This is a genomic window from Bacteroides sp. B1-V-101 (assembly GCF_023656585.1).
Classification (GTDB): domain Bacteria; phylum Bacteroidota; class Bacteroidia; order Bacteroidales; family Bacteroidaceae; genus Bacteroides; species Bacteroides thetaiotaomicron.
The window spans coordinates 1-57,671 of sequence record NZ_JAMOKH010000020.1 but is presented as its reverse complement, the minus strand read 5'-3'; the positions used below and the strand labels follow the sequence as shown (position 1 = coordinate 57,671).

General features: G+C 41.9%; 47 protein-coding genes (1 of these 47 running past the window's edge). 13 read left to right on the top strand and 34 right to left on the bottom strand.

The window, feature by feature from the left end; all coding sequences use genetic code 11:
• Together NBH01_RS15620 and NBH01_RS15615 are read right to left on the bottom strand one after the other, a co-directional pair.
• Positions 1–675, bottom strand: the 5' portion of a protein-coding gene (locus NBH01_RS15620) for a glycoside hydrolase family 2 protein (RefSeq protein WP_118307292.1). 2,295 nt of this gene lie to the left of the window's left edge; only the first 675 of its 2,970 coding nucleotides appear in the window; the start codon lies at positions 673–675; its stop codon lies beyond the left edge, outside the window.
• Positions 676–762: 87 nt separating this feature from the next.
• Positions 763–5,058: a hybrid sensor histidine kinase/response regulator transcription factor gene (locus tag NBH01_RS15615; RefSeq protein WP_250700185.1), complete on the bottom strand. Its 4,296-nt coding sequence runs from the start codon at positions 5,056–5,058 to the stop codon at positions 763–765.
• A gap of 344 nt (positions 5,059–5,402) precedes the next feature.
• Between NBH01_RS15615 and NBH01_RS15610 the strand changes: the two genes are divergently transcribed.
• Positions 5,403–6,716, top strand: coding sequence for a right-handed parallel beta-helix repeat-containing protein (locus NBH01_RS15610; RefSeq protein WP_113748754.1), 1,314 nt, complete (start codon positions 5,403–5,405; stop codon positions 6,714–6,716).
• Between the two features lie 112 nt (positions 6,717–6,828).
• On the opposite strand, the gene NBH01_RS15605 is transcribed toward NBH01_RS15610, so the two are convergent.
• The 4 genes from NBH01_RS15605 to NBH01_RS15590 form a co-directional block, all read right to left on the bottom strand.
• The gene (locus NBH01_RS15605) at positions 6,829–7,479 is read right to left on the bottom strand and encodes an HAD family hydrolase (protein ID WP_250700184.1); all 651 of its coding nucleotides are present in this window, start codon (positions 7,477–7,479) and stop codon (positions 6,829–6,831) included.
• 73 nt (positions 7,480–7,552) lie between these two features.
• Complete coding sequence (locus tag NBH01_RS15600) at positions 7,553–9,229, bottom strand: glycoside hydrolase family 43 protein (protein ID WP_048693238.1); 1,677 nt, start codon at positions 9,227–9,229, stop codon at positions 7,553–7,555.
• A 164-nt stretch (positions 9,230–9,393) separates the two neighbouring features.
• Positions 9,394–10,626 (bottom strand): DUF4861 domain-containing protein, encoded by a 1,233-nt coding sequence (locus NBH01_RS15595; protein ID WP_117977694.1) that lies wholly within the window; start codon positions 10,624–10,626, stop codon positions 9,394–9,396.
• Positions 10,627–10,777: 151 nt separating this feature from the next.
• Positions 10,778–12,394, bottom strand: a complete 1,617-nt coding sequence (locus tag NBH01_RS15590) for a glycoside hydrolase family 28 protein (protein WP_250700183.1) — start codon at positions 12,392–12,394, stop codon at positions 10,778–10,780.
• A gap of 350 nt (positions 12,395–12,744) precedes the next feature.
• On the opposite strand from NBH01_RS15590, the gene NBH01_RS15585 reads away from it, so the two are divergent.
• From NBH01_RS15585 to NBH01_RS15575, 3 genes are read left to right on the top strand one after another with little or no spacing between them, the layout of a single operon-like run.
• Complete coding sequence (locus NBH01_RS15585) at positions 12,745–13,602, top strand: enoyl-ACP reductase FabI (protein WP_008759864.1); 858 nt, start codon at positions 12,745–12,747, stop codon at positions 13,600–13,602.
• Between the two features lie 6 nt (positions 13,603–13,608).
• Positions 13,609–14,616, top strand: coding sequence for a gliding motility protein GldB-related protein (locus NBH01_RS15580; RefSeq protein ID WP_008759865.1), 1,008 nt, complete (start codon positions 13,609–13,611; stop codon positions 14,614–14,616).
• A 40-nt stretch (positions 14,617–14,656) separates the two neighbouring features.
• On the top strand, positions 14,657–15,361 hold the full coding sequence (locus NBH01_RS15575; protein WP_250700182.1) for an SAM-dependent methyltransferase: 705 nt from the start codon (positions 14,657–14,659) through the stop codon (positions 15,359–15,361).
• On the opposite strand, the gene NBH01_RS15570 is transcribed toward NBH01_RS15575, so the two are convergent.
• Genes NBH01_RS15570 through NBH01_RS15560 form a run of 3 tightly spaced genes read right to left on the bottom strand, consistent with a single transcriptional unit; the run spans position 15,327 to position 19,564 of the window.
• On the bottom strand, positions 15,327–16,448 hold the full coding sequence (locus NBH01_RS15570; protein WP_008764404.1) for a hypothetical protein: 1,122 nt from the start codon (positions 16,446–16,448) through the stop codon (positions 15,327–15,329). The genes NBH01_RS15575 and NBH01_RS15570 overlap by 35 nt on opposite strands.
• A 57-nt stretch (positions 16,449–16,505) precedes the next feature.
• Positions 16,506–17,354 carry a lipoyl synthase gene (lipA, locus tag NBH01_RS15565; RefSeq protein ID WP_008759868.1) on the bottom strand — a complete coding sequence of 283 codons (849 nt, stop codon included), beginning with the start codon at positions 17,352–17,354 and terminating at the stop codon, positions 16,506–16,508.
• On the bottom strand, positions 17,354–19,564 hold the full coding sequence (locus NBH01_RS15560) for a S9 family peptidase (protein ID WP_008759869.1): 2,211 nt from the start codon (positions 19,562–19,564) through the stop codon (positions 17,354–17,356). The genes lipA and NBH01_RS15560 overlap by 1 nt, the downstream gene beginning before the upstream one ends.
• Before the next feature lie 269 nt (positions 19,565–19,833).
• On the opposite strand from NBH01_RS15560, the gene NBH01_RS15555 reads away from it, so the two are divergent.
• The 8 genes from NBH01_RS15555 to NBH01_RS15520 all read left to right on the top strand — a co-directional run bounded on the left by NBH01_RS15555 (position 19,834) and on the right by NBH01_RS15520 (position 29,146).
• On the top strand, positions 19,834–20,781 hold the full coding sequence (locus tag NBH01_RS15555; protein ID WP_008759870.1) for an SPFH domain-containing protein: 948 nt from the start codon (positions 19,834–19,836) through the stop codon (positions 20,779–20,781).
• A gap of 27 nt (positions 20,782–20,808) precedes the next feature.
• Positions 20,809–21,021 (top strand): type II toxin-antitoxin system antitoxin, encoded by a 213-nt coding sequence (locus tag NBH01_RS15550; protein ID WP_008764408.1) that lies wholly within the window; start codon positions 20,809–20,811, stop codon positions 21,019–21,021.
• Positions 21,022–21,099: 78 nt separating this feature from the next.
• Complete coding sequence (locus NBH01_RS15545; protein ID WP_008764409.1) at positions 21,100–21,402, top strand: hypothetical protein; 303 nt, start codon at positions 21,100–21,102, stop codon at positions 21,400–21,402.
• A gap of 473 nt (positions 21,403–21,875) precedes the next feature.
• The gene (locus tag NBH01_RS15540; protein WP_008759873.1) at positions 21,876–22,241 is read left to right on the top strand and encodes a BlaI/MecI/CopY family transcriptional regulator; all 366 of its coding nucleotides are present in this window, start codon (positions 21,876–21,878) and stop codon (positions 22,239–22,241) included.
• 34 nt (positions 22,242–22,275) lie between these two features.
• The gene (locus NBH01_RS15535) at positions 22,276–23,895 is read left to right on the top strand and encodes a M56 family metallopeptidase (protein WP_074856357.1); all 1,620 of its coding nucleotides are present in this window, start codon (positions 22,276–22,278) and stop codon (positions 23,893–23,895) included.
• A gap of 17 nt (positions 23,896–23,912) precedes the next feature.
• A complete protein-coding gene (locus NBH01_RS15530; RefSeq protein ID WP_195382121.1) occupies positions 23,913–26,045 on the top strand; it encodes a M56 family metallopeptidase in 2,133 nt (710 codons plus the stop codon).
• Between the two features lie 101 nt (positions 26,046–26,146).
• Entirely contained in the window at positions 26,147–28,588 is a 2,442-nt protein-coding gene (locus NBH01_RS15525; RefSeq protein WP_250700181.1) for a M56 family metallopeptidase, read from the top strand.
• A gap of 180 nt (positions 28,589–28,768) precedes the next feature.
• Positions 28,769–29,146 carry a hypothetical protein gene (locus NBH01_RS15520; RefSeq protein WP_225629635.1) on the top strand — a complete coding sequence of 126 codons (378 nt, stop codon included), beginning with the start codon at positions 28,769–28,771 and terminating at the stop codon, positions 29,144–29,146.
• On the opposite strand, the gene miaA is transcribed toward NBH01_RS15520, so the two are convergent.
• From miaA to NBH01_RS15475, 9 genes are all read right to left on the bottom strand, one after another.
• Complete coding sequence (gene miaA / locus NBH01_RS15515; protein WP_250700180.1) at positions 29,119–30,045, bottom strand: tRNA (adenosine(37)-N6)-dimethylallyltransferase MiaA; 927 nt, start codon at positions 30,043–30,045, stop codon at positions 29,119–29,121. The two genes, NBH01_RS15520 and miaA, sit on opposite strands and share 28 nt — an antisense overlap.
• A gap of 117 nt (positions 30,046–30,162) precedes the next feature.
• A complete protein-coding gene (locus NBH01_RS15510; protein ID WP_008759878.1) occupies positions 30,163–30,717 on the bottom strand; it encodes an IS1096 element passenger TnpR family protein in 555 nt (184 codons plus the stop codon).
• A gap of 21 nt (positions 30,718–30,738) precedes the next feature.
• On the bottom strand, positions 30,739–31,506 hold the full coding sequence (lpxA, locus tag NBH01_RS15505; protein ID WP_008764415.1) for an acyl-ACP--UDP-N-acetylglucosamine O-acyltransferase: 768 nt from the start codon (positions 31,504–31,506) through the stop codon (positions 30,739–30,741).
• A 10-nt stretch (positions 31,507–31,516) separates the two neighbouring features.
• Positions 31,517–32,902, bottom strand: coding sequence for a bifunctional UDP-3-O-[3-hydroxymyristoyl] N-acetylglucosamine deacetylase/3-hydroxyacyl-ACP dehydratase (locus NBH01_RS15500; protein WP_008759880.1), 1,386 nt, complete (start codon positions 32,900–32,902; stop codon positions 31,517–31,519).
• Between the two features lie 11 nt (positions 32,903–32,913).
• Positions 32,914–33,954, bottom strand: coding sequence for a UDP-3-O-(3-hydroxymyristoyl)glucosamine N-acyltransferase (gene lpxD / locus NBH01_RS15495; protein ID WP_055216796.1), 1,041 nt, complete (start codon positions 33,952–33,954; stop codon positions 32,914–32,916).
• Positions 33,955–34,035: 81 nt separating this feature from the next.
• On the bottom strand, positions 34,036–35,265 hold the full coding sequence (locus NBH01_RS15490) for an HD domain-containing protein (protein ID WP_055216798.1): 1,230 nt from the start codon (positions 35,263–35,265) through the stop codon (positions 34,036–34,038).
• A 9-nt stretch (positions 35,266–35,274) separates the two neighbouring features.
• Positions 35,275–36,099 carry an orotidine-5'-phosphate decarboxylase gene (gene pyrF / locus NBH01_RS15485; RefSeq protein WP_195382124.1) on the bottom strand — a complete coding sequence of 275 codons (825 nt, stop codon included), beginning with the start codon at positions 36,097–36,099 and terminating at the stop codon, positions 35,275–35,277.
• A 16-nt stretch (positions 36,100–36,115) separates the two neighbouring features.
• Complete coding sequence (prfA, locus tag NBH01_RS15480) at positions 36,116–37,228, bottom strand: peptide chain release factor 1 (protein WP_008759884.1); 1,113 nt, start codon at positions 37,226–37,228, stop codon at positions 36,116–36,118.
• 3 nt (positions 37,229–37,231) lie between these two features.
• Positions 37,232–38,398, bottom strand: coding sequence for an AIR synthase related protein (locus tag NBH01_RS15475; protein WP_225693645.1), 1,167 nt, complete (start codon positions 38,396–38,398; stop codon positions 37,232–37,234).
• A gap of 118 nt (positions 38,399–38,516) precedes the next feature.
• On the opposite strand from NBH01_RS15475, the gene NBH01_RS15470 reads away from it, so the two are divergent.
• Complete coding sequence (locus tag NBH01_RS15470) at positions 38,517–38,669, top strand: hypothetical protein (RefSeq protein WP_250700179.1); 153 nt, start codon at positions 38,517–38,519, stop codon at positions 38,667–38,669.
• 54 nt (positions 38,670–38,723) lie between these two features.
• Here the strand turns inward: NBH01_RS15470 and NBH01_RS15465 are convergent, their stop codons facing one another.
• The 16 genes from NBH01_RS15465 to NBH01_RS15390 all read right to left on the bottom strand — a co-directional run bounded on the left by NBH01_RS15465 (position 38,724) and on the right by NBH01_RS15390 (position 57,280).
• Entirely contained in the window at positions 38,724–39,305 is a 582-nt protein-coding gene (locus NBH01_RS15465; protein ID WP_151209254.1) for a LemA family protein, read from the bottom strand.
• Between the two features lie 50 nt (positions 39,306–39,355).
• Positions 39,356–40,288, bottom strand: coding sequence for a TPM domain-containing protein (locus NBH01_RS15460; protein ID WP_250700178.1), 933 nt, complete (start codon positions 40,286–40,288; stop codon positions 39,356–39,358).
• 72 nt (positions 40,289–40,360) lie between these two features.
• Complete coding sequence (locus NBH01_RS15455) at positions 40,361–41,311, bottom strand: alpha/beta hydrolase (protein WP_250700177.1); 951 nt, start codon at positions 41,309–41,311, stop codon at positions 40,361–40,363.
• 74 nt (positions 41,312–41,385) lie between these two features.
• The gene (locus tag NBH01_RS15450; RefSeq protein ID WP_055229309.1) at positions 41,386–42,132 is read right to left on the bottom strand and encodes a shikimate dehydrogenase family protein; all 747 of its coding nucleotides are present in this window, start codon (positions 42,130–42,132) and stop codon (positions 41,386–41,388) included.
• A 38-nt stretch (positions 42,133–42,170) separates the two neighbouring features.
• Positions 42,171–42,908 carry a bifunctional demethylmenaquinone methyltransferase/2-methoxy-6-polyprenyl-1,4-benzoquinol methylase UbiE gene (gene ubiE, locus NBH01_RS15445; RefSeq protein WP_055216813.1) on the bottom strand — a complete coding sequence of 246 codons (738 nt, stop codon included), beginning with the start codon at positions 42,906–42,908 and terminating at the stop codon, positions 42,171–42,173.
• A gap of 2 nt (positions 42,909–42,910) precedes the next feature.
• Entirely contained in the window at positions 42,911–43,855 is a 945-nt protein-coding gene (locus NBH01_RS15440) for a phosphoribosylaminoimidazolesuccinocarboxamide synthase (RefSeq protein ID WP_048696888.1), read from the bottom strand.
• A gap of 63 nt (positions 43,856–43,918) precedes the next feature.
• Entirely contained in the window at positions 43,919–44,911 is a 993-nt protein-coding gene (locus NBH01_RS15435) for a PhoH family protein (protein ID WP_250700176.1), read from the bottom strand.
• A gap of 90 nt (positions 44,912–45,001) precedes the next feature.
• A complete protein-coding gene (locus tag NBH01_RS15430; protein ID WP_055216817.1) occupies positions 45,002–45,679 on the bottom strand; it encodes a DUF5715 family protein in 678 nt (225 codons plus the stop codon).
• A gap of 83 nt (positions 45,680–45,762) precedes the next feature.
• On the bottom strand, positions 45,763–47,421 hold the full coding sequence (locus NBH01_RS15425) for a flotillin family protein (protein ID WP_008764424.1): 1,659 nt from the start codon (positions 47,419–47,421) through the stop codon (positions 45,763–45,765).
• A 20-nt stretch (positions 47,422–47,441) separates the two neighbouring features.
• Positions 47,442–47,939: a hypothetical protein gene (locus NBH01_RS15420; RefSeq protein WP_008764425.1), complete on the bottom strand. Its 498-nt coding sequence runs from the start codon at positions 47,937–47,939 to the stop codon at positions 47,442–47,444.
• A gap of 389 nt (positions 47,940–48,328) precedes the next feature.
• A complete protein-coding gene (locus NBH01_RS15415; RefSeq protein WP_008764427.1) occupies positions 48,329–48,589 on the bottom strand; it encodes a hypothetical protein in 261 nt (86 codons plus the stop codon).
• A 26-nt stretch (positions 48,590–48,615) separates the two neighbouring features.
• Complete coding sequence (locus tag NBH01_RS15410; protein WP_117980238.1) at positions 48,616–51,615, bottom strand: fimbrial protein; 3,000 nt, start codon at positions 51,613–51,615, stop codon at positions 48,616–48,618.
• 18 nt (positions 51,616–51,633) lie between these two features.
• A complete protein-coding gene (locus tag NBH01_RS15405; protein ID WP_048694223.1) occupies positions 51,634–52,695 on the bottom strand; it encodes a FimB/Mfa2 family fimbrial subunit in 1,062 nt (353 codons plus the stop codon).
• A gap of 12 nt (positions 52,696–52,707) precedes the next feature.
• Positions 52,708–53,796, bottom strand: coding sequence for a FimB/Mfa2 family fimbrial subunit (locus tag NBH01_RS15400; RefSeq protein WP_117980244.1), 1,089 nt, complete (start codon positions 53,794–53,796; stop codon positions 52,708–52,710).
• A 121-nt stretch (positions 53,797–53,917) separates the two neighbouring features.
• Complete coding sequence (locus NBH01_RS15395) at positions 53,918–55,261, bottom strand: Mfa1 family fimbria major subunit (protein WP_195364955.1); 1,344 nt, start codon at positions 55,259–55,261, stop codon at positions 53,918–53,920.
• 759 nt (positions 55,262–56,020) lie between these two features.
• On the bottom strand, positions 56,021–57,280 hold the full coding sequence (locus NBH01_RS15390) for a DUF3874 domain-containing protein (protein WP_250700175.1): 1,260 nt from the start codon (positions 57,278–57,280) through the stop codon (positions 56,021–56,023).
• Positions 57,281–57,671: the final 391 nt, after the last annotated feature.

Here is a 57,671-nt window from a genome sequence, read left to right as displayed (position 1 = left end):
TACTTCCGATTCTGCATGGATGGTGGCAGTGCGTCCTTTTACGTCGATGTCTTTAGCATAAATATAAACTCCGGTAGTTTTCAGATTACTGTATAAAGGAAGAGTCTGATACACTTCATCTGTAACGTACAAGAATACATTCTTGGGCAGACCACCGTAGTTTGCGTTGAAGTTACGGTCGTTCCACTGGAACTTGGAGTTAGTACTTTTTTCGCGATACATCCAGTCATTGTCCGTACGTACTGCCAGTACATTGTCACCTTCTTTAATATAAGGTGTCAGGTCGAAGCCTGCCGCCATTACTCCGTTTTCGTGTTTTCCCAGATATTGTCCGTTCAAATAGAAGTCACCGGCTTGGCGCACTCCTTCAAATTCGATGAATACTTTTTGTTTTTTACCGGAAGCCGGAATCCGAAAGTGTTTCCGATACCATACCACTGTGTCCGTCAGCTGTTCGATGGACACTTTGAAGGCTTCATCTTCATTAAAGGCATGCGGTAAAGTGACCGCTTTCCACCGGCTATCGTCGAATTGAGATTGTTTAGCTTCGGGAAAGTCTCCGATTTGCAGACGCCATTCACTGTTGAAATTGTATTTTTTGCGTTCGAAAGCGTGACTATCAACAATAGCCAGCACTGCAAACAGAAATACAAATAGAAAGAGTTTGTTTCTCATGATTTCTTAATGATTAATTTTTCATTGGCAAAGAAAGTACATCAATGAAAGAAACACCCCTTAAATTAGTACGGAAAACCTGTAAGATCATACGTCGGCATCATTTATGGGTTCATTTTCATCTTCAGACAGCTTTTTCCGATAGGCAGATGGAGATACCCCGAATTGGTTCTTGAAACATTTACTGAAGTAGAACGGATCGTTGATACCTACGCTATAGGCGACTTCGGCTATGGTGAGATCTTCTGTCAATAACATTTCAGCAGCCTTTTTCATCCGCATGACACGTAAATATTCGTAAGGAGAATAACCGGTCACTCCCCGTACTTTTTTATAGAATACAGTACGTCCTAGTCCCATTATTCCGGCAAAGTCATTGACCGAAAAATCGGTATCGGTCATGTGCTCATTCAATACTTCATTCAGCTTTACCGAGAACTTCTGATCCTTGTCATTGGTACAGATAATGGAATGAGCCAATCCCGGTTCGTTAGAATATTTTTGGCGCAGTTTATCCCGTAGCTCGATTAACTTGAAGATTCTTGCCAGTAGTAAAGAGACATTGAATGGCTTCGTGATATACGCATCAGCTCCGGATTCAATTCCTTCCTGATATTTCTCTTCTATATTGAGGGCAGTCAGTAATATGATGGGGATATGGCTGGTGGTAAATTCATTTTTAAGTTTGCGTGTCACTTCAAATCCATTCATTCCCGGCATCAGAACGTCACAAACAATTAAATCAGCATCATACGTACTTGCTTTTTCAAAACCGGATGTTCCGTCAGCAGCTACTTCAACTTCAAAGTAAACTCCTATTTCTTCTCTTAGGAATTCACGGATATCAGTATCATCTTCTATAATCAAAACTTTGCGTTTGTTCAAAGGATCGACAGGAGGCTGGAAAATATCCTCTGACGTTTCATTTCTGAGAAAATCTTTGGAGTGCTGTTCCTCTTCTTCGGTTAATAACTGATTGGGAATCAGGAAATCTTTCTCCTGATAGATATCAGAATTAGTCGGCAATAGGACGGTAAAGACAGAACCGCCTCCCTCATTTTCATCATAACTGATATTACCTTTATGTACCTGTACCAGTTCGTGTGTCAAGTGGAGACCTACTCCGACACTGCTATGAGAGAAGCTGCTTTGCATGAAACGCTTGAACAGTTCAGAACGTTTTTCTTTGGGTATGCCGATCCCGTTATCTATGACTTGTATACGAAGCTGTTGCTTGTCTTCCTGAATATCTATTTTGAATATAATCTTTCCGTTAGAAGGAGTATACTTGAAAGCATTGGATAGGAGGTTGTAGGTAACCTTGTCTAAATTGCCTTTATCAATAAACATTTTATAAGCAGGTTGTGACGGCTCAAAACTGAAATCGATGTTTTTGGACTCGCTTGTATCCTTGAAACTCAGGAAGATTTCATAAAGGAAAGCAATGACGTCCGTCTCTTCCAAAGATAAGGCCAGTTTGTTTTTCTGCATCTTTCTGAATTCAAGTAGCTGATTGATGAGGCGTAACATTCTCTGAGTACTTTTATCCATGGTTTTTAAAGGACGTTGCATCTCTTTGGGAGGATTCTCTATATTGATTAGCTTGTTGAGAGCACCTTGAATCAGAGTAAGCGGTGTACGGAATTCGTGGGATATATTGGTGAAGAATTCCAGCTTATATTCGGTCAATTGCTTCTCAACAGCGATGCGATTGCGTAATCTGTTGAAATTTCGTATGATATGGAAACTGAAATAACAGACGATTCCAATGAATACCAGATAAATCAGATAGGCCCAGGTCGTCTGCCAGAAAGGAGGAGCTATGACAATCTCCATAGTGCTTTCTTCCCCCCATACGCCGGCTACATTGCAGGCTTTCACTTGCAACTGGTATTTACCGGGAGGAAGATTACGGTACGTTGCCAAATTTTGTGCTGAAGGGATGCTCCATTCCGAATCATATGGAGGCATCCGATAAGAATATTTGGATGCTCCGCTTAAAAAGTTGAATGTTGAAAAGGCAATGACAAATAAATTTTGATAATGTTTCAAGTTTAACTGCCCTGTATAGGACATGGTTTCGTTGAGAGGGGAAGCATCCATACCGGGCAGCATATGCGCTCCATTGATGTGAAGCCCTGTGAATACGGTCGATGCAAGTTTTTCCATGTTTTCCACTTTATTGGCATCGAGAACTACCAGGCCGTAGTTCGTACCGAAAAGTAATCTTCCGTCAGCATTTATGCAAGCCGTATTTTCAGAGTATACATTCCCCAGTGTATGTGAAGAAAAATAATAATTCTCTATTTGCTTGGTGGCGAGGGTGAAGCGGGAAATGCCATATTCGGTCGCAATCCACATTTTATTGTCCTGATCTTCAACAATCGACTGTATGACTCCGTTGGGCAATCCGTCTTTAATACTATAACAATCGAAAGTCAGATGTTGGTAGTCATTTCCCGGATAGCAGATGGCAAAGCCTGCTCCCGTTGTTCCAATCCACATATTTCCTTCATGATCATTCACCAGACAGCGGATTTCATTGCTGGGGAATGTTTCATTGACATGATTGTAAAGTACGTAATTCTTGGGGGAGTTGATCAGTGAGTCCGGATGGAAGATATAAATACCGTTGTTGGTACCCACCCACATCATACCGTTGCGGTCTTCCTGTATGACGCGTACCCGTTTTTCTCCATAACTGTCTTGAAAGAAATGTTTGAATTGATAACCGTTGTCTGTTTTGACAGCCAGATTCAATCCTCCGCCAAATGTTCCTATCCACATCCGCCCTTTGCGGTCACGGTAGATTAAGTAGACATTGTCGTTTGATAAGGAGTTTTTATCCTTGCTGTTATATCGGTACCATTGGTCAGCTCCGATACGTAATCCTATACCACGCATACCCAACCATAACTGTCCTTCATTATCTTCGCACATACTGTATACGTTATGCGTAAACTTCTCTTTGCGAAGCATGTTTTTCAGGTCGGCATCATATTCATATAGGGTACCCATACGGTTTGCCATATATACATTACCGTTTTTGCCACGTAAAAGCATACGTATCGTGTTGGAGCGGTCGGAAGCATCTTCGCCATTCGGATAGATACGTAACGTTCCTTTATTCAGAATCTCCAGATGAGATAATCCGGAGAATTCGGAACTCACCCAAATACCCCCGGAACGGTCTTCAATGATATATTGCAGATAATTGGAATTGATATGGCTGGAGTGACTGACTTCAAAAGTGAAGTGCTGCAGATCGCCGGTATTCAGATCGTAGGCAAAGAGTCCGTTTCCGTAAGTCGTAATCCAGATGATATCCCGTGAATCATGAATGATAGAGTAACGTTCTACATCAATATATCCCAAATGCTCGGATGAAAGAAACTGAAAATGTTTGATGTCGCCAGTGCTGGTATTGACATACCATACGTTGCCGGTATAGTTGTGTACCCATGCATTCCCTTTATTGTCTCTGGTGACGTTACCGTTTTTAATATTCAGGCGGGAGAACCGGCGCAGCTTTCCCGTAACGGGATCTAGGATGTAACTGCCAGTGGCGGTAAACATCACCCATTGATGTTGCAGGCGGAGGCTTCCGGTGATTACACCTGTATCTCCGAGTTCGGTTAATGAAGCGATTTTCTCCAGTCGGTTATTGGAAAGAGAGTGGCGGTAGATTTCTTTTTTTCCGGTAATGATGCAGGTATATTGGTCATAAGAAAAAATATGTTCCCAGCTTTCTCCCTGTGTATCCATTGCTTCCAGTTTGCCGTCATGGTATTTCCATAATCCTTGCTTGGTTCCTATCCATACATGTCCGGGGCTGTCATTGCTTTCGTAGACAAACAGTACCTTGTCAGAAGATAGGTTGCCTAATTCTTTTTTGTATGCCTGCGACGAGAACTGGCCATCCTGATAGACGACACGACGGCATCCGTTATTGTTATCCCACAACCAGATAGACTGGTCGGATGCAATGATTTTTTTCGAATAGCTCTGTTTGTATTCTCCGCAACCAGTGAAATCGACGAAGCGCCCATGTTTTAAATCGTAACAGCTATATAAAGAAGAGAGGGTGGCGATCCATAAAAAACCGTTAGAATCTTCTTCCATATTCCGGATGCGTGGGTCGGCCAATGAAATCGGCAGATTAGGGTCCGGGTAGATACTGACAAAAGAGTTGCCGTCATAATAGCTTAATCCGTTGACGGTTCCCATCCACATAAATCCCTTGCTGTCCTGAAACATATATCGGATGGAATTATTCGCCAGTCCGTCACCGGTGGTCAGTTTGTTCGAACGTATCTCGACAGATGCATGTACTGAACTGAGATAGAAAGATAAGAATGCGAATATCAGCAGTGCATTTTTCATATTTGATTTCTACGATTCTACATTATTATTAATGGTTACAAAGTTAATTTTCTTTTTAGAATAGAGGATGTAATAGCGTACGGAAAAACAAAGAAACGATGTATTATCGTTCATTCTTGATGTAAATCTCAGGTGAAATACGATTTTCTAGGCTTTGTGTACGCATGTACATTCTAAACTATAAAGAAAGCTGTAATTTAGCGGCATGAAAACGGTAACTGGAAAAAACTTCCGGTTACAGAATATTTGTTTAGAGGTAGAAGATAAGAGTCAGGTAATAAAGAAGCACATTAACAACAGTAAAATGGAAATCAGTTTTCAATAGGTTTTAAAATATAAGCATAATGAAAAAGCATATAGGTATTAGTCTTTTTTTTATGGGGTGTTTCCTGTCTCTTTCGGCTACGAATTATTTTGTAGCTACCAATGGTGATGATTCAAATGCGGGCACGCTTGACAAACCTTTCGCTACTTTACAAAAAGCGCAGTCAAAAGTCGTTCCCGGAGATACGGTATATATTCGCGGAGGCGAGTATCGGATACGGGAAGAGCAGATGATGGGAGGAGATCATTTGCGCGCTTATGTTTTTGAAATGAATAAAAGTGGCACTCAGGCCAAGAGAATCTGCTATACAGGTTATCAGGATGAACGTCCGATATTCAATCTGGCTGAAGTAAAGCCGGAGGGTAAACGGGTATCTGTCTTTTATGTATCAGGCTCTTACCTCCATTTCCGCAATTTTGAGATTATCAAAACACAGGTTACTATCCGGGAGCATACTCAGTCGGAGTGTATATACAATCAAGGTGGAAATCATAATATTTACGAGAATCTGGCGATGCACGATGGCATGGCTATTGGTTTTTATTTGGTGCGGGGAAGTAATAATCTCGTACTGAACTGTGATGCTTATAATAATTTTGACCCTGTATCTGAGAATGGTACCGGTGGAAATGTGGATGGCTTCGGTGGGCATCCGGCTTCTGCCTCCTATACGGGAAATGTGTTTAAAGGATGTCGGGCCTGGTACAATAGTGATGACGGTTTTGATTTGATAAAGGCACAAGCAGCTTATACGATTGAAGATTGCTGGGCGTTTTATAATGGATATAAGCCCGGAGGATTTGTGGGTGCGGGAGATGGTACAGGGTTTAAAGCGGGTGGCTATGGTATGCGCTCAAAAGTGAAGATGCCGAATGAGATTCCACACCATGTAGTGAAGAATTGTCTGGCATATAAAAACAAGAACAAAGGATTTTATGCCAATCACCATTTGGGAGGAATTTCCTGGTTCAATAATACCGGTTATCAGAATCCGTCTAATTTCTGTATGCTGAATCGTAAGTCTGCCGGAGAAATAGTGGACGTGGACGGATATGATCATATTATTCGGAATAATTTGTCATATAAGCCGAGGGCTGCAGGAAAACATATTGTCGATGTGAATCGGGAGGAATGTACGATTATCAATAATTCTTTTCTTCCTGTAGATATGACCGTAGGTGAGGATGATTTTGTGAGTTTGGATCCTGCTCAGTTAACATTGCCTCGCAAAGCGGATGGAAGTCTGCCGGATATTGATTTTCTGAAGTTAAAAAGAAATAGTAAATTATATGATGCGGGAATCGGTTTTCAATTCTCTGCGCAGAATCTTTAAAATATTGTTCTGTTATTGAAGAAAAATAGCTGCATGATAGATCTATGTTGATATAATCCGCATAGATCTATCGTACAGCTTGAAGAATGAGATCTTTCTGTAGATTCAGATATTAGAGAATAAGACGTTTGATCTCCTCAGCGGTATCTACAATATATTGAGGACTGAATTCTTCCAGTTCGGCACGTGGGCGGAATCCCCATGTTACTCCACAAACTGTCACTCTTGCATTGGCAGCCGTTTGCATATCCACGCCGGAATCACCCACGTACAGCACTTCTTCTTTGGTTACTTTGGCAACTTCCAGAATATCGAATACAACGGTTGGATCGGGTTTAACCTTTATCCCTTCACGTTGCCCGAACACAGCGGTAAAATGGATTTCCGGAAAATAATGGTCAATCAACTTTTGGGTGGCTGCCTGATATTTGTTGGAAGCCACAGCAATTTGAATACCTGCATCCTGTAAGTATGAGAGCAATTTCGGAATACCGGGATAAGGGCGGCTGTCATCGGCATTATGAATGTCATAGTAAGGGACGAATTCCTTGCGTACGCGCAGTACATTCTCTTTGGACTTTTCTCCTTCCGGCAAGGCACGCTCAAAAAGTTTGTCGATGCCGTTTCCTACCATGAAGTTATATTTCTCGATCTCATGTGTGGGATATCCTAACTTATTCAAGGCATAATTTGTACTGTGTGCAAGGTCGGCAATGGTATTCAGTAATGTACCATCCAAATCGAAAATGACTAGTTTCTTCATTGAACTTCTTGTTTTTTTATGTTAATCCTGTTTTCCTTTCTTTCTGCTTACAAAGATAGGAATAAAAAACGAATCATTTCCTTGTAATTCGGAACCAGTCTACATCTGTCCATCCTCCATCATTGGTGACAATAGCCGGACGGGTACAGAACATGCCGACTTTGGCGCCAATCCATTGTCCCTCCCTTGCCTGAAAAGGGTTGCCTAATGGCAAGAACTTCTTTCCGTCAAGGCTATAACTGAAGTTGCATATCACAATGAGGTCGTTACCTCCTTCACTGGCTTTAATTTTCTTGCCGTCGCAACTGAAACGTACCTTTAGGTATACCGTGTTTTGGGTAAGACCGACAGAAGAGTTTACCTGTTCCGCTTCTCCTTTATCTGCTTTTTTACATTCAATTTGAGACAGCACAAGACCTTTGTCCGTATTTTCCAGAATCAATCCTGCATAATCCCTGCCCATTACTACCAAACCTGTACGTTCACCTTTCAGTTTGGGATTAGGCATGAAGGTCAGTTTCATTGTGGTGGTGAAATTGTCCGAAGGAGTTTTTTGCAACAACAGATTAGCTACATCCCACAAATTCTTATAATCCGCTACTACCGGATAAGAGTATAGTCTGACATAACTTTTGTCTCCGGCATAATATGCCCATTTCTCATTGATATTAGCGTGCCACTGCCATTGCGGAGAGAGTATATATCCGTCGAATTCGTCGCTTTCTTGCGGTGTACAGATGGGATATATCTTTCCTACATTCGGCTTTTTGTAGGTCATTACCGGTTCGCCGCAACCGTCACCATCTTTGTCGATACCGATTACAGGCCAGTCATTCACCCACTTCATCGGTTGCAAGTGAACAAGGCGACCATAAGCGCCTACATCCTGAAAGTGGAAGAACCAGTCTTCTCCGGAAGGAGTGTCTACCCAAGCTCCCTGGTGAGGTCCATTGACGGGAGAATCACCCTGCGCCAGTACAGTTCTCCATTCATAAGGACCATACACATTTTTAGAACGGAGTACTACCTGCCAACCGGTTGGCACACCGCCTGCCGGATGGAAGATATAATAATAGCCGTTCCTTTTATAAAACTTCGGGCCTTCACACGTCTGGTGTGCTTCGTGACCGTCGAAGATAATGCGTGAGGGGGTGATGGCTTTGGTCGCTTCCTTATTCAATTCACAGATGGTGATTACACTTTTCAGTCCGGCACGGCTTCCTGCATAGGCGTGTACCAGATATACTTTTCCGTCTTCATCCCAAAGCGGGCAGGTATCGATGATTCCTTTTCCCGGTTTAACCAGAACAGGTTCCGTCCACGGACCTTGCGGGTCTTTGGCTTTTACCATGAAAGCGCCTTGATCCGGGTCTCCCCAGAAGATATAAAACTCTCCGTTATGGTGGCGGATACTGGGTGCCCAGACACGGTTGCCGTGTTCCGGACGTTCCGGTGTTTCAATAGGGGTGAGGGCATAGGGAACAGCAGCTCCGATAATCGTCCAGTTCACTAAATCCTTGGAATGTAGAATCTGCAATCCCGGCAGACAGTTGAAGCTGGAAGAAGTCATATAGAAATCATCTCCTACGCGGCAAGCGTCCGGATCGGAATAATCGGCATAGAGCACCGGATTTTTGTATTTACCATTTCCGAGATCGGAAACCCATACTTCGGATACATAGTTTTTCTGTGCTACCGCAGTGAAAACAGTTAGCAGGCAAAAAGCTAAAGTCTGTGTCAATCGTTTCATGATATAGGTATAATAGTTTGATATTAAAGATTCAGTTGAAGTCTCTCAATGGGGCAAAGGTAAAAAAAAGACTCCGCACAAAGGAGTAATAATTGTGCAGAGTCGGTATAAAAACTGGTAAATACTCCAGTATTTGATTGTTTAACTGTATTTGTATGCTTTGTTTAATGAATATCTTTTATTTTGACCGTTACCGGATGTGCCAGTTCTTCTTTCCATTCACGGAGGTAAGCAAACCATGCTTCCGGTGTCTTATAGCCGAAAGTTTCTTTCATGGAAGTGAAAGTGGTGTGATACTGTAAGTATTTGCTTCCCGGAGATGTGATGGTGTAGAGGTAGTTGTCTTTGTCTTTCTCTTCCGATTTCACATATCGTTGGGGAATGCAGGTCCCAAGACCTACTGTTTCTTTGGCATATTTCACGGTATCGTTTACCGGCCAGTCTGTTCCCCAACTGCCGACAAGCCCTTTGTGATCCGAGTAAGATTCTGCGGTACCGACAATATCCTGAACGCCTGTACAGAACACTTCGTTCTTAATCGGCTCGTCGAAGAATGCCTCGATACGAAGATCACGGTGTCCGGCATAGAGTGTGTAACGGGTCATCATGTCCAATTCCGCATTTTGATATTTCCAGCCTGTCACTTCGATTTCTGCGATGACACGCACCGGACCGTAAGAGATGATACGTTCCGTACGGGTAGCCACCGGAGTGATATGAGTCGCTTTCTTTCCGTCCCATCCTTTGAAAGCACCCGGACCGCAACTGTCGAATACCCGGAGGACATCGTCACCGAATCCTCTTGCTAACTGTTCGTCAGTAGGGTAGAACTGAGATTCTTTGATTTCCAGTCCTTTATTGAACTTACCGTAGATATCCGGTGTCTGTTTTTCGTTAAAGTAAAGACGATAGCCTACCAGTTCCGATTCCAGTACAGGACCATGAGGACGGACCATACTATATATATTACTTGTACCAGGGACAGTGATTGCCTGTACTGACTGATGCTTTCCTTTTCTCGGGTCAGCAATGAACATTTCCGCATAAACCCGTGCCGGATAGGTTTTCGTACTCTTTTCAGAAGACAGGGTTACCTGGAATGTTTTTCTTCCGTGAGCAGGGAGGCTGGTAACGAATGCCAGTTCATCCATCTTACGGTCTCTGTTCAGGTCGTCCAGCTGAGAAGGGATTTCAGTGCTTCCTTCCATTACTGCGGCAGACTTTACTTTAAATCCGGTATGCAAGTCACGCAAGTTGATTACTACCGGTTCATCCGTCTTGGCACGGTTCCAGTTATTGTTTACTTCTACAGTAATGGTTTTCTCCTGTTTTTGAGCCCAGGCGGACAGAGAGCAGCACCCGACAAGGAGTGTGATGATAAAAATATTCTTCTTCATGATTTTAAGGCATGATATTATACGTCGTATTTCTTTCTGCAAAAGTAATTGAAAAAATAGCAGACCGGCTTATCTTTGGAAGATAAATTAGTCTGCTATTTGAGCTTTTTACTCTATATAATGATTTTGTGGTTTTCTGTGGTGGAATCTCTTATTTGAAATTCAATATCTGTCCTTTGGCGTCAATCTCTTCATAAGTCTCTCCATCGACTTTCAGATTCTTGGCGCTTTTGACATTCAGTATATTCTTTCCTTTGGTTGATTCTACATAAATATTTTCGAGTGAGACACCGTCTACCTGACTGATAACGACTCCGTCAGTAGCTTCCGTCATCACCACATTCTTCACGGTTACGTTACGGATAGGCATTTCCGGAAGTCCGTTGAAGAACATTGCACGTCCCGAACCTCTGCAAATGACATTTGATATATGAATATCACGGAACGCAGGAGTCTCTTCGGTAACAGGAGGAATCGCCGTCTTCATACGGCTCAGCAGATCTTCTTCCGATTCTTCTCCGGCTCCTTTGCCACCATAGAACAGGTCGAAAAGTAATGGTTCGTTCGGTATATTGATCATGTTGATGTTATTGATATAGATGTTTTCTACAACACCGCCACGTCCGCGGGTACTTTTGAAGCGCAGACCTACATCTGTTCCCAGGAATGTACAATCTTCTACATAGATATTCTTCACACCACCGGACATTTCACTGCCTACTACAAATCCGCCATGCCCATGTAGTACCGTATTATTCTTTACGATTACATTCTGGCAAGGTTCTCCGCGACAGCGGCCGTTTTCATCTTTACCCGATTTGATACAGATGGCATCGTCACCCGCATCGAATACACTATTCAGGATCAGTGCATTCTTGCAAGATTCCAGGTCGAGTGCATCTCCGTTCTGAGAATACCAGGGATTGATTACCTGAATATTATTCACTGTAAAGTCTTCGCATGACAACGGATGCAGACACCAGCTCGGTGAGTTCTTGAAAGTGACTCCTTCCAGCAAAATCTTCTTGCTTTTCACGAAACTCAGTAATACGGGGCGCAACCATGCACGGATTTCATTCCATTCTTCGTCCGTGTTGATGCCTTCGGGCACATTGAAGTCTTTGCAGGCCATTGCACCTTTCAGTGAACCGGCGGTAGGATACCATATTCTTTCCTGTTCATCAAGTACACCACCCGATTTTACCAGTTTATTCCATTGCGAAGCTGTTAGTTTTTCTTTCTTCACCGGACGCCAGCAGTCTCCGTTACCGTCAAATATTCCATATCCTGTGATAGCGATATTCTCGGCATTACGAGCAGAAATCGGTGATTGACAGCGGCGTGTTTCCAATCCTTCGAAAGAAGTGGGAATGATAGGATATGCTTCAAAGTCACCGGTGAAGAGTACCAGTGCATTGCGTTCTGTATAAAGATTCACGTTGCTGAGCAGTTCGATAGGTCCGGTCAGCCAGGTGCCTTCCGGGATGATCACTTTACCTCCGCCACGTTGGTTCACCTCTTTTATAGCATCGTTGATTGCTTTCGTATTCAGGGTCATTCCATCCCCCTTGGCTCCGAATTTAGAGATATTTACCTCATAAGCGGGAAAAACCGGTTGCTGTACTTTTGGCATTTCGAAAGGTAAATTCTGGTAAATGGTGTCGTCTATTGCGGTTTCGCTTATTGCACACTCACTTTGTTTGCATCCAGAGACAAACGGCAAACAACATACGACCATCCAGAGGAGTCTTCTTGTCATTGTGTTCATTTAGTAACTTTTCTATAGGGTTATACATTTATTGTTTTTCTGGTATTCTCTTTCGATTGTTAAGATGGCTTTTTCATAACTCTTATCTCCCTCCGCAGGCGACCTCTCGCAGGCAGCCTGCCGGAAAGGAATAAGACAAATTCATGTTAACCTAATTCTAACCTTAAAATAAATATTATGAAAAAACCTCTTAATTATCATTGGCAAAGATAGGGGGGAAACTTCAGGCGGATGTGGAGTTATTGATAGAATACGTGTATTTTTTGTCATTTATGTCTAATATTTGCACACTTCTCGTGTTTTTATGCAGAAAGATACTATCTTTGCACAAAATTTAACTATTAAAAGATATGAGTAACAACTTGTTGAAAGGAAAAAGAGGAATAATCTTCGGTGCCTTGAACGACCAGTCTATCGCCTGGAAAGTAGCAGAGCGTGCCGTAGAAGAAGGTGCAACTATTACATTATCAAATACTCCGATGGCTATCCGTATGGGTGAAGTCAATGCATTAGCTGAAAAACTAAACTGTCAGGTAGTGCCGGCAGATGCCACTAGTGTGGAAGATCTGACGAATGTATTCAAGACATCTATGGATATACTGGGCGGACAAATTGACTTTGTATTGCACTCTATCGGTATGTCTCCTAACGTGCGCAAGAAACGTACTTATGATGACCTTGACTATGGAATGTTGGACAAGACATTGGATATTTCGGCTGTATCGTTCCATAAAATGATCCAGTCTGCCAAGAAACTGAACGCTATTGCAGAATATGGTTCTATCGTAGCTTTGAGTTATGTCGCTGCTCAGCGTACTTTCTACGGCTACAATGATATGGCGGATGCTAAAGCCCTGCTGGAATCTATCGCACGCAGTTTCGGGTACATCTACGGTCGTGAGCATAGCGTACGTGTGAATACGATTTCACAGTCGCCTACCTTTACTACTGCCGGTTCGGGAGTGAAAGGTATGGATAAGCTGTATGATTTCGCTAACCGTATGTCTCCGCTTGGAAATGCAACAGCTGACGAATGTGCGGATTATTGTATCGTGATGTTCTCCGACCTTACCCGTAAAGTGACTATGCAGAACTTATTCCATGACGGTGGTTTCTCCAGCGTAGGTATGAGTCTTCGTGCAATGGCTACTTACGAAAAAGGACTGGATGAGTACATGGACGAAAATGGTAATATCATTTACGGATAAAAGGTTATGAAACTACGGATCTCTCTTCTTACTATATTAATAGGTATGCTTTTCGCCTCCTGCGGCTTAAGCACAGGAAAGGTTGCGGAGCAGAAGGAAGAAGGGATTTCTGTTCTGAGATACGATAAGCTGTTGAGCGAATATGTTCGCTCCAACAGCTTTTCCGCTATGCAGAAACTGACAATGGACTATCGCCAGCCGACAAAGATTCTGATAGAAGATGTACTGTCTATCGGTACGGTGAAGGACGACACCATTTCTCAGCGTTTGCAAAAATTCTACTCGGATAGCACCTTGCTTCGTTTGCTGAGCGATGTAGAAGCTAAATATCCCAATCTTGACGAAGTAGAAAAAGGACTCACCAAAGGATTCCGGAAGCTGAAGAAGGAAGTCCCCGATACGAAAATACCATTTATTTATTCGCAGATATCCGCATTCAATGAATCGATCATTCTGGTAGATACATTGCTGGGAATCAGCCTCGATAAGTATATGGGAGAAGACTATCCTCTCTACAAACGTTTCTACTATGACTATCAATGTACCTCGATGCGTCCGGAACGGATTGTGCCGGATTGTTTCGCATTCTATCTCCTTAGCCGTTACGAAATGAACTATCATGAAGGTACTTGTCTGGTCGATCTGATGATGCATTCCGGCAAAATCAATTATGTGGTGCAGCATCTGCTTGGTTATGACGATATTGGCCAGGCAATGGGATACTCGGATCAGGAGAACGAATGGTGCAGGAAAAACGAAAAGGATATCTGGGAGTATATCTGTGCAAACGATCATCTGCACGCACGTGACCCAATGGTGATCCGCTACTATATGAAACCGGCGCCGACTGTTGATATGTTGGGAGGACAAGCCCCTGCATTGATCGGTTCGTGGGTGGGAGCACGGATTATAGCATCCTACATGAAAAAGCATAAAGATCTTAAAATAAAGGATCTGCTGGAACTTACCGATTATCAGAGTATGTTCGAAGAGTCCGGTTACCTGAAACTCTAGCCCATACCTATTACTTATTACTTATCACCTATTACCTAAAGTGGAAACTGCTCTTTACCTGTTGCCCGTTACATTGGGCGATACACCTCTTGAACAGGTGTTACCTTCTTATAATACGGAGATTATTCGTGGTATCCGGCATTTTATTGTCGAAGATGTTCGTTCTGCCCGTCGCTTTCTGAAGAAGGTTGACCGGGAAATTGATATTGATTCGCTGACTTTTTATCCTTTGAATAAGCATACTTCTCCCGAAGATATATCCGGTTATCTGAAACCTTTGGCGAGTGGAGCCTCAATGGGGGTGATTTCGGAGGCGGGCTGTCCTGCCGTTGCCGATCCGGGAGCAGATGTGGTTGCCATTGCTCAGCGCCAGAAACTGAAAGTGATTCCTCTGGTAGGTCCTTCCTCTATTATTCTTTCAGTGATGGCTTCGGGATTCAACGGACAGAGCTTTGCCTTTCATGGTTACCTGCCGATAGAACCGGGAGAACGGGCTAAGAAACTGAAAACACTGGAGCAGCGTGTCTATGCTGAAAGTCAGACACAGCTATTCATCGAAACTCCTTACCGGAATCATAAGATGATAGAAGATATCTTGCAGAATTGCCGTCCGCAGACAAAACTATGTATTGCTGCCAATATAACTTGCGAAGGCGAGTTTATACAAACCCGCACGGTGAAAGACTGGAAAGGGCATATTCCCGAATTGTCTAAGATTCCCTGTATTTTTCTCTTATACAAATAACATCTTTCAGGTGTTCGTATTCATCTTCGAAGCAACTGCTGAAAAAGCCTTTGCCCATATTTTCTTCTATCTGCTTGAAACTCCATAGCTTACTGTTCTTGAAGCGGGGAGTGCAAAGGATAGAATCATCTTTGATATCGACGATGAAAAGATAGATGAGCCGGTTGGTTGCTTCATTCTCGAAGTGATAGACAATGTTAAACTCTGGCTTGAAGTCTTCCGTTGCGTGTGGAAGCGCATTGTGCACCAAGCGGTTTACTCCTTCGGTGAGGGACTCACCATAACGGAGATAGCATTCCATCGGTATGTCAGTTTTCCCTTTATCAAGGATGGCATTCATCGGTCTGTCACAAAGAAACAGCATCCCGTGAGTAGATACGGCTATTCTTATGACCGGATTGATATAGGCATTCTTATAGTTGAGTGCTTCTATGGCAAGACTTCTTCCGATGACATCTCCTTTCGTATTGACTATGGGCACGTATTCCGTGTGCGACATCAGATGGTTGAAATACCGGATAGCAATCTGATTGAACAGGATACTCATCACAAATACGACAGGGGGAAATACCTTATAAAGTATCACCATACTTGTCTGGCTTAAAGGGTCCTGACTGGCAACGACAATACTGATAATAATAAAATGCAGGATACCGAAGATCAATGCAAAACGGGCCGAAACAACTGCCGCCTCTGCTCCTTGCGCATACAAGCGCTTATTGCAGGAGCCTATCTGTCTCAGAAAGTGGTTGATAAATCTCTTTTTATGCATATAGAGTATCAGCATCGGAATGAGGATACTGACTTCCAGGGTAAGAGGCAGAGCACCTGGCGGAACATAGTCACCGGGAATCAAGGCTGCAAGTGACAGCAGTGCCAGCATTCCGGTGGCAATATAAAGAATAAAATTAGGAATTAGCGCTCCTTTACGGTGTAGTAATAGGTATATCCCTACGATACCTATACCAGTACCGATGTAAATAGCCGTGTCTTGCGTTATAAATTCACACAATAAAATGGAAATAATAACGGGGATAAAACCCAATGACATGTTAAACGCGGAAGAAAGTGTTCCTTTATGATCCATCTTTATGTTTATTTGCCGGTTTTACCTATAAAACAAATAGGGAATGTGTTTTGTTTTCTATCGAATGTGTTTCTCTGCATGATAGGATGAACGAACGAGAGGAGCACTCTCTACAATGCTGAATCCTTTTTTTAAACCGATGGTTTTGTAAGTGGCGAATTGTTGTGGCGTCACATACTCGGCAACCGGATAATGTCGGTGTGTAGGCTGCAAATATTGTCCTATCGTAAGAATCTGGCAGCCGACTGCCAGCAGGTCGTCCATAATGGTTTCCACTTCCTGTGGAGTTTCTCCCAACCCCACCATAATACCGCTTTTTGATTTTGTTCCGCTTCGGGCGATGTGACCGATCACTTGCAGGCTGGTATCATAGTTGGCCGCACTGCGAACCAAGGGACTGATGCGTCTTACCGTCTCCATATTATGGGAAATAATATCGGGATTGGCTTCTATCACTAGGTCTACCAGTTCCATTCTACCCTGAAAATCGGGTATCAGTACTTCGATTGTGGTCTGCGGATTCAGTCGTTTGATCTCACGAATGGTATGTGCCCAATGTCCGGCTCCCAGATCGGGAAGGTCGTCACGGTCTACCGAAGTAACTACCGCATGATCTAATTTCATAAGAGCGATAGACTCCGCTACGTGTGTCGGTTCGTTGGCATCCAGTGGATGCGGGCGTCCGGTTTGTGTGTTGCAGAATTTGCAGCTTCGGGTGCAGATGTCACCACCGATCATAAATGTGGCAGTTCCTTTTCCCCAGCATTCTCCCATGTTGGGACAACGCCCACTGCTGCATATCGTATGCAGGCAGTGGGAGTCGACAATTCTTTTAGTTTCGGTGTAACGGTCGTTGGCACCGATATTTATTTTCAGCCATTCAGGCTTGCGCACTCTGTCAGCCATTACAAATTGTTGAGGAAGAAGTTGGTCAATCGTGTATATAGATGCTGACGGGTGTTGCCACCGTATATGCCATGATTACGATTGGTATATACTTGCATATCAAATTGTTTGCCCAACTGCACCAGATGCTCGGCGTATTCAGCACAGTTCTGGAAGTGAACATTATCGTCTGCCATACCATGTACCAGCAACAGATTGCCGTGCAGCTTGTCGGCCCGTGTGAAAGCGGATGATTCTTTGTATCCTTCTGCGTTTTCTTTCGGGGTGCGCATGAAACGTTCTGTATATATGGTGTCGTAGAAACGCCAGTCGGTAGGTGCGGCAACAGCTACACCGGCTTTGAACACCGGCGTTCCTTCGCTCATACTCATCAATGTCATGTATCCGCCATAGCTCCATCCCCAGATACCGATCCGGTCTTTATCCACATACGGCTGTTTGCCTAAATAAAGAGCTGTTTCGACCTGGTCTTTGGCTTCTTTCACGCCGATTTTGAGATAAGTGCATTTCTCGAACGCTTCTCCGCGGCCTCCTGTGCCACGACCGTCTACACATACAACGATATAGCCGAGGCTGGCCATGTAAGTCTCCCAACTGATTCCCCAAGTATCCAGAACTTGTTGTGATCCCGGACCGCTATATTGGTACATCAGCACCGGATATTTCTTGGATGCGGAGAAGTTGACAGGCTTCATCATCCATCCATTCAAAGTTACCCCGTCCGTAGTCTGGAAGGTAAAGAACTCTTTTTGCGGGATGGCATAGCCGGCTAACGTTTGTTTCAACTGGTCGTTGGTGATAAGCGTTTTTAAGGTTTTGCCTGTGTTGTCGTTCAGTGTAACCAGCATAGGAGTATCCAGATTCGAGAATTTGTTCATGTAATACTTCATCGATTTGCTGAATAACGGCGTATTGGTTCCTTCACGTTGAGACAACTTTGTCTTTTTACCTTTCTTATCGATCTTGTAAACTGCTTTACGCAAGGGGCTTTCCTCATTGCTGGTATAATAGAAAGAACCGTCTGCTTCGTCATAACCCAGAAAATCCTTCACTTCATATTTGCCATTGGTTACTTTCTTGATAAGGTTTCCCCCCATGCTGTACCAGTAAAGATGGCTGAAACCGTCACGTTCGCTAAGCAAACTGAAAGTTTCCGGATAGAACTTGATATTATCGAACACGTTCTCCTTAATATAATAAGGTGACTCATCACGCAACACTAACTTGCAGAGCGTTGAGCGCGGATCGGCAAAATAAAGGTCGAAACGATCCTGATGGCGGTTCAATGTCATGACGGCAAGTTTGCTGGCATCTTTCGTGAAGCGGATGCGGGGGATATATCCGTCTGCATCTATCGGAAGCTTCATGGTGCGGGTCACGTGCGATTTGATGTCGTACGTACGTACTTCTACTTTCGAGTTCGGGTATCCGGCTTTCGGATACTTGTAGGTATATTCGCCCGGATAGTCTTTCAAAGGAGTAATCTGCGGTGCTTCTCCCGCGAACATCGGAAAAGAATAAGAAGGAACTTCCGATTCGTCGAAGCGGATGAAAGCAATCATGGTATTATCGGCACTGAACTCCAGGGCACGGTTGAAACCGAACTCTTCCTCATATACCCAGTCGGGGATACCGTTGAGAACTGTATTTTGCTTGCCATCTTCGGTCACCTGGCTTTCGCTGTTACCGTAGAGCAGCTTTACGAGAAATATATTATTGTCACGCACGAAAGCGATCATCGTTCCGTCGGGAGAAAAGACGGGGACCTGTTGAGGTCCGCCGTCGGACAGCCGTTCAATAATGTTGTTTGTCGTAACTCCCTTATCATTTCGTTTCAAAGGGTATATATAATGCACAGCTGTGTATGAATGCCGGTATATCGGGGTCGTTTTGGTAGCAATCAGCAATTTGTCACCATCGGGTGAGAACTGATAGCTGTCGAAATTCTTGAAGTCACATTCACGTGCCTGGTTCACGTCAAAGATCACCTCTACCTTTTCTCCTGTGCGGAATGAGTATTTGATGATTTGCGTACCGTCGGCGTTCATTTGTGTGTAGTGCTCTCCATCTGGTGTGGGGATGACTCCCTGAATATTTTCCGGACGGAAGCGTCCGGAGGTAATATCTTTTAAATCAAGTGCCTTTTGTCCTTGTGCCATTCCGGCGAGGCAGAGAAGGCAGAGGAGCAGGGCTAAACTTACTTTTCTCATTTTATAAATCGTTTTATATTTTACTTGTTTAAGGGGGTTAAGTTCATACCCTGCAAAAATAACAATAAACTTAAATACCTCAAAGTACATCCCGTTTTTGTTTGAATTAAACCCTTATTTTCTTACGCCTTTTAAATTTGTTTAGTATCGGATGACTGCTGTTTAGTTAAAAATGATGTATTGCGGAGAAAAAAGAGTCTTTCCCCTTGCATTATCAGATTGAAAAGTGATATATTTGTGATATCAAAATAATATCAAAATTTAGTCCTATGAATGCAAAAGAATTTCAGTACAATGACGTGGTTATTAATGGGTTTGTAGCCTTGTTTGTTAATTTGGCGATACTGCCTCTTCTGATTGTGATGAGCTTTGTCCTTTTTAAAGGAAGTATTGTTTTGTTCCTGCTGCTGATCCTCTTTCTTGCGGCAGCTATTCTGATGATTCCCGGATATTTTTCTCAGGAACCGAACGAAGCCCGGGCTATGGTATTCTTCGGAAAGTACAAGGGTACCTTTACCGAAACCGGTTTCTTTTGGGTGAATCCTTTTATGAATAAGAAAAAGCTCTCTTTGCGTGCTCGTAATCTGGATATAGAACCTATCAAGGTGAATGATAAGATTGGTAACCCCATTCTGATAGGACTGGTGCTTGTCTGGAAACTGAAGGATACGTATAAGGCCATGTTCGAAATCGATGCACAGACGATGGCGGATAATAAAGGAACCGGACAGATGAGCGTAACCGTTGCCGGACGAATGAATGCTTTTGAAGATTTTGTGCGTGTGCAGAGTGACGCTGCTCTCCGTCAGGTGGCAGGATTGTATGCTTACGATGATAACGAAGCGAATTCGGATGAATTGACATTGCGTAGCGGTGGTGATGAAATCAATGATCAGTTGGAACACCAGCTTAACGAACGTCTGGCGATGGCCGGAATGGAAATAGTGGAAGCCCGTATCAACTATCTGGCTTATGCTCCGGAGATTGCGGCCGTCATGTTGCGTCGTCAGCAGGCTTCGGCCATTATCAGTGCCCGTGAAAAGATTGTGGAGGGTGCCGTCTCAATGGTACGTATGGCTTTGCATAAACTTTCTGAAGAAGAAATTGTTGAATTGGACGAGGACAAGAAGGCGGCGATGGTCAGCAATCTGCTTGTAGTTCTTTGTGCGGATGAGGCTGCACAGCCGGTAGTCAATACAGGTACGTTGAATCATTAATAAATAAAAATAGAAGGTAAGAAGGTAGTGGCTAAAAAAGAATCTTCAATAAAGAGTTTTGTTTTGCGTGTAGATGCCGAGACAATGGATGCCATCGAAAAATGGGCAGCCGATGAGTTTCGCAGTACCAACGGACAACTTCAGTGGATTATTGCCGAAGCGCTGAGAAAGAGCGGTCGGCTGAAAAAGAAATCCGCTAAGGCAGGGAATGCTCCGTCCGAATCTTCCGATCAGGCATAACCTTTTTTAGATAGAATTGATAAGGATTATTGGAAGATATTCGATATCTTTGTGAAAAGTACTTTAAATATTACCGCTATGAATTCGAAGAGAAAAGATTTGCAGTATGCTTCTGTCTTCCTGTTGGCCGTAGCATTGACATTCCTGATGGGAAAAGGTGATAACCTGTGGTTGATATCATGGGGTGACTTGATACCGAGTCTGTTTGTGCTGTTCATTGCGGGTGATTGTCTGCACAGTTCCCTGCTCCGTATTAAACGTGGCGAGGAAGCAGGAGGTTCCCGTTGGAGTACCTGCTTCGCTTTTCTGATATTCAGCATTGTTTTCATGGGCGATTTATTCTTCATCGGCCATTTTATCATTGATAAATTACTGGGATAATAAGGGAGATGTAGCCTTACTTTTCAGATAAACAACCCTATATTCTTGTGTTATCTATCGGATAAGGTCGTGTGATATAAGTTCAATTGTTATTGTGCCACTCGGGTGAACAGATCGTTTCACCCGGGTGGCACGATCTGTTCACTAGAGTGCGCAGGCCTGTGCACTCTAGTGGAACGATGAAGATGTCGGTAAGAAAACAGAGGTATGTAAGGGAGATAAGATAAGGATGTAGGTAAGAGATGCTAAGAAGATAGGTAAGCGTCTCGGCGATGTCGTCTTTTCTGAGAAGCTGGGGGGAATGGATGGATAAATAATGATGGAATCTGAGTTGAATGCCAATATATAAATAGGTATACCTTACCGCAATTGTTAAAAAAGAAGATAAACTAAAGCATTTAGTTTACTTTAACTATGAAAATTAGTTTATGAACTAAAACTTCTCGTTATTTGCAGCAAACAATGTTGTAAATATGAAAGGATTAACAGTAAAAGAAGAGGAATTGATGGGGTATTTCTGGGAGAAAGGCCCTTTGTTTGTGAAAGAAATGTTGGCTTTCTATGAGGAACCAAAGCCTCATTTCAATACGTTATCTACGATTGTTCGCGGGCTTGAAGATAAGGGATTTCTGGCTCATCATACTTTTGGGAATACTTATCAGTACTATCCCGTTGTCAGCGAAGAAGATTTTCGTAAAGGGACATTGCGGAATGTAATCAGCAAGTATTTCAATAATTCATATTTGAGCGCTGTTTCGTCTCTGGTCAAAGAGGAGGATATTTCTTTGGATGACTTGAAAAGGCTTATAAACGAGGTGGAACAAGCTCATCAGAAATAATAAAGAATAACACGATCTAATACAAAACAATACTATGCACATTTTCTTCCTCATATATATGTTGAAAACAGCGCTTTGTCTGTCTGTTTTTTATTTATTCTACCGCTTGTGGCTAAGCAAGGAGACATTTCATCGATTCAACCGGATGGTGTTGATCGGACTTATATTGGTTGCATTTGTCATTCCTTCGCTAAAAGTTTCACAGAACTTCCATTTACCACAGATTGAACAAGTGTTTGACCACCTGAATAATCCGGAAGAAGAAATAAAACAGCAACTGAATCCGCAGGAAACGGAACAAGTCACAACAAATACGGTACAGACACAATTGGAAAAAGAAAAGTCTGACTTCACAATTTTGACCCCAGTCAATTTAGAATTGTTGTATTTGGGTGGAGCATTGCTGGTATTGTTGCGTTATATATTTTCTATAGCATGTATATACCGTTTGATTCGTAACAGTGAGAAGAAGTGTTGGAAAGGAAAAATCAGATTGGTGGTCCATCAGCAAAATGTGGCACCGTTTAGTTGGAGACACTATATTGTGCTATCCCGGCAGGACTTGGAGGAGTATGGCGAAGAAATTATAGCTCATGAGTATGCGCATATCATGCACAAACATTTCCGGGACCTATTATTGGCGGAGATTTGCCTTTTGTTCCAGTGGTTTAATCCTGCAATGTGGCTGTTCAGAAAAGAATTGAAAGCCATACATGAGTTTGAAGCAGATGAATCAGTTCTGAAAACAGAGATTGATGCGAAGAAATATCAGCTTTTATTGATTCAAAAAACAGTTGGAACAAGGTTATATTCTATGGTCAATAGCTTTGATCACAGTTCACTTAAAAAACGTATTACTATGATGTTGAAGAAAAAATCAAATCCTTGGAAGTTATCAAAATACTTGATAGTATTTCCGTTGGCAGCTATTGCAGCTATTCTTTTTGCCCGTCCGAATCTTCTGAATATGAATAATCAGGAGGGAAATGCATTCATACAGGATACACTGGATGTGAGACATTTCGAAGAGATTCTGGTTTCTAAGAGTTATGCAGAATCGGACACTGTACAAATTATAGAAATCGATACTCTAAAAATGCATATCCCTGTAGGATATGCAGGATGGTCAATTTCGGAATCAAGTTCTGATGATAATGTCATCAGTTATCGGAAAGGTGTTTACCAAAAGGAAAATGGAATACTGCGTTTATCTTCGACTACTCCGTGGACAGAAAATGACTTGGCGGATTTTGTTCATCGGGTAAAAAAAGGAATGCTTAAATCATTGAATGAACTCTATGGAGTTAAAAAGCAGCAGAACGCTCATCCTGCACTTGCTCATGAAGTGAAGACCTCTCATACTGTGAAGTGCATTTATTATGTGAAGGATTTCTTTAAGATTTATTGTACGGATGGAGGGGGAACCGGGCATGATGGACAGCTTATTCTTTTGGATGGAAAAGAAATTTCTTACCAGCAGTTGAAGAGCTTATCTCCGGATGATCTCCTGCATGATGTATGGGAAATTTTGCCGGAGTCGACGAATCTGGAATCTAAGTTTGGTAGTAAAGCCAAGAAAGGCATTTGGGTGTTGGCATCTAAAAAGAATCCTTCCTATTTGGAGGAGTTTGAGAAGAAATTGGCAGAGAACTAACTGGAATTAATCTATATATGGGATTCTTTTTCGTCTATATACTAAAATCGGGGGTGTGCCTGTCATTGTTTTATTTGTTTTACAGGCTGCTGTTGAGTAAAGAAACGTTCTACCGTTTTAACCGGATTGCGTTGTTGGGCATTCTCGTGTTTTCTTTGTTGCTTCCGCTGATTGAAGTGACCAAGGCGCCGCAGAATGAAATAAATCAGGCAGTATTGACAATTGAACAACTACTTGTTATGGCAGAGAATCATCAGCAAACCCAGGTGACAGCAGTAGTGGAAGGAGATGATTTGGTAGATACGTGGAGAAGCCCAGTGCATTGGATAGAAATAGTTCTTCTATTTTATATAGCGGGCATATTTTTCCTTGTTTGCCGGAATGTCTATTCTTTATTCCGTCTTGTTCGGTTAATGAATACGGCGCAACGGAGACAGATAGATAAACATACTGTTTTGTTGGTTCATGACCGGAAAGTGGCGCCCTTCAGTTGGATGAAGTTTGTTGTGATTTCACGAACTGATTTGGAGGAGAACGGACGTGAAATACTGATTCACGAATGTGCGCATATCAGAAAGCACCATTCTTGGGACTTGCTTATAGCAGATATCTGTATATTCTTTCAGTGGTTTAATCCTGGAGCGTGGTTATTGAAACAGGAATTGCAGAATATCCATGAATACGAAGCCGACGAAGCGGTCATTAATGGGGGTATAAACGCTAGAGATTATCAGTTATTATTAATAAAAAAAGCCGTTGGCACAAGGCTCTACTCTATGGCCAACAGCTTTAATCACAGTAAACTTAAAAAACGTATCACTATGATGTTAAAAGAAAAATCAAATCCTTGGGCGCGTTTGAAATACTTATATGTACTTCCGTTGGCAGCTATTGCAGTAACCGCTTTTGCCCGTCCCGAAATCTCTGAAAAGGCTGACGAGATTTCTGCCGTCAAAGTTAATGATTTGGCTGCAATTGTAGAAGCAAAAGTGGAAGAAATCACCAAAGATGTGCTGAAAGACTCCCTGAAAGCTAAGCCCTATGTAGTGCCTGAGAAATCAAAAATGTATGGAGGACGTTGGGTTTCTAAGGATTCATCGACTGTATATTCAGCAGATTCAGTTGTAATATTCAATGATTCCGTTGCTTCCAAGCGAAGTTCGGTTGTTTTATATGGTGGCCGTTTTGAACGGATATCGGAATCAAATAAGCCTCTTATATTGGTAGATGGTAAGGAAGTATCTAAAGATACATTGTATTCGATAATGAATGATGAAGCCAACCCGAATCGAATAAAGACTGTGTCTATATTACGTAGCGATGCGGCTCTTTCTATCTATGGCGAGAAAGGAAAACATGGTGTTTATGATATTGAATTACTGCCGAATGCGGATAACCACTTTCGAATTACTAAAACTCAGGCTAAATTTAAGACTAAAACTGGATCATTTCCTAAACTGAACTCTGTCCCTGGCATTGGCGGACTTCCCATTCGTGGTGTATATGATGGTGAGGAACCACTAGTAGTGATTGACGGTAAAGAAGTTTTGGAACCTAATGCTTTGTCTAAGATTTCTCCGGATCGTATAAAAAGCTTTTCTGTCTTGAAATCAGAGGCTGCTTTGGAGGCTTATGGTGAGAAGGCGAAGAATGGAGTGATTTTGATAGACTTGCTTTCTGAGGAGGAATATGAAGACATTAAAAAGAATCCGCAACGTCCCTATAACAATGCTTGGGAGATGGCAATGAATATCCACGATAATAAAGTTGTTCCTACAGGAAAGGTATTATTCTTTATTGATGGTAAGGAAGCCTCGGAAGAAGAATTGAAAAATATTCCGGCAAATGAAGTGCGTGGAGTATCACGTATTGATAATAGCGGGGAGGGTGAAACTACGATCCGTGTTGAAACGGAAAGAAATTCGGATAAGTGGGTATTGGCTTCGGGTATTGTAATGGATAAGGAAGGAAAGCCTATGGAAGGAGTCACTATTACTATGTATGGAACTTCATCGTCTACAAAGACTGATGCAACTGGACACTTTGAGCTGAAAACTCCTAAAGACGCCTCTCTCCAGATTTCTCGGGGTGAGAAGGTGCTTTTCAGGACAAAAGCTGCAAAAGATATAAAAATCGTATTGGATAAATAACTTAGGAATCAATATACTTAATAAAATGGTCATTCAGCGTCCTTATTATTTATACTAATCCGGGTTAAAACTATATTTGTCTCCTTTAAATATCAATGACTATGGGAATCTTTCTTATCTATATTTTGAAATCGGCGGTTTGTCTGTCTTTATTTTATCTGTTTTACAGATTGTTGTTAAGTAAGGAAACATTCCATCGGTTCAATAGGATAGCCTTATTAGGGATATTATTTTTATCCCTGCTGATTCCCTTTATAGAGGTGACTACTGCTCATCAGACCGAATTGAGTCAGACCGTACTGACAGTTGAGCAACTATTGATGATGGCGGAAGCTATGGATCCCGCGGAGGTGACGGTTGCACAGCCGGAGGAACTTTCCATTTCCTGGGTACAAGTTCTGTTGCTGTTTTATCTAGTTGGTATTATATTCTTTGCATGCCGTAATCTTTACTCTTTATCCCGTTTACTATTACTGATTAAATCGGGTAAACAAGAAAGGCTTGAAGGAGGAGTCAGATTGATTGTTCTGGAACGGGAGGTCGCTCCTTTCAGTTGGATGAGATATATCGTTATTTCCCGGAAAGATTTGGAAGAGGATGGACGCGAGATTCTGATTCATGAAATGGCACATATTCAGAATCGTCATTCCATCGATTTGTTGGTAGCTGATATCTGTATCTTTTTTCAATGGTTCAACCCAGGCATATGGCTGCTGAAACAGGAATTACAGAATATTCATGAATATGAAGCCGATGAAACAGTTATTAATGAAGGTATTGATGCAAAAGATTATCAGTTATTATTAATAAAAAAAGCCGTTGGCACAAGGCTCTACTCTATGGCCAACAGCTTTAATCACAGTAAACTTAAAAAACGTATCACTATGATGTTAAAAGAAAAATCGAATCCTTGGGCACGTTTGAAGTACTTGTATGTACTTCCGTTGGCAGCTATTGGAGTAACCGCTTTTGCCCGTCCCGATATCTCTGAAAGAGTTGAAGAGATTTCTGCCGTCAAAGTTAATGATTTGGCTGCAATTGTAGAAGCAAAAGTGGAAGAAATCACCAAAGATGTGTCGAATATTACTTTTGGAGATTCACTGAAAAAGTTGGTAGTCACGGGTGATTCAATATTGAAGGAGAAGGGAACAATATCTATTTATGGAGAAAAAGGAAAGAATGGGGGGGTGGCTACTAAACTACTGCCGGATGAAGATAATCATTTTAAAATAACCAAAACTCAAGCAAAAATAAAGCCGGGAATGAATACATCTGTAGATAAATCGAAACTTATGGGTACCCATATTGGGGGGATATCTACGGTGGATTTGCGAGATAAAGATGTATTGGTGATCATTGATGGTAAAGAATCTTCTCGTACTGTGGTAGATGCTTTAGATCCAAGTAGTATTGAAAGTATTTCTATATTAGATGGAAAAGAGGCTACAGATATTTATGGAGATAAAGCGAAAAACGGGGCTATGGTTATTCAGTTACATTCAACCGCAGAACAAATATTGCAGAATAAGTACAAGATTGATGCTATTTCAAAAACGAGATTAGATGCTCTCAATCGTGGAAGTAAGAATTGGGGTGTAACGTTTCATTCAGTAAGTGGTAAGAAGCCGTTAGTTTATATAGATGGCAAAGAAGCCGTTGGCGAAGAAGCTTTATCCAGTGTCTCTCCGGAACGTATTAAAAGTATATCTGTAATGAAAGACAAAGCAGCTGTAGAGGTTTATGGAGAGAGGGGGAAAGATGGAGTAGTTTTAGTTGATTTGTTGACGGAAGAAGAATATCAGAATAAACAAAAATTTCCAAAACCTGCAAAGGTAAGGACTGAGAGCGAATCACCTAAAAAATCACACTTTTATATGGGGGGATCTCATGATGAGGAATGGCATGTTGCTCAAGCTAAAAAAAAGCCTTTGGTTATTATTGACGGTAAAGAAGCATTGGAAGAAGATGCTATTTCCAAACTTGCTCCTGATCGTATTAAAAACTTTACTATATTGAAAGATAAATCAGCTACGGATATTTATGGGGAAAGAGGGAAAAATGGAGTGCTGATTATCACTTTGTTTACAGATGCGGAATATGAGTTTAATAAAGCTAATCCGAAAAAGCCTTATGCAGATGCTTTGGAATTGGCAGAAAGCATGGCAAAAGATGTAGAAGGAGAAATTATTTATTGTATAGACGATGAAAAGATTAAGAAGTCTAAATTGAAAGGTATGTCTACCAAAAATATAAGATCGGTGTCTGTAAATGAAATGGATGGAACAAAGATTGTAAGATTGGAAACCGATAAATATCGTTCTGATTGGATTTCTGTAACTGGAGTTGTGACTGATGAAGAAGGAAAAACGATTGCGGCTACTGTGTTAGTAAAAGGAACAAATGATTATACTGTAGCTGACGCAGATGGTCGTTTTAATTTGAAAGCGCCTAAAAATGGGATACTTCGGATTGCTGATGTCAATAAGTCTGTTGCTGAAGTGAAAGTAAAACCTATGCTTAAAGTAGTTTTGAAAGATAAATGAGAGGATACATTATTTGATTAAAAATGAGCAGTTATATCCTGTTGAAATAAAAATATGGAATAAAAGCGATATACACTATTATTAACTATTTGTTGAACTTAAAATTTTATTATTATGAAAAAACAATTTTGTAAGATTTTACTAGCTGTTTCATTTCTTTTTCTTGTACCTGCACTTTGTATGAGTCAAAACTTAAAAGGAATCTGGAAACTTGTTCAGAGTGAAGGCTCTTCGCAAGTGGTCAGATATAAGGTACTTGATAAAGATGGCAATTATTTCAATGTGGATGCGTATATCAAAGATGCTGTAGACGTGAGTTCAGGCAGCCGCAGTTCGGACGATGTATTTTGCCCGTACAAAATTACCCGTTCGGGGGAGTACAGCATCATTGCAAAAGGCCTTTACTGCGAGAAACTGCGTAATGAACATGGCAGATCGGCAAATGCTATCGTTCCTATATCTTACCGGATTGACGGAAAGAAAATGACGCTTCTGTTCCGGTTGGGCAATAATGTCTATCGGGAAGTTTATCAGAAGGTATCCAAACTGGGTAAATGAGTCAGATTTTGTAGACGGAGGTACTTAAGTATCTCCGTTTCTTGTTCCGGATGGAACCAGCGTATTTCTTCATCCCTTTTGAACCATGTCATCTGTTTGCGTGAATAAATGCGTGAATTTTGCTTGATCTTTTCGATAGCGAAAGGGAGTTCCCATTCTCCGTCCAGATATTTGAACAGTTCTTTGTAACCTACGGTATTAAGAGAGTTTAGATGCCGGTAGGAGAGTACGGAACGTACTTCGTCCAGTAATCCTTCCTCCATCATTTGGTCTACACGACGATTAATGCGGTCATACAGTTCTTCTCTGTCACGGGTTAATCCGATCTTAAGAATGCGGAAAGGGCGTTCCTTTTTCTGTTGGGTGCGGAAAGATGTATATGTCTTTCCGGTCATGTAACAGATTTCCAATGCATGAATCACCCGTTTTGGGTTTTTCAGGTCTACGATGCGATAGTAGTCCGGATCTAATAAACGGAGCTCTGCACAAAGTTGCTCCAATCCTTCTTCCTCATACTTTTGCAGCATCACCTGACGTGTTTCAGCATCAACGGTAGGGATGTCGTCAATCCCCTTGCAGATGGCATCTACATACATCATTGATCCACCAGTAAGTACTACTACCTCATGTTCTGTGAATAATTGATGGAGGATTTCCATCGCTTCCTGCTCATATTGAGCGGCGCTGTAATAATCGGTAAGATGAAGAGTGCCTACCAGATAGTGAGGCACACGTTTTAATTGATCCGGGGTAGGAGCCGCCGTTCCTATTTTTAATTCAGCATAAAGTTGTCTCGAATCAGCGGAGACAATGCTGGTGTGAAAGTTCTCCGCCAGTCGCAGGCTTAATTCTGTTTTTCCTACTCCTGTAGGTCCGATTAAAACAATGAGAGTGGGCATGGATTTTAAAGTATTAAGTATTAGGTGTTAAGTATTAAAGTGTCGGGGATAAAAATATTAGGTATTAACTGCTTGTCACTGCATAGCAATTAATACCTAATACTTGATACTTAATACTTAAAACTTCTCTTCTTCATAAGAGCCACCCGCGTTACCACCTATGTCGAAGCCTTCCTGATCAAAATCTTCCATATCAAAGTCCTGATCACCATAGAAATTTTCGTCCAGGTCGAGTGAACCGCTTGCAGCAGCCATTTCTTCAAAATCTACAGTTTGTGGCGGAGCATCACCCGATTTCTTGGTACATTTGGCACCATTCATATCTTTTCCGGTGATGATTTCAGACAATTCGATGAAGAAGCAACGCTCTGTCATGTAGTCGAATACATACAACAATTTTTGCTTTTCATCTTCTACCAGTTCGCTGATAGTAGTCTCTTTCATTACCCAACTATCCATTTCCGGATTGTCGTCCATTTCTTCCAAAGTGACTTCTTTTTCTTTTTCCCAATCATCATCACAGATAAAGAAGGAGGTCATCTGGTCGTTTGTGTACCCTACTGATTTCAGTATTGCTTCATGGAAGTCAAGAAATGTAGCTTCCGGATCAATTTGTATTTCTCTGACAAAATCGTCAACTTCATCAGATATGATAGTAAATCTGTATATCATAATATGACTATTTTGAACTGTTTATTTAATAATACCACGTTCTGAATTACGGATGAAATTGATGATGTAGTCAATCTCCGGACTCTTCTCAACTTCATCTTCAATTTTCTTCAATGCATCTGTCGTATTCAAGCCGCTTTGGTAAATGATACGGTAAGCGTTATGAATACTTTCGATCACTTCATTGGCAAAACCACGGCGACGAAGGCCGATAATGTTGATACCGCTGAAAGCTATGGGCTCACGTCCTGCAATGATATAAGGAGGGATATCTTTACTGAAGCGGCATCCGCCCTGAATCATTACATGGCTGCCTACATGGCAGAACTGATGCATCAATACATTGGCACTGATAATAGCATTGTCGTCAATAACGATTTCACCTGCCATCTTGGTAGAGTTGCCGATGATACATCCGTTACCGATCAGTGCATCGTGTGCTACATGCACCCCTTCCATTAATAAGTTGTTGCTTCCTACAATGGTACGCCCTTTAGCTGCCGTACCACGGTTGACTGTAACATTCTCACGAATCAGATTATTGTCTCCGATCTCAGCAGTTGATTCTTCTCCACGAAACTTGAGGTCCTGTGGAACTGCTCCGATAACAGCACCCGGAAAGATCGTATTTCCATTACCAATGCGTGAACCATACAAGATGTTCACATTAGCCATAATCTTGTTGTTATCGCCAATAACTACGTTTTTATCAATAAATACAAAAGGCGCAATTTCTACATTTTCTCCGATTTTAGCTTCGGGATGAATATACGCTAGAGGACTTACCATGTTTTTGGTTTTATTTATTTTTTACTATTTGTGCCATGAATTCTGCTTCGCAAACGACTTTTTCGCCAACGAATGCATAACCTTTCATTGTGGAGATGCCACGACGGATCGGGGCTAATAATTCTACACGGAAAAGCAGTGTATCTCCCGGTACTACTTTCTGGCGGAACTTTACGCCATCTATCTTCATGAAATAGGTAGAATAACGTTCCGGTTCGTCAACAGAATTAAGAACGAGCAAACCGCCTACCTGAGCCATTGCTTCTATTTGAAGTACGCCCGGCATCACTGGTTCCTGTGGGAAATGTCCCTGGAAGAAAGGTTCGTTTGCTGTGATATTTTTGATACCTACGATATAGCTGGCACCCATCTCAATTACCTTGTCTACCAATTGGAAAGGATAACGGTGTGGTAATAGCTCACGGATACGATTTACGTCCATCACCGGTTCGCGGTTACAGTCGTATGTCGGTGCCTGTATTTCATGCAGGCGAATTTCTTTCCGCATCTGACGCGCAAACTTATTGTTGATGGTGTGACCGGGGCGGGTAGCAATGATGCGACCTTTAATCGGTTTACCAATCAATGCAAGATCACCGATAACGTCCAGCAGTTTGTGACGGGCACACTCATTCGGCCAAACCAGTGGTTTGTGATTGATGTACCCCAACTGATCCGCATCCATGTGAGGAACACCCATTACATCAGCCAGTTTGTCATAGCTTTCCTGTGACATTTTGCGTTCGTAAATAACGATTGCGTTGTCGAGGTCACCACCTTTGATGAGGCCGGCGGAGAGAAGCGGCTCTATTTCACGAACAAAGACGAAAGTACGGCTGGCAGCCACTTCGTCTTTGAAATTGTGCATATCTTCAAGTGTTGCAAACTGATTCGGGATAATGGTTGAATCGTAGGAAACGAGTACATTCAGACTAAAATTCTCGTCCGGTAGCACGATGATAGAAGAACCAGTTGATTCGTCCCGGAATTCAATTTTAGATTTGATGATATAAAAATCCTTGACAGCACTTTGTTCTTCTGTTCCTACACGTTCTATTTCTTGTACATAATATTGTGCACTACCGTCCAAAATCGGAAATTCCGGACCATTAACCTGGATAAGGCAGTTATCAATGCCCAATGCATAAAGGGCTGCCATACCATGCTCTACGGTACTTACTTTGACTCCATTCTTTGACAATACTGTGCCACGGGTTGTTTCCGTCACATTGTCGGCTACTGCATCGATAGTTGGTTGTCCTTCCAGGTCAATACGCTGGATTTTATATCCATGATTGTCCGGGGCAGGATTAAAAGTTACAGTGAGATCAAGTCCAGTGTGAAGACCTTTCCCGCTCAGTGAAAAGCTATCTTTCAGCGTTTTTTGTTTCAGCATTGGTTACTTATTTACTTATTTAATAGTTGTTTTAATTCTTCTACTTCTTTACGCAGATTGCGTATTTCTTTTTGCATATCCGGCAAATTCTTAGTCACAACAGCAGCCTTGAAGTAAGCTTTCGGTTCCATAGGAGGAGTCCCGATCAGTACGCTGTCTGCTTTGATGCTGCTTGGTATACCTGATTGTGCTCCCAGATTTACCCGGTCGCCGATTGTGATATGTCCGGCAATACCTACCTGACCGCCAAACATACACCATTCTCCGATTTTGGCAGAGCCTGCTATGCCGACTTGAGCCGCCATAACTGTGTGTGAGCCAATTTCATCGTTGTGCGCAATCTGCACAAGATTATCTATTTTAGCGCCACTATGTATGATGGTAGCTCCCATTGTAGCACGGTCTACACAGGTATTGGCACCTATATCTACTTTGTCTTCCAAGATCACAATTCCGATTTGTGGAATCTTATCGTATCCGTTCGGAGTGGGAGCAAAACCGAATCCATCGGCTCCGATCACTGCACCTGAGTGAAGGATACATTCATTACCGACACGGCAGTCATGATAAACATTTACATTTGAGTAAAGAAGACAACCGTTGCCTATCTTCACACCGTCTCCAACGAAAGTATGCGGGTAAATTTGAGTATTATCTCCGATAACGGCGTTTTCGCCGATATAGGCAAAGGCACCGATGTATACGTTCTCGCCAATTTTGGCGCTGGGGGCAATATAAGCCAGTGAATCGATACCTTGCTTCTTTGGTTTACTCATTTCATAGAGGTTAAGCAGCTTCGCCAGGCTTTCATAAGCATTGTCTACTTTTATCAGAGTAGCTTGAATCTCATGTTCAGGGACAAAATCTTTATTAACTAATACAATGCTTGATTGTGTCTCGTAGATATAAGGCGTATATTTAGGGTTCGACAGGAAAGAAATAGCTCCGGGCATTCCCTCTTCTATTTTAGCGAATGTGTGTACCGTTGCGTTTTCATCTCCAATGATTTCCCCTTGGATAAATGCTGCAATTTGCTTAGCCGAGAACTCCATGTCTTTATTTTAAATTAAATTAGTTCACAAATAACGGATTTTTTTTTCAGATTTCCGTGTTATTGAATGAATATTTTATACTTATCTATGCAATCGCTGGTAGCAGAGATAGTATTTCTTTACCTTTTTGGACAATAATGAGATGTTCAGCATGTCCGATGCTTCGGCAATATTTTTGATAGTGCCGTCTTTGTAGATAATATCAATACTGTCATCTGCCGGGTCGTACATATTCTTTTCGATGCTGGGGGTAGAGACAAAATAGTTCGCTTCGGAAAGGGTTATGCCTAGTTGCTGGCTGATTTGCAAAGTTAACTCTTTTATTCTGTCCTCACCAATAGGTTCGGCAGAATTTTCCACTTTAAAGATATTTCGGTTAATCATGCCCAGACTAAGTGTGGAAAGAACTTTATCCGGATGGTTGCTCCATACTTTCAAGGCAGTCCAGATATCATTGTCATCCAATTGGATGAAATTTTCCAGACAATCGGGATTGTTATGGAACTCCGTATGATTAATGTCATTATATAGAAAGAAATGTAAGGCCGGCGAAGCAAACAGTTCTACTCCCTGTGATGCCAGTTCTTTGGCACGAAGCAACGTGCTGATAAGCATTCGTTCATAGGCTACCGATGTCTTGTGCAGATATACCTGCCAATACATCAGGCGACGTGCTGTCAGGAAATTTTCGATAGAGTAGATACCTTTGGATTCAATTACGAGACGGTCGTCGGCCACATCAAGCATCTTGATGATGCGGGCAGAACCGATATTCCCTTCTGTAACACCGGTATAGAAACTGTCACGACGAAGATAATCGAGGCGGTCCATATCCAACTGACCACTGACGAGCTGATGCAGGAATCGTTTCGGATATTCGTCCTTAAAGATCTGTATGGCAAGACTAAGTTGCCCGTTCATCTCTTTATTCATTCGTTCCATCAGCATAAGGGAGATTTCTTCGTGAGAAACTCCTTGTACAATCGTATCTTCAAGCACATGCGAAAAAGGACCATGTCCGATGTCATGCAGTAAGATAGCCGCTTGTACGGCTTCAGCTTCGCTGTCAAATATAAAGTTACCTTTGGAGGTCAGTTGGGTGATAGCTTCGCTCATTAGGTAGAACGCACCTAGTGAGTGCTGGAAACGGGTATGTTGCGCGCCGGGGTATACTACTGACGAGAGTCCTACTTGCTTGATGCGGGTAAGACGCTGCAAAAGGGGATGCTGTACAATATCGTACAGTAACCCCTTTGGGATATTAATGAATCCGAATACCGGATCGTTGATTATCTTTCTTTCGTAAGGCATTCCTTCTCTTTAAAGAATCGCTTTCAGTTGCTCTGCCATTTGCGCCTGTACTTCTTGGGCGGCAAGCCTTGCAGCTTCGGCAAACTTTTCTGTTTTATCGACGTAGATGATTCCACGGGAAGAGTTAACAATTAAGCCACAGGTACTGTTCATTCCATATTTGCAAACTTCTTCGAGCGAACCGCCTTGCGCTCCGACACCGGGAACGAGCAGGAAGTGGTTGGGAGCAATCTTACGAATATCTTCAAAAGCACGTCCTTGAGTAGCGCCGACTACGTACATCATACGTTCGTCATTTGCCCATTCCTGTGATTTGCGTAGTACTTTTTCGAAGAGACGTTCGCCGTTTGCATCTTCTGTCAACTGGAAGTCGTGGGAACCTTTATTGGAAGTCAGTGCCAGCAAAATCACCCATTTGCCTTCGTAAGTAAGGAATGGAGTTACGCTGTCTTCACCCATATAAGGAGCTACAGTGACGGAATCTATATCCAGTTCTTCGAAGAAAGTACGGGCATACATGGCAGAAGTGTTTCCGATGTCGCCACGTTTGGCGTCGGCAATAATAAACTGGTCGGGATAGTTTTCCTTGATGTATTTTACTGTTTTCTCAAATGCGATCCAGCCCTTCACGCCCATACTTTCGTAAAAAGCGAGATTCGGTTTGTAAGCGATACACAGATCGGCTGTTGCGTCGATAATCGCTTTGTTGAATGCGAAGATCGGATCTTCTTCTTTCAACAGGTGCTCGGGAATCTTCTTGATGTCAGTATCAAGTCCTACGCAAAGGAATGATTTCTTGCGTTTTATGTTTTCAAATAGCTGTTGTTTATTCATGTCTATACTATAATTTTTAGAGTTCACTTTCTTTCAGGCGTTCCGCATTTTCTGCCACGATCAGGTGATCGATACAATCTTGAATATCTCCGTCCATAAAAGCGGCAAGATTATAGATGGTATAGTTGATACGATGATCGGTGATACGTCCTTGAGGGTAGTTGTATGTCCGGATTTTAGCCGAGCGGTCGCCGGTAGATACCATTGTCTTACGTTTGGAAGCAATGTCGTCTATGTACTTCTGATGTTCCTTGTCGTAGATAAAGGTACGGAGTCGTGCCAAGGCGCGTTCCTTGTTCTTCGGTTGGTCACGGGTTTCTGTACATTCAATCAGGATTTCTTCTGCAACGCCTGTATTCGGGTTCTTCCAGATATAACGCAAGCGTACACCGGATTCTACCTTATTAACGTTCTGTCCGCCTGCACCGCCACTTCGGAAGGTATCCCATTTGATTTCTCCTTCATTGATGACTACGTCAAATTCTTCGGCTTCGGGGAGTACGGCCACCGAAGCGGCGGAAGTATGCACACGTCCTTGTGTCTCTGTGGCAGGAACACGTTGTACGCGGTGTACACCCGATTCATATTTCAATATTCCGTAGACGTTATCTCCTGTGACGCTGCAAACAATTTCTTTGTATCCTCCGGCTGTTCCTTCATTTGCATTGGATACTTCCATTTTCCAGCCTTTGGTTTCACAGAACTTGGCATACATACGGAAAAGGTCGCCGGCAAAGATTGCGGCTTCGTCTCCTCCTGCACCACCACGGATTTCGAGGATGGCGTTCTTGCTGTCTTGCGGATCGGCAGGAACAAGCATCAGTTTGATTTCTTCTTCTAATGCCGGAAGACGTTCCTGACTGTTGTCCATCTCCTCTTTTGCCATTTCACGCATGTCGGCGTCCGACTCATTTGAAAGGATGTTTTTGGCTTCTTCGATATTGCCCAGCAGTTGGATATATTCTTTGCGGGCTTTCATCAAGTCATCCAGATCCTTGTATTCTTTGGTCAGTTTGACATAACGTTTCTGGTCGGCAATTACTGCCGGGTCGGTGATGAGGGTAGATATTTCTTCAAAACGGGCTACAAGTCCGTCTAGTTTTTCTAATATGGTACTGTTATCTGCCATTCTTTAGTATCTGAATTCTCCGAACTCGCTTTTAATGATTAATTCAGTCTGGTCACACGCTTCGATACGTCCTACTATCTGTGCAGGAATGCCGAATGATTCGGAAATAGCGATCACTTCTTCTGCATATTCCGGTGACAGGTAAACTTCAAGACGGTGTCCCATATTGAATACCTTGTACATTTCCGCCCAGTCTGTACCGCTTTGTTCCTGAATAGTCTTGAACAGAGGAGGAACAGGGAAAAGATTGTCTTTTACTACACGGACATTTTCTACGAAATGCAGCACTTTGGTTTGCGCACCACCGGAGCAATGAACCATACCGTGGATTTCCGGACGTAAGGCGTCAAGCAGTTTTTTCACTACCGGAGCATAGGTGCGGGTAGGAGAGAGTACCAGTTTGCCTGCGTCAATTGGAGAATCTTCTACAGTATCTGTCAGTTTTAATCCTCCGGAGTAAACCAGTTCTTCAGGTACGGCGGCATCATAGCTTTCCGGATATTTTTCTGCGAGGTATTCGCCGAAAACATCGTGGCGGGCACTTGTCAGACCGTTGCTGCCCATGCCTCCGTTATATTCTTTTTCATAGGTAGCCTGTCCGTAAGAGGCAAGGCCTACAATGACATCTCCCGGACGGATATTGGCATTGTTAATAACGTCCGAGCGTTTCATGCGGCAGGTTACGGTAGAGTCTACGATAATAGTACGAACCAAGTCGCCGACATCAGCAGTCTCGCCACCGGTTGCATATACGCCTACACCCATTTCACGGAGTTCGGCCAGCAATTCGTCTGTTCCGTTGATGATAGCAGAGATTACTTCGCCGGGAATCAACAGTTTATTGCGTCCGATAGTTGAAGAAACGAGGATATTGTCTACAGCGCCTACACAAAGAAGGTCGTCGATATTCATAATCAATGCGTCCTGTGCAATACCTTTCCACACAGACAAATCGCCTGTTTCTTTCCAGTACATATAAGCAAGGGAAGATTTGGTTCCGGCGCCGTCGGCGTGCATGATGTTGCAATATTCCGGGTCCCCACCCAGTATATCGGGAATAATTTTGCAGAATGCTTTCGGGAAAATTCCTTTGTCGATGTTCTTGATGGCGTTGTGCACATCTTCTTTTGATGCGCTTACGCCCCGCATCATGTATCGTTGATTACTCATGAGTTAAAGAATTATTTTTTGTATACGGCTGCAAAAGTACTGCTTTTTTTTCGTACAGCCAACTATTTGTTTATCAAGCTTCGTCCGGAAGAAAAATAAAACATAAAAGTGTTAATTAATGGCCCGTTTTATTTTAATCATTATGCTGATTGATAGCGGAATGAGAGTATTTAAACCGTTAAAGAAACAGGAGCAAAAGTTCCTTTTTAACGCTCTTTTATGGAAGTCCGTTCGTGCTGGTTCAGAGCCGGAATCGCCGTTATCTGAATAAATCAGGTAACGGCGATTCCGATTTTAGCCTGGATACTCTTTAAGAAATCATCCTTTAGAATTCTACTTTCGGAGCTTTTTCGCTTCCTTCTTCCGCTTCAAAGTATGCTTTCTTATCGAATCCGAACATCCCTGCAAATATATTCTTCGGGAAACGGCGGATATTGGTGTTGTATGATTGTGCCGCATCATTGAAGTTTTTGCGGGCTACATTGATACGGTTTTCAGTACCTTCCAGTTGAGCTTGCAGTTCGAGGAAGTTTTGGTTTGCTTTCAGGTCAGGATAACTTTCGCTGATAGCGAGCAATTTGCCAAGTGCGGAAGTAACAGCACCTTGTGCTTTTTGATATTCAGCCAGTTTCTCCGGAGTCAGGCCGTCAGCATCCACTTTGATCTGTGTGGCTTTGCTACGTGCTTCTACCACTCCTTCCAATGTTTCTTTCTCATGTGAAGCATATCCTTTTACGGTGTTTACAAGATTGGGTATCAGGTCTGCGCGGCGTTGGTATTGAGTTTCTACATTTGCCCATTGACCGGTTACATTCTCATCCATGGTGACAAGACCATTATATACACTGACTGCCCATATGACAAGGATAGCCACAACGGCTAAAATGATGATAATTGACTTTTTCATGTTTCTTACTTTTTGATGAGTATTTGATTATTTAATATTATCTGTAGGGATCAGAATCGTGAACCGGCTCCGCCGCCGCCTCCCATTCCTCCGCCGAAGCTGCCTCCGCTAAAGCCTCCGCCACTGCCTCCGAATCCGCCGCCTCCGAATCCGCCGCCTCCGAATCCGCCGATGAACGGACCGCCTCCGCCACCCCCTCTATTGTGATAGTCGCTATTGTAGCTTTGCTGACGACGTATGATTGTATTTCCGCAGTTCTTGCAAGTATAGGTGACATCTTCCGTCTTTACCCCATTGACACGTGATACAAGTCTGCTTCCGGTTCTTTGCAGGGCATGTTTCCCGCATTTGGGGCAACGGCTCTGATTTCTTGCGGCAAAGAACGCTATCCCTACACCGATTACAGCGAACAGGATAACAGCGAAAATGAAATCCATCGATTCATTATTCGATTCAGAAAGCGATTCATTTTCCATTGATCCGTCAAGTCGCTGGCAAGTCGCCCGGATTCCGGCTACCATTCCTTCATTCCAGTTGCCGTCTTTCAGATATGGAATCATGTACTTAGTCTGGATACGTTTGCATATTGCATCGGGAAGTACCCCTTCCAAACCGTATCCGGTGTAAAACTGGATGCAGCGTTGGTCGGTGACTAACAGGATAACGAGTCCGTTATCTTTTCCTTTCTTGCCTACTCCCCATTGATTGAGCAGCTGATGGCAAAAATCAAAACACTCCATATCACCAATCGAAGGAACTACGGCAACTACCGTTTCAATCCCCGTCTGTTGTTCCAGAGCGTGGAGCATAGTGTCTATTGTGTCACAAGCAGCTTGCGAAAGTATCCCTGCCGGATTGCATACATACTGCATTTTATTTTGCAGATGTACTTTTGGCAAGTTGTCTACCGTATATACCTTTTCTTGGGCTTGCAGTGGAATCAGTAGAAAAGTAGCAAGTATAAGCGTCAATATTGATTTCATAACAATCATTTTACATTTGCAAATATAGAAACTTTTTCTGTTATGATTCCAAAACTCCTTGTTATAATAGGTTTAATGAATATACCGCCCGACGAAATCCCGTACTTTGTCGGTGTATTCCTGTTTATTCTCTTTGTACGAGAGGGCATGGGCTGCTCCCGGTACGATCCAGAGTTCTTTGGGTTCCGGCTTTGCTTCATAAAGCGGATAAACCATCCATGTGGGGACATATGTATCTTTGTCTCCATGAATAAACAGCATGGGCAGCTTACATTTCTCTACCTGCTTAAGTGAGGAAGCTTCTTTGAAGTTCCATCCGTATTTTTTCTCGCATAACCAGCTTGTAGTGTACATTAACGGGAAAGCAGGCAGGTGGAAAGAAGATTTGAGTTCGTGCGAAAATTCATCCCATACACTGGTGTAGCCGCAATCCTCCACAAAACATTTCACAAAAGGTTTCTGTTTTTCGCCGGATACCATCATTGTGGTGGCACCTCCCATTGAGATACCATGTACTACCATTTGAGTACTGTCTCCAAAGATTTCATTTGCAATGTTCATCCATTGCAAAACATCAATTCTGTCTTTCCATCCCATTTGGATGGCTCGTCCTTCGCTCTCTCCCTGATGTTGCAAGTCGGGAAGCAGGATATTATATCCCAGATCACGATTATACAGATAGCCGATCATAAACATACGGATAGCATTATCGGTGTATCCATGAACGATTACAGCCGTTTTACTGGTTGGAGCAGGTGCGGCGATGTAAAAGGCGTGTAGCTGTATGCCTTGCGGATTGATAATGAATGTATCTTTCAGTGCATTCACTTGTTTCAGGCTATCCACCCACGGGCGCAGGAAAGGATAGTTTCTGTACATATAGGGATATGAATCGGCGTCTTTAGACAATATTTTGGCATTCGGCGTCAAGGAGAAATTCAACATATAGAAACTCCCGCCGATTGTGCAACTGGTAAATACCAGCATGATAATAATAATGCTGTAGACTGCTCTTTTCTTCATAATAAATCCCCTCAATTAAAATATCACGCCCTTATTCTTAACTCTATCAGAAAACGGCTGTCAGCACCTTTATCTTATCGGTGCCATATTTCCCAAGCGGCAAATGCCTGTAAAAGTAGCATTTCCAAACCGTTTTTCGTAACAGCACCTTGTGCTTCTCCCTTTTTCATGAAAAGAGTGACGTTTGGATTATATAACAAATCGTAGAGCAAATGGTTTGGAGTGAGCAGTTCGTAAGGAATGTTGGGGCAGAAATCTACTTTGGGGTACATTCCTACCGGAGTACAGTTGACAATTACGGTGTATTCCTCCATGATTTCCGGAGTCAGTTCCTCGTAAGTCAGCATATCGTCGGTTTTGTGCGTCCGCGATACAAATACGCTTTCGAGACCCAGATTCTTGAGTCCGTGATAAACAGCTTTGGAAGCACCTCCGGTGCCGAGGATCAGTGCTTTTTTGTGCTGAGGTTGTAGCAGCGGCTGAATAGATTGTGTAAAACCGATGATGTCGGAATTGTAGCCGACCAGTTTCACTTTTCCTTTCGGTTGGCGGATAATCTTAATGACGTTTACAGCACCAATTTTAGCTGTATCCCGATCGAGTTCGTTCAGAAAAGGAATCACTTGCTCTTTGTAGGGGATGGTGACATTGAGCCCGCACAAGTTGGGATTCTCTTCAATAACTTCCATAAAGTCATTGATGTTGGGAATCTCGAAATTCACATATTCCGCATTGATGCCTTCGGATCTAAACTTTTCGTTAAAGTAGCCGATTGAAAACGAATGTCGCAAGGGGTAGCCGATTAAACCGTATTTTTCCATGACACGAAAGGATTAAATTAATTATTCATCATTCTTCATTATTTTGTCGCCGTATAAAGTGTGCAGATACCAAATGTCAACCGTCGGAAATGAACTTCGCCGAATCCGGCTTTCGATATGACTCCTTTCATGACTTCCCCTTGGGGAAATACTTTGATAGTGTCCGGCAGATAATGGTAGGCACTGTTGTCTTTGGAGAGGAGTTTGCCAAGCAATGGGATAACTACTTTCGAGTAGATGGCGAACAGTTGCTTCATGGGGAAGCGATCCGGAGTAGTCAGTTCCAGGATAACCAGATGTCCGCCCGGTTTCAGTACACGGCACATTTCGGAGAGACCTTTGTCCAGGTCTTCAAAATTGCGGATACCGAATGCTACGGTGATAGCGTCAAATCTATTGTTGGCAAAGGAGAGAGAAGTGCAGTCCTCCCGGGCAAAAGAAATTTTGTCCGAGAGTCCTTCCTTCTTTACTTTTTCACGACCCACGTTCATCATGCCTTCCGAGATATCCGTCCCGATTAGTTCGTCGGGTTTCAGTTCACGGCAAGCGAGGATGGCGAAGTCTCCCGTTCCGGTGGCAACATCCATGATGTGCTGTGGGCGGAAGGGGCGGAGCCAGGCAATGGCTTTACGGCGCCAGCTGCGGTCTATACCTAAAGATAAGGTATGATTCAGTTTGTCGTAAGCATGCGCAATGTTATCGAACATGCGTTCCACCTGCTCGGTTTTCTTACCGTCTTCGTTGTAAGGCTTGATATGTTGTTGTGGGTAATCCATGCTTATTTGCTCAAGAAATTCATTACGTTCTTTTCGATACGTTCAGCGATGTTGCTGGTATCTTCTTTCACAAATTTCTCACCGGTGATATTCTCGAACAATTCGATGTAACGATCGCTGATGCTCTGTACGATAGCCGGAGTCATTTCAGGTACTTTCTGACCATCCTTGCCTTGGAAACCATTTTCCATCAGCCATTCACGAACGAATTCCTTAGAAAGCTGTTTTTGAGGTTCGCCTTTTTCGAAGCGTTCCTGATAGCCGTCAGAGTAGAAATAACGGCTTGAATCCGGTGTGTGGATTTCGTCCATCAGGTAGATAGTGCCGTTGTGCTTGCCGAATTCATATTTTGTATCAACGAGGATCAGACCGCGTTCAGCAGCGATTTCAGTTCCGCGTTTGAAGAGAGCCAGTGTATATTTCTCAAGGACTTCATATTCTTCGGGAGTAGCAAGTCCTTGTTTCAGGATTTCTTCCTTAGAGATATCTTCGTCGTGCAGTCCCATTTCCGCTTTCGTTGTCGGGGTAACGATCGGTTCCGGGAATTTCTCGTTCTCGCGCATACCATCCGGCAGTTTTACACCGCAGATTTCGCGTACGCCGCTTTTGTAAGTACGCCATGCGCTACCGCACAGATAGCCGCGTACAATCATTTCTACCGGAAAGCCTTCGCACAAAACTCCGACAGTAACCATCGGGTCCGGTGTAGCCATTTTCCAGTTCGGACAGATGTCAGTAGTGGCATCGAGGAATTTGGCTGCAATCTGATTCAGCATTTGGCCTTTGTAAGGGATACCTTCAGGTAAAACCACATCGAAAGCCGAGATACGGTCGGTTGCTACCATGACGAGTTTTTCGCCGTTGATGTTGTACACATCGCGCACTTTTCCGTGGTACACGCTTTTTTGTCCCGGAAAGTTGAAATCTGTTTTTGTTAATGCTTTCATTGTCTTATTATAATTACAAATTACAAGTTACAAATCACAGAAACGATTAGTTGTTGACCTGTTTCACCGGTCGTTCACCGTTGATAACCTGTTGTTCATTCTTTCGTTTCTCCCTTTCGCCTCCTTGTCGAATTTTTCGTAAGCATCTACGATGCGTTCCACCAGTTTATGGCGTACAATATCTTTTTTGTTCAATTCTACAAAGCTGATTCCCTTTACCCCTTTCAGGATGCGGAGTGCTTGCACCAGTCCCGAAGTTTGTGAGGCGGGGAGGTCAATCTGAGTCATATCTCCCGTAACGATCATTTTGGTATTCATACCCATACGGGTGAGGAACATTTTGATTTGTTGTGTGGTGGTATTCTGCGCTTCGTCGAGGATTACGACTGCGTCATTCAGCGTACGTCCGCGCATAAATGCTAACGGAGCAATCTGAATAATGTTCAATTCCATGTATTCCTTTAACTTGGCAGCGGGGATCATGTCCTGCAGAGCATCATATAATGGTTGCAGATACGGGTCGATCTTATCTTTCATATCGCCGGGCAGGAAACCGAGTTTTTCTCCGGCTTCTACAGCGGGGCGGCTGAGGATAATCTTTTTGATCTCTTTGTTTTTCAGCGCACGGACGGCGAGGGCTATGGCAGTATATGTCTTTCCCGAACCGGCGGGACCGATGGCGAATACCATATCGTTTTTGGCAAAGCCTTCCACCAGTTTCAGCTGGTTCTCGCTTCGTGGGATGATGGGCTTGCCGGTAACGCTGAAAACAATCACATTTCCGGTCTGTTCCGCTTGCGGAGCATTCCCTTTTATAATGTCGATGATGACTTCCTCTTTCAGCGAATTATATTCGGCACAGTATTTTTCGAGTTTGGTGATATTTTCTTCGAAGGCACACATTTCCTCCTCATCGCCCAGCACTTTGATGACATTGCCGCGGGCAACGATGCGTAGCTTCGGATATAAAGCTTTAATTAACTGTATATTGGCGTTGTTTACGCCGTAAAAAATAACCGGGTCAATATCCTCAAGAACAATCAGTTTCTCTATCATTGAATCGTATTAAAGAAAAATTTCTGCAAATTTAGTGAAACGTTTTGGATTCTTCGGCTGTTTACGGGTGAATTTTATTGCAATTTATACTCATCGTGCAGTGATGTGGAAACATCCCTGTTTTAATTCATATTTTATGTAGCATTTATCGGCTTGGCGCAAGTCTCTCAACACTTCAGACAGAACGAGTTTCAAGGTATCGGCATTGACATCCTGCAGAGGGCGTCCGTCTTCGTCTTCCACTTTTTTGAATCGTTTCCAGCTGACGTCAAAGGTTGCGCCATAGCAATGGGCGGAGTTTGCGGAAGCATTTCCATTCCGACGGCGGAGACGCTTCACGTCACTCTGCGAACGTAGTACGGAAGTGACGATGATCTGATTCGGGTTCAACCCTTTTGCTGTCAGTGAATCAAGAAAATTGGAGCCGATGGTGTCGAGCAATTCGCTGGCGCGGGGGACCAGATAGGGGATAGAATGCGTCAGAGAATCTACCGTATAAAATTGATTGTCGGTGATATGGATAAGCTGTTCTTTCATCTTTTCGGCGGCGTCCCTGTCTTCCGGCGGGCAGATGCCGACAGCTTGGGCTACCGCGAGATGTTTGTCATTCAAATCCGGGAAAGAACGTTTGTAACTGACTACACCACGGATGTTGCGAGGCTCGTTCAGTTTGAGAGACATATCTTTCTTTTTGCAGCCGGCAGTAAGAGTGACAAGCCCCGTAATCAATATAAATAAAGGCAGAAGGCGAAGTTTATGGTTGTTCATTTTTAATATTTTGCTCGCAAAGATATAAAAAATTGCCTACCTTCGAAATGAAGGCAGGCAATCTCTATGAAATAATTTATTGGTTATTTCTTCTTCTCTTCTTTTTTCTCCTCCGGCTTTCCGGCAGGTTTCTCTTCTGTTTTGCTTTCCGGGTTGATGATACCCTTTACCGTTTCGCCGATAGGCAGTTTATCCAGTACACCGAGACTTGGGGCTACTGTTTTCACCAGTGAACTGAGGAAATTGCTTGTACCTCCGTTTCCTCCGTCGAATACGGTGATATTGCCCAGGTTCATGTGTTCGAAAGCCTTCACTTGTTCTCCGGCAATTTCCTTCCATTGGTCTACCATCTTGTATTGGATGGCGATGGCAGGGTTCGATTCTGCTGCTCTGACCATAGCCTCGAAACCTTCTGCTTCTGCGAGCAATGACCTCTTCTTACCTTCTGCTTCCGCTTCCAGTTTCAGTTGGATGGCTTTTGCTTCCGCTTCCGCTTGTGCCAACGTCGCTTTCGCACGTGCTTCCGCTTCGCGGGTAATCTTTTCGGCGATGGCATTTGCCTGAAGGATAGCCTCCTGTCTTGCGATCTCTGCCGGAACGATTTTTTCAGCTTTCAGTGAAGATTCTACTTTCTTTGCTTTTGCTTCTTCCACTTCTTTTTGGGCGATTTCCCGGGCAGTTTGTACGGCAGCTTCCGATTTTGCAGCGGCTTCACCGGCTTGCTTGTCGGCATTTGCCTGTGTGACGGCTAATTCGGCATTTGATAAGGCCACTTCCTTTTGTGCGTCATTTCGTCCGATAGCCGCTTTTTTAGCAGCTTCTGCCTGTTTGATTTCCATGTCGGAGTTCAGTTCGGCAACACGGCTTTCCTTTTCGGTGTTTGCCTGCTCGATGCGGATATTCTTTTCCGCTTCCGCTTTGGCCACTTGCGATTCTTTTTCTGCGTTGGCAAAGGCTACCTGAGAGATTCTCTCCTTATCCGCATTCGCTACAGAGATTTCCTGTTGCTTCTTGGTTTCGGCGATGGCGATATCCTGGTCTTTGCGGGTTTCCGCAACCTTTGTTTCACGTTCCTTTATCTGATTGGCAATTTTGATAGCACCCAGCTTTTCCTGTTCTTCGATGTTGGCTTGTGCTTCGTTCAGAGCCTTGCTTTCAGCTTCCTTACCCAGGTTGACGATGTAGTTGGCAGCGTCGCGGATATCACTGATGTTGATGTTCATCAGATATAAACCGAACTTGCGAAGTTCCGTGTCGATGTTGTCTTTTACTTTCGACAAGAATTTATCGCGGTCGGAGTTCAGCTCTTCGATAGTCATGTCCGCAATCACCAGACGCATCTGACCGTATACTACATCCGTAATCAGGTTCTGTTTGTCATCCATTGTCAGACCCAGCATACGTTCAGCAGCGTTTTGCATCACTTCCGGGTCTGTGCTGATAGCTACGGTGATGGTAGTGGGTACGTCCACACGGATATTTTGGGCAGATAGGGCGCCTGTCAGTTTACAGTCTATCTGCAGTGGTTTCATAGAAAGGAATTCGTAGCCCTGAATGATCGGCCATACGAAAGCGGCTCCACCGTGATATAACTTGGCTGATTTCTTTTCTCCCCCTGTTTTACCATATACTACGAGGACTTCGTCACTCTTACATTTACGGTAACGCGACAGGATACCGATAAAAGTAAGCAGAATGACCGCCACTAGTATAGCAGCCATGATTAGCATTTCTTGTGTCATAAAATTGTGTATTTGAATAGTTATTTAATGTATAAAGTTCCGTCTTTGTAGCTGCTGATGATTGTTCTGTCTCCGGTCTGATATGCTTTTCCGGTTTCGGAGATCACGTCCACTTCGCGCATGGCGCCGTCCCGGTTTGTCTGTACGGTATATTTGTTATCACTTTGCTTGAAGTAGATGGTGCATTCCCGTCCTACCAGCTGATCGGTCTCTTCAGACCGGTTCACTTGCTGCAGTTGATAGGCTTTCTTATAAAGAAACCATACGGCAAAGACAAAGAACAGACCTACCAGAATTCCGATTGCATAACTTGCTATATCGGCATTTCCTACGAGGTACATATACCATCCGAATCCGATCCCGAAGTGGGTGAGACCTTTGAAAGATACTACGCTGCTGATATCAGCATCCACGTCCACATCTGCATCTATGTCTCCGAAGAAAATGGATAATACAAATTGAATAAGAAAAATTCCTGTAGTGACGAGGGCGATGATTAGGAAGATGGTATGACTCATAGTAATTCTGTATTAATATAAATGTATCAGTTATAATACTCCAAATATACAGGTTTATAAGAGATAAACAAAGATTATTAGTCAAAAAATAAATAATTTCTATTTGCGGGATGCTATCAGCACCAGGTTACGCTCATTTTGCAAAGCAGAAATCATTCTTCTGTTTTTTCTGGTCGCAGAAGTATTTTGGCTATTACATATTTTACGTTACACATTTTATGTAATACATAGATAGCAAACCTGTTTAACTTGTGCACAAAAAATCCCCACCCACTCAGCGCTACTTTCACAAGCTGCTTCTGAGTGGATTGAGGAACACAAACAAAACAAACAATATATTGTGTAATTTCTTACTATAAGTTATGAAGCTTATACTCTTCTACAGTTTTTTATGCTGCAGGGCAATCAAGTACAAGCAGTGAATCTTCGCACAGCGTGATGGAGCACTTTTCCAATATACTGAGGTCGATTTCTACTTTTATCCTACCGCAGACATCTTGCACTTTGTGTTTGAAGTCTACAAAGCCCTTCACAAATTTCTCGATCCGGTTGGCTGAATGCTCGTAAGCATACCAGCGTCCGTTCTCTTCAAACAGATAGGCTTGTCGCATATCTGATGATTCTAGTTGGAGGATGTCTTTTGGGGTCATAATATCTGTTTTTATAGGTTTAATTCTTATTTAACAATGTCTACATCACGAACACAACGTAATCTAAATGATGCTGTTTGATCAGCTGGATTTGATAAATACAGATTCTCATTGGCACAAAAGAAACGTGTTACACCTTTTACTGCTTCGTATCTCCATTTAGTTCGTGACAATGTGTTATGTGAATAACTTTTATCTTGAATGTACATTAACATCATCTCTCTTTGATTAGGAGTTCTCCAAAGTCCTTTATCGCTCTTGTCGTTTTTTTCACTATAGTTTTTGCAGAAGCTGAGGTCTCCATCTGTAGTTAAAGGATAGTAGAGCGATCCATCGTACCGTTTACCACTATGTTTGTTATACCAATATGAACGTACAGTGGCCTCCCAACTTGTTAAAGTAAAAAATGTATTTCCTTCATATACTTTTTGACCACCTTTTCTGGTATCTGTATAGAAATTCTCGGACATTTGAAATGCTTTATAAGGTGCATTTCCTTCATCAAAATTGTCATGGATGGCAATCTCTCCCTTAGTATATCGTGTATGACGTGTATTTAAGTCGGTTAATCGTGACATCTTAAATATGTTTTTAGCTGTGATGATTTCATCTCCTTGGAGTGTATTATTATACACACTTACACGTGTGCCTTCTGCGATATATTCAAATGCCTGTTTAGGGTACTCTGTTTTTTCTAATTTATCATTTTTAGCTTTATCAATTCCTAAGTTACGAACGCATCTAAAGCTTTGCGGAGCATCGGCATTACCAACATAATAATCGCCAACAGAAGCTCCTTCTTCGGACCATATACGTTTTTTATCACTAGTCGCATAATGATAGTTTGCTCTATCAGCATATACAAATGATACATTGTTGGCATCATATAGAGGAGATGGTAAACTGTTTGCTCCTAAATACATTCCCATTAATTGTTCGCTGGTTGGTACATACCATTTCATTTCATCCAATGAGATTTGACCGTCTCCATCTTCATCACGATTTCGTGATAAACAACGGGCTAAAGCAATTGCATCACTTTTGGTTTGAAAAGTATTTTCCGTATTCGGCACTCCAAGATTCACGTATTCTCCCCATGATTTATTTTTTTTCAGATACTCCCAAGTATTCCACAAGCCGTTTGCTGAGGACGTAGTGATATTTGGACTTCCCCAAGCAGCTGCTCCCGTTTCATTGACGTGTTCCATACCCAATGCCATTTCAGATTCGGTACTATAATATGTTTGTATAGAGCGCTGTGTAATCATATATTGCGCTTTGGCATAACTACTATTACCATCTAGACTATATTTCGGAGCATAAACCAGCATAACATAACGGTTGTCTGCATTTGCAAAGTATCGCCAATAAGTTTTAGGATCACCCTTCCAAGCAACACCTTTAGGAGCTTCTTTATAGTAATATTCATCTATGAATACAGTATAGTAATATAGCTGATCTTTGTTCTTGCTTCCGTCCATCTTGAAACGATTAATTACGTTATCAGCGAGTGCAAACAAGTCAATTCTCTCACCTTTATATTCTTCCAATTTGTTTTTATTATTATCGACTCCATGAGATTTGAAATGAATCCAATGGTAATCTTGCTTTGCACCGTCTCCTACATCGGGAGTACTTTTCTCAGTTACTTGCCCAAATGGAGTCTTTACCACAAATTTTAAGCCTTTATTCCCTTTAGCATCTACAACATTATTATAGCTAAATCCCATTACAAAGCTGTTGTAGTGTGCGTCTAAAGTGCGTACTTCAGCTTCTGCATCAACTACATCACCTTCAGCGCCAGGGCGTTTTTCTTCACCAGTTTCTACTTCTACTATAATATCATTTACATCATTGATAGTTAAAATGTATGTGTATTTGGTGTTTCGTTTACTTGTGAAGATACTTGGGTTATCTATACCACCTCCTAAGTGTATTCTGTATTTTACGGTAGCTACACGTTTGCCATCTATGGAATGGTTATTTTCTATTTCCATTTCAGCTTTAATTTCTACATAAGCCGCATATTTATCCGAATATTTATATTCACCAGTGTTTTTATTGTTATCTTTTATTTCGGCTTCACGCTTAGCATACTCTATTGATTTTTCATCTAGTGAAAGATCATCTACATTAGAGGCAATAGAACTTTCAGTACCATCTGCCTCCTGATAGGACTTTGAATTTTTAATATTTTCCAACATATAAAAATCAAAAGTACGATATTTTTTATCTTCGCTTGTTCCGAATTTAGTATTCACTATACTCATTCCGTAATCACTTTCTTGGACAAAGCTATTTACCTGTGGCTGTTCAATAACATTTGATTTTAACGGTACATATTTTACTTGCCAACTAGTGGGAGTAAAAGATGTCACTTTATCTCCAACTTTTATTTTGAAAGTTATATGAGAATCAAGGCGCGAAAGTTGTATTTTTCCATTGGATATTTTTCCTTCTTCATCGATCACGCAATATCCTTCTTCTTGACTATTCTCGGGAGTTGTCATATTGAATGTACCGCTCATAACTAAGCTACCTTGTGTACGCTGTACATTTGCTTCTTTCATGCTAATGATTACTTTGGACAAATCATCAATGCTATTTACTTCCTCCAGTTCTTTGAGTATGGATGTTAATTCGTTGGTTTCTGCATTGGCTATTGCATAAATACGACTCTGACCGCTATAAGTATCTAATTTGAGAGTTCCGCTTTCTTTATTTTCCAAATTACTGTTTATTTCGCTTGTAGGGTAGAATTTGCGAGTCTTCAACTTTCCACTCATATCAAATACTAATACATAGAGGTCATTTATTCTACTTTCTTCTGTTGTAGGAAGTGCACGGGTGGTTACTTTGTCCATACCTGTGATTGATAGACCAAAATCTATTGTTACTGGAATCCCTTCTTTTACAGTTGCTGACTTATATATTTCTTCGTCCGTGCAGGCATTAAGAGCTATACATGCAAATACCAGATATATTATATTCTTTATTACTGCTAATATGTTGTTTTGCTTTTTCATCTGATTTTCCTCCTTGTATTAATTGAATGACGGGATATCAACTGTTTCTTCATTCCATGCTTTCACTTCGTACTCTAATGTTGATGTAACATCAATATCCATTTTCACACTTCTGATATTGAAAACGTATATATAGTTACGTAAGACATCATGAGGATTTCCATTTTGAGCAAATGCTAATGTATAAGTTTTGCTTTCTCCTTTAACCATTGCATCGATTTCTAAATAAGCTTTTTTACCCGTTACACCTACATTCTTATGTTCCGGAAGATATAAATGGTTCTCATAAGCATTCATTTCTGCATCTGTGATGGCACCGGAAGATATTGGTGTTGTGGATTGCTGAACATTAGTCGGAATATACGGTTTACTCAGATCATTAGAGGCACAATAGCCTGATGTATTATAGTTGCATAATCTGATTTCAGTAATTCTGAAATTATCTAAACCTTTGCCTTCATTTACTGTTACGTTAACTTTTGCAACGGCACGCGTTAATTCTAATTTTGCAGTATTATAATCCCCTTCTTGGAGTGGCTGTATTTCACATATTCCTGTCATGGGGATATAAGTACTCCAATCATCATTCGCATTGTAATTGAATACTAATTGATCATATAGTGCTTTTGGCGTTGTATTACTATTAATAATTGGGTTACTTGAGGTTATCACCTTCTTGTTTCCGCCATTTACAATTACAACAAGTTTAACGGCAATATTGGCATCATAACTTTCAAGCAATCTACCTTGTATAGTGCGTGTTATCTCTCCGTCTGTTCCAAAAATTGATACATACTTTACTTCTTCTTTGAATTGGTTATTTTGGAACGCATATATATGTACATCTTTTATTTTTCGTTCTTTTATTTCTCCGTCAGTATGGTCTCCGTCCGTTTCTCCAGCTCTTGTTACGGAACTATTAATAGCAAAATTCAGTACGAGACTTACTCGTGCATCTTTTACTATTTGTTGGTTCTTGCTACTATCTGGACACTCATCCATGACTCCGTCCGTGACACACGACGTTGCCATCATACAGAGGATAGCCAGCAAATAATATGTCAATTTAGAGTATTTCATTCTTTTTTTGTATTAAAGTTCAATATCATTAATTTGGATGATCCAGTCATTTACATCAATTACAGTTTTGATGAGTGCAAGCTTTTCGTCTACAAAAATCTTTATGGTATATTCATCTTCACGGTCCAAGTATTCTTGGAGAGAATAATTTCGATCTTTATATTTTTCCGCATCTACTTCTTCGAAGTATTTTATCAGGTCGTCACTGTGGAATAAGACTTCTTGTGTTTGAGAATTCTTGATCGTTAATTCAGGAGTTTGTCCCTTCACAAGTCTTGCTACACTTACATCACAGGTGATGCCGTTATATTCTTTGGCAGGTTCGTTTTCTGCACTAAAAGCTCTTGTTGTTACAACTTCGGCTTTGGTATTGTATGGTTTATATGTTAATAAATTGTCTTCGAGCAATGAGTTGTCATAGTTCATATATCCGTTATCATCGTATATTGCACATTGGAAAGTTTCTTCTGTCAATGCTTTTGTTATTGGTCCATTGGATTGATTGACTTGTGCGACAATAACATGGATAGTATTGGTGTTTTTCACTAATGACACATTGGTGATTTGCTGCCTTCCACTGCGGGTGGTCGGTCCTTTTTTTACTTCACCGTGCCAAAGCGAATATAGACTGTTGTCTACTATATATTGATCCTTTTCATCTTCGGAGGTGCTTCGGGTAGCTTGTTTGCGTAATGTTTTTACAGTCAGTTCATCAATCTTTGCTTGATTCGGATATAACAAAGGAACTGCAAATGATTCGTCATTTAACCCAGCCCATACTACTAAGCGGTATTGAGAAGGGTCTATTCCAACCACGTTCATTGCGTAGTCTCCTTCACTCAATGGTTCACCTTCATCGGTCTTTTGGTAAACAAGGTTGTTGTTATCATCAAAAGCATAAAGAGTGACGGTTCTTACCTGTTCGGCAAATACGTCTTTTTCTTCCATATTGTAGTCATACTTGAACTTGACACAATATTCGATGTCACAATCTTCATTGTAATTCAATACTGAATCACAAGATGTGATTGCACCAGCCAATATTGCAAGTAACAATATTTTGTTTGCCTTTTCTTGTATGGTAGTTAATATTTGTTTCATCATTTCTTTTTTATGCTTTTGTGGAGCGTATGTTTTGTTTGTATGTAATGCTCTGTTTCTGTAGAGAAGAAAAAATATTATCGGGAGAGGAGAAAGCCTCTCCCGATGTATTATTTAGAGATTAGAGATCGAAGTCATTTATTTGAATAGTCCAAGGATTGATTGTAGTTTCAACTACTAATTTGGTATCTTTATCTTCAGGATCTTTTGCAGGAGTAGGATAGCCAATCTCCTTGATATTTTTTACTGTTAATTTGTACCAGTTATTACGCATGATTGATACTGTTGTTTGACTCTCTAGGGTTGTCTTAATGTCAGCTTCGTAATAACAGATCCCCGAATTGTATTTTTTAATACCTAATTTGCTTAGTTCTTCACGAGTAGTCTCCTCAGTAATACTATTGATTGTTTCATCTTTATAGTATGCCTTCATTTCATCCAAATTATTAAAGAAATAATACTCTACATTATTGGTGAGATTGAGCAACGCTCTAATATAAAAGTTACTGCTGATTTCTTTACCATCAATGCAGACTTGACCTTTGTAATGAACTCTGGTCGGGTTATTGTTTCCGTAATTGTCTAAACAGTATGTGATTTTGTTTAGTTCGTCTTTTGCAATCCATCTGTAATCCTTCTTGTCGTTGCCGTCAGTCGGATATGAACCTTGTGAGAAATACGGTTGTAAATAAATATCTTTCGCATTAAAACTGGCTTCTTTAATCCCATTTAGTGCATAAGTATTGTTGGTCAAGTTAGAGTATGAGTAAGCTAATAATTTAATGCTAACATTTGCCTCTCCATTGTCTTTGTTCTTATATTTTATACCATCATTAGCAATAGAAATTGAAGTGTCAAATTTTGTGCCTTCATCTAATTTAGCTGCTACACGGTCTACATTAATTTTAGCTATATTTACCGTTCCATCTGCTCCTGCCTGTATATTCAGACTTGTGCTACCACTCATCATGAATTTTTTATCTTTGGCAACTCCATTTACAAGATAAGCTAAACCATCCGGTTCAGAAGGTAATGTTTGCGCAGTGGTAAGAGTTAAAGTTGTAGGATTGGTAGTTGCACCAATTTCTAAATTTTCAGGGTTAATAAATGCGTATACTTTAACACCAGATCCTGCATTAACTTTAAATTCCTCTGTTGCATATGTTTTTTCTTTACCTGAAACAGGACTTAAGTTTTTAATTACTATGTTCTTAGCGTCATTTGGATATTGGAGTAGTACTGTAATATTTGCTCCATCAACTGTCCATTCTAAATCGTTACCGTCTTGCTTGTCACCAGTTGTATCACCATTGGCTCTTGTTGTTTGGTTGGCGAAATTGAAATAAAGTCTCATGCTCGCTTCTTCAGTTGGTGTCTGAATTCCGTTATCAACGATTTCGTCATTGCTACAAGCTGTCATGGCTGCTACTGCCAAACCTGCTAATAATAAATTTTTTACTTTCATTTTTGTTTTGATTTTAATGTGTGATGCTATAATTTTCTTTTTTAGTTTGTACACTATATATAATGCATACTGTGCTAATTGTTTTTTTTCTTCTTTTGAGGAGAGTCATCTAAAGGATGAGGGTCGTTTGTTTTGTTAAAAACATCATTTTCTTTTTAATGGGAAGCCCTTATATTATATAAGGAAAAAGAAGTAACTTCCGAGAGGAATGATTTTGTTTGTTTCTAATAGGCAATGTTTCTTTAATTGTTTATATACTGATTTTATTGTTTTGTTCTTTTGTTTGTTTCGCAAGAAACTTTTGTTCCTTATCGACATTGCAAAGGTATGGGAGAAATGCGAAATCGTTAATTGGTGTTTTTTTCAATTTTTAAGGTGAATTTTTCAATCTTTTAAATGGGCTTTTGGGGTGGGTGAATTGATCGTTTATTGAATGATTTTTGGGCTAAATGAATGTTTTGCCGCCTATCTTTTCTATTTACCGCTGTTATTATTTTATTATTTTCTTCAACTATTTTAGATAGAGCGAATAGAATTTGCAACTAATGTGTGGGAAGTTAGTGAAATTGTGTTTCGTTCATCTCGATTTGAATGATTTACTACTGCTTTGCATCACACTGAGAATTATGGCACCGATTAGGGTTCAGATTGTTCAGTTTTATCATGAAACTCTTTGTTCATCGGCGTTTCGGCTGAAAGCACTACCCTGAAAACAAGGAATACCGCTTTCAGTGCTTTCAGCTGTGTTACCAAATTCAATCATCGTCTTACCACCAAATATACATTCCCATATTCCGTATGCTTCCGTTCTACCCCCATTTTTATCAGTACTTGCGCAAAATGGTTCGGATTGAAACCTCGCAGAGCGGCAGCATTCCGTTTCTTCAGTTCTTTATAAATATCGGCGGCAGAAAGTCGCAGATATTTCTCTTCTGCTGAGGCTGTGGTGCGGAAACAGCTGAGAAATACCTCTTCGGCAGGGCAAGTACGGTAAAAGGGTGCATTGTTCTGTTGTATTTCACGTTCCGTTTCTTTGTCGAACCAATACGGACATCCGTCGGCAAGTTCCGCTTTCAGCTGGGCGAAGATCTGTTCATGCTCGATTCCCTCACAATTTATCGGCTTTTCTACTTCTACGCAGAAGAAACGGCGGCTGCCTGTCGGATCACTCATCAGATCGGAGCGGTTGGAAGTTCCGATGAAAGAAGCGATACGCGGCAAGTCCCGGAAGTTACGCTGATACGCTTTGCAGACATGGAGACTCGACATTTGCATTAAATTCTTCAGAAGCGGCATTTTACTCTCTGCATATTTGTCGAATTCATCCAGATTGATCAGTCCCATTTCTGACAGAAGACGTTCTGCCTGTCCTTCTGATGTCAGTTTGAGATTATCCATATAGTAACGTTGCAGTACTTTGGGCATCAGCGATTTGCAGAAAGTCGATTTCATCCGTCCCTGTTCGGCACTGATTAGGATGGGAGCCAGGCTGTTGGCATGGACGCCCGTCTTTCCTTCCCATTGGGCGGCCAGTCCCAGCATCCATGTGTGGAATCCCTTAACCCATAGAGGTAGTGCGGATACACGTCGGGCAAGCGGAGTCAACCGCTCGATGCCGTCCCAGGGAGGAAGTTCGTCCATATAAAGCCGGAAGGGATGATACTCTCCGATCTGTGTGGAATAAATATAACGGCTCACATCTTTATCCCAGCAGGAAATGCCTTCTGCATGAGCTTCCATGCAGAGTGTGTTCAGTTCACGTTTTCCGATGGGACGAAATTCGGTCTTTGTTCCGCTTAATGGGCGAAATTCTGTTTCTTCCGTCAGGCGGTTGTAGCGGAAGTCATAGTGAGTTTGCAGAAAGGTGTTGACCCGTTCCGTCAGGCAGGCGGAGTTGTTGGGAGACTGCTGCTTCGGTTCGGGCGTTGCGGAAACGGAAGGTGTGTCAATCTGTGATACGCTCTCTTTTTTCCATGCCTTTATCAGCATGGCGATCATTTGGGTTACTTTTTCCATCATATTTGTTCTTTTTTAAGTTTCGTGCATCAAAGTTACAATGCGGGGATAGCAATTTGCAAGTGTTTTCGATAGATTCCTTTAAATACTTCCGTTTATGAAATAACGTAGGAATCATTAGGTTTTCCTGCCTTTCTGTTGTATCTTTGAAGGCGCAAACATCAGAGGCTAATGCAGATTAGCTGATCAGCTATCCTTCATTAGTCAATCGGCTAATCTCCATTAGCCGGGCAGCCATAGTACATTAGCCGATGAAAATGAAGCTTCTTTCCAGGGAAAACGCATTATACTTTTTCTTTTATCTTTTATACATTTATCTTACATGAATATCGTCTTTTCATCTTATTAATAAGATATTTATCTTTCATTTACAATATTATTTAAGTACATTTAC

Bases quoted from the DNA above. Each gene is read 5' to 3' on its own strand.
- NBH01_RS15470 (WP_250700179.1), top strand. From the start codon at position 38,517: ATGGCCCGTTTTATTTTAATCATTATGCTGATTGATAGCGGAATGAGA.
- NBH01_RS15520 (WP_225629635.1), top strand. From the start codon at position 28,769: ATGAGTCAAAACTTAAAAGGAATCTGGAAACTTGTTCAGAGTGAAGGC.
- ubiE (WP_055216813.1), bottom strand. From the start codon at position 42,908: ATGGATTACCCACAACAACATATCAAGCCTTACAACGAAGACGGTAAG.
- NBH01_RS15500 (WP_008759880.1), bottom strand. From the start codon at position 32,902: ATGCTGAAACAAAAAACGCTGAAAGATAGCTTTTCACTGAGCGGGAAA.
- miaA (WP_250700180.1), bottom strand. From the start codon at position 30,045: ATGCCCACTCTCATTGTTTTAATCGGACCTACAGGAGTAGGAAAAACA.
- lpxA (WP_008764415.1), bottom strand. From the start codon at position 31,506: ATGGTAAGTCCTCTAGCGTATATTCATCCCGAAGCTAAAATCGGAGAA.
- NBH01_RS15405 (WP_048694223.1), bottom strand. From the start codon at position 52,695: ATGAAATACTCTAAATTGACATATTATTTGCTGGCTATCCTCTGTATG.
- NBH01_RS15580 (WP_008759865.1), top strand. From the start codon at position 13,609: ATGAAACTACGGATCTCTCTTCTTACTATATTAATAGGTATGCTTTTC.
- NBH01_RS15400 (WP_117980244.1), bottom strand. From the start codon at position 53,796: ATGAAACAAATATTAACTACCATACAAGAAAAGGCAAACAAAATATTG.
- NBH01_RS15440 (WP_048696888.1), bottom strand. From the start codon at position 43,855: ATGAAAGCATTAACAAAAACAGATTTCAACTTTCCGGGACAAAAAAGC.
- NBH01_RS15595 (WP_117977694.1), bottom strand. From the start codon at position 10,626: ATGAAGAAGAATATTTTTATCATCACACTCCTTGTCGGGTGCTGCTCT.
- NBH01_RS15600 (WP_048693238.1), bottom strand. From the start codon at position 9,229: ATGAAACGATTGACACAGACTTTAGCTTTTTGCCTGCTAACTGTTTTC.
- prfA (WP_008759884.1), bottom strand. From the start codon at position 37,228: ATGGCAGATAACAGTACCATATTAGAAAAACTAGACGGACTTGTAGCC.
- NBH01_RS15455 (WP_250700177.1), bottom strand. From the start codon at position 41,311: ATGAAGAAAAGAGCAGTCTACAGCATTATTATTATCATGCTGGTATTT.
- NBH01_RS15420 (WP_008764425.1), bottom strand. From the start codon at position 47,939: ATGAGTCATACCATCTTCCTAATCATCGCCCTCGTCACTACAGGAATT.
- lipA (WP_008759868.1), bottom strand. From the start codon at position 17,354: ATGGCTGACAGAGTGCGCAAGCCTGAATGGCTGAAAATAAATATCGGT.
- NBH01_RS15425 (WP_008764424.1), bottom strand. From the start codon at position 47,421: ATGACACAAGAAATGCTAATCATGGCTGCTATACTAGTGGCGGTCATT.
- NBH01_RS15415 (WP_008764427.1), bottom strand. From the start codon at position 48,589: ATGACCCCAAAAGACATCCTCCAACTAGAATCATCAGATATGCGACAA.
- NBH01_RS15430 (WP_055216817.1), bottom strand. From the start codon at position 45,679: ATGAACAACCATAAACTTCGCCTTCTGCCTTTATTTATATTGATTACG.
- NBH01_RS15465 (WP_151209254.1), bottom strand. From the start codon at position 39,305: ATGAAAAAGTCAATTATCATCATTTTAGCCGTTGTGGCTATCCTTGTC.
- pyrF (WP_195382124.1), bottom strand. From the start codon at position 36,099: ATGAATAAACAACAGCTATTTGAAAACATAAAACGCAAGAAATCATTC.
- NBH01_RS15530 (WP_195382121.1), top strand. From the start codon at position 23,913: ATGGGATTCTTTTTCGTCTATATACTAAAATCGGGGGTGTGCCTGTCA.
- NBH01_RS15410 (WP_117980238.1), bottom strand. From the start codon at position 51,615: ATGAAAAAGCAAAACAACATATTAGCAGTAATAAAGAATATAATATAT.
- NBH01_RS15535 (WP_074856357.1), top strand. From the start codon at position 22,276: ATGCACATTTTCTTCCTCATATATATGTTGAAAACAGCGCTTTGTCTG.
- NBH01_RS15610 (WP_113748754.1), top strand. From the start codon at position 5,403: ATGAAAAAGCATATAGGTATTAGTCTTTTTTTTATGGGGTGTTTCCTG.
- lpxD (WP_055216796.1), bottom strand. From the start codon at position 33,954: ATGGAGTTCTCGGCTAAGCAAATTGCAGCATTTATCCAAGGGGAAATC.
- NBH01_RS15510 (WP_008759878.1), bottom strand. From the start codon at position 30,717: ATGATATACAGATTTACTATCATATCTGATGAAGTTGACGATTTTGTC.
- NBH01_RS15475 (WP_225693645.1), bottom strand. From the start codon at position 38,398: ATGAGTAATCAACGATACATGATGCGGGGCGTAAGCGCATCAAAAGAA.
- NBH01_RS15615 (WP_250700185.1), bottom strand. From the start codon at position 5,058: ATGAAAAATGCACTGCTGATATTCGCATTCTTATCTTTCTATCTCAGT.
- NBH01_RS15570 (WP_008764404.1), bottom strand. From the start codon at position 16,448: ATGGATCATAAAGGAACACTTTCTTCCGCGTTTAACATGTCATTGGGT.
- NBH01_RS15525 (WP_250700181.1), top strand. From the start codon at position 26,147: ATGGGAATCTTTCTTATCTATATTTTGAAATCGGCGGTTTGTCTGTCT.
- NBH01_RS15605 (WP_250700184.1), bottom strand. From the start codon at position 7,479: ATGAAGAAACTAGTCATTTTCGATTTGGATGGTACATTACTGAATACC.
- NBH01_RS15460 (WP_250700178.1), bottom strand. From the start codon at position 40,288: ATGAAATCAATATTGACGCTTATACTTGCTACTTTTCTACTGATTCCA.
- NBH01_RS15545 (WP_008764409.1), top strand. From the start codon at position 21,100: ATGAATTCGAAGAGAAAAGATTTGCAGTATGCTTCTGTCTTCCTGTTG.
- NBH01_RS15560 (WP_008759869.1), bottom strand. From the start codon at position 19,564: ATGAGAAAAGTAAGTTTAGCCCTGCTCCTCTGCCTTCTCTGCCTCGCC.
- NBH01_RS15585 (WP_008759864.1), top strand. From the start codon at position 12,745: ATGAGTAACAACTTGTTGAAAGGAAAAAGAGGAATAATCTTCGGTGCC.
- NBH01_RS15490 (WP_055216798.1), bottom strand. From the start codon at position 35,265: ATGCCTTACGAAAGAAAGATAATCAACGATCCGGTATTCGGATTCATT.
- NBH01_RS15435 (WP_250700176.1), bottom strand. From the start codon at position 44,911: ATGATAGAGAAACTGATTGTTCTTGAGGATATTGACCCGGTTATTTTT.
- NBH01_RS15390 (WP_250700175.1), bottom strand. From the start codon at position 57,280: ATGATGGAAAAAGTAACCCAAATGATCGCCATGCTGATAAAGGCATGG.
- NBH01_RS15590 (WP_250700183.1), bottom strand. From the start codon at position 12,394: ATGAACACAATGACAAGAAGACTCCTCTGGATGGTCGTATGTTGTTTG.
- NBH01_RS15450 (WP_055229309.1), bottom strand. From the start codon at position 42,132: ATGGAAAAATACGGTTTAATCGGCTACCCCTTGCGACATTCGTTTTCA.
- NBH01_RS15395 (WP_195364955.1), bottom strand. From the start codon at position 55,261: ATGAAAGTAAAAAATTTATTATTAGCAGGTTTGGCAGTAGCAGCCATG.
- NBH01_RS15540 (WP_008759873.1), top strand. From the start codon at position 21,876: ATGAAAGGATTAACAGTAAAAGAAGAGGAATTGATGGGGTATTTCTGG.
- NBH01_RS15555 (WP_008759870.1), top strand. From the start codon at position 19,834: ATGAATGCAAAAGAATTTCAGTACAATGACGTGGTTATTAATGGGTTT.